The following is a 56,715-nucleotide window of genomic DNA, read 5'->3' as shown; positions in this document are numbered from 1 at the left end:
TCTATGCGATTGCCGAATTGATCCGCCGCCAGCATGGCGGGGCGGCGGTCGTGCTCGGCTCGCTCTCGCCGCGCACACGCAATGCACAGGTGGCGATGTTCCAGAACGGCGATGTCGATTATCTCGTCGCGACCGACGCGGTCGGCATGGGCTTGAACCTCGACGTCGATCACGTCGCCTTCGCCTCCGACCGCAAGTACGACGGCTATCAGTTCCGCCGCCTGACGCCGGCCGAGTTCGCACAGATTGCGGGCCGCGCGGGGCGTGCGACGCGGAACGGCACCTTCGGCACCACAGGCCGCTGTGCGCCATTCGAGTCGGAACTGGTGAATGCGCTGCAGAACCACACGTTTGACAGCGTGAAAATGCTGCAATGGCGCAATTCGAAGCTGGATTTCTCCTCGCTCGCCGCGCTCCAGGTGTCGCTGGCGCTGCCGCCGTCGCATGAAGTGCTGACGCGGGCGCCGATCGCCGAGGACATGCGCGTGCTCGACCATGCTGCGCGCGATGTCGAGGTGCGCGACATGGCGCATGGCGCTGTTGCCGTCGAACGGCTATGGGACACCTGCCAGATACCGGATTACCGAAAGCTGTCGCCGGCGGCCCATGCCGAGCTTGTGACCACGGTCTACGGCTTCCTGATGAAAAAGGGGCGTATTCCCGATGCATGGTTCGCCGCCCAGGTCGATCAGGCCGACCGCGTCGACGGCGATATCGACACGCTGTCGGGCCGGATCGCTCAGGTGCGCACCTGGACCTTTGTGGCGAACCGGCCGGACTGGCTGTCCGATCCCGAACATTGGCAGGGGATCACGCGCGAGCTCGAAAATAAATTATCCGATGCGCTGCATGAACGGCTCACGGAGCGTTTCGTTGATCGGCGTACCAGTGTATTGATGCGCCGCCTGCGGGAGAACTCTGTTTTGAATACTGAAATCGGCAAGACCGGCGAAGTCATCGTCGAGGGGCATGTGATCGGCCGGCTCGATGGATTCACCTTTGCGCCCGATGCGGCGGAAGCGGGCAGTGACGCCAAGGCGCTGCAGGCCGCGGCCCAGCAGGTGCTGGCGCGCGAGATCGACGCGCGGGCGGAGAAACTCTCCGCGGCGCCGGACGATGCCTTCGTGCTGACCTCCGACGGCACCATCCGCTGGACCGGCGATGCGGTGGCCAAACTCGTCGCGGCCGACGACGCGCTGCATCCGCGGCTGCGCATCATCTCCGACGAGCGGCTGACCGGCGCGCCGCGCGAGGCCGTGCAGAACCGGCTCGATCTCTGGCTCAAGACGCATATTACGAAATTGCTCGGGCCGCTGTTCGACCTGTCGAAGGCGGAGGATCTGCAGGGGATCGCGCGCGGTATCGCGTTCCAACTGGTGGAAGCGCTCGGCGTGCTGGAGCGCACGAAGATCGCCTCCGAGATGAAGGACCTCGACCAGGCCTCGCGCGCGACCTTGCGCAAGTACGGCGTCCGCTTCGGCGCCTATCACATCTACTTCCCGCAGCTCCTGAAACCGGCGGCGCGGGCGCTGGCCTCGCTGCTCTGGGCCGAGAAAGAGGACAATGTCGATCTGTCGACGCTGTCGAATGTGCAGCATCTGGCCTCCAGCGGGCGCACCTCGTTCCCGATCGACAAGGCGCTGCCGCGCGATGCCTATCGCGTGCTCGGCTACAAGCAGTGCGGGGAGCGCGCGGTGCGCGTCGACATCCTGGAGCGGCTGGCGGACCTGATCCGTCCCGCGCTGGCTTGGCGCGGGGGCTCGGCCGGAGAGAAGCCCGCGGGCGCGTTCGACGGTCGCGGCTTCGTGGTGACGCAGGCGATGACCTCGCTCACCGGCTCGGCCGGCGAGGATTTTGCATCCATCCTGCGCGCGCTCGGCTACCGCATGGAACGCCGCGCGCCACCGCCGCCGAAGCCGGTGGAAGTGGTCGAGACGGTGTCCGCCGAGACGCCGCCGGTGGAAGCAACCGCCGAGGCTACCCTGGAGATGCCGGCTGAAGAGGCGGCGGCCGAACTGCCCGCGTCGGGCGAGCCCAGCCCCTCCGCGGCGCTGTTGCCAGAAGTGACACTGGCGCCCGTGCCGAGCGAGGAACCTGCGGCTGCAGCTGAAGAGCCCGTCGCTGAAGCGCAGCCTGAGCCTGAGGCGACAGAGGCGCAGGCCGAACCGGTCGCGGAAGTGCAGGCGGAGCCGGCAACTCCCGCAGAAGTCTCCGCCGATGAGCCCTCGGCGCCGACGCCAACGGAGGCGACAGCAGAGGCTGCCGTCAGCACTGAGGAGCCCGCACCTGCCGAAGCCGTCGCCGCGCCAGCCGCGGCGGAGGTGCCGGCCGAGCCGCAACTGGTCGAGGTCTGGCGCCCCGGCGGCCGTTCCGAGGAGCGTCGCCCGCGCCATGACCGCCATCGCCATCGTCACCAGCCGCGCGACGGCGCCCCGGCCGCGGCGGCAGCGGGCGAAGGCGCCGACGGCGCACAACGCGATCAGCAGCGTCGTGGCCGCCGCCATCACGAATTCCGCAAGCCCCGCGAGGACGCGCCGCCCCCCGCGGAAGCCGCAGCCGCCGGCAATGGCGCACCGCGCGAGGACAAGGGCGGCCGCCGCGAGCGCTTCGAGGGCAAGGGCCGCGACCGCGACAATGATCGCCGCCGCGATAAACCCTCCGGCGACCGCAAAGACCGCGAGCGCGGTGGCCGCGATTTCCGCGGCAAGGGCGATCGCGACAAGGGCCGCGAGAGCGGCCCGGCGCTGCGCCAATATGCGAGCTCGGCACCGCGCGAACGCGAGCGCGCGATCGATCCCAACTCGCCGTTCGCAAAACTCGCGGCGTTGAAGGAACAACTCGCCGGCAACCGCAAGGATTGAACCTCACCAGAGAAAGAATGAGGCCGATTGGAGCGTCAGCGTCTCGATAAATGGCTGTGGCATGCGCGGGTGGTGAAAGCGCGCACCAGCGCCGCCGCGCTGATCGAGGCCGGCCATGTCCGCATCAACGGCGTGCGCGAGAGCGCGCCGGGACACGCTGTCAAACCGGGCGACGTGCTAACCATCGCGCTCGATCGCAGCGTGCGCGTGTTGAAGGTGATCCGCTTCTCGGAGCGGCGGGGCGACGCGACGGCCGCGCGGGTGCTGTATGAAGATTTGCAGAACCGCGCGGAATGATTATTTGCATCTCCGCAGGCGGTTGCCCGAAAACACGGCGCCGAACCGGCTTGCTTATCTTGCAGCAGCGGTTCTCCTGCGCTACGCAATTTTTGAAACGCAAGCCCTTCAAAGAATGAATCCGCTTTCGGAGTCTTTGGTTCGGAGTCCTGGATGACCTACGTCGTCACTGAAAACTGCATCAAGTGCAAATATACTGATTGCGTCGAGGTCTGCCCCGTCGATTGCTTCTACGAGGGCGAGAACATGCTGGTCATCCATCCCGAGGAATGCATCGATTGCGGCGTCTGCGAACCGGAATGTCCGGCGGATGCGATCAAGCCGGATACCGAGCCGGGGCTGGAGAAGTGGCTCGAGGTCAACAGCGAATACGCCAGGAGCTGGCCCAACATCACTCAGAAGAAGGACTCGCCTCCGGACGCCAAGGAGTTCGACGGCCAGGGGGGCAAGTTCGAGAAATATTTCTCTGCGAATCCTGGAACCGGCGACTGATTCGTGCGCTGTTTCTTGCTGGATTCGAGGCCTTTTCGCCAGGGAGCCGCGGCATCGTTTAACCCTAATGACAGAGTTATGACCGTTAATGCCCGCAAGCGGCAGGATTCGGCCCTAAATCATTGATTTTTGCGGAAAATGTGCTATATTGGGCGCATTGACAGAGCCGAACCCGGCCATCCCTGATCCTTGGCCCCGTTCGTTTCCGCAAAAACACCGAACAGGGGCGTGGCAGTTCCGCGCGCATGCTGTGTCACAGAAAACGCGTAAAAAGAGTGCTTCCAAGACGTCAAAGAAAGCCGCTGCAGTTGCCCGCAGCGCAGTCAAAGGCCGTGCCAAGGCGTCCGTAAAGGAAGCCCGTAAGGCTGCGGCTACAAAGTCCTCGAAAAACAAAAGAAGCGTGATGCCAGAAAAGACTGCCAAAACTGCCGCGAAAGCGACAGCCTCGAAGACCTTTGCTTCGAAAGTTGCCGCCAAGACTGCTCCCAAGGCTGCGCCTGCGCCGAAGGCAGCCGTCAAGCCGGCCGCGAAGCCGGTTGCCGCTGCCCCGCGCATCGAGGAGCCGAAGAAGGTCGTGACCCAGCGCCAAGGGTTCAAGGCCAACGAGTTCGTGGTCTATCCGGCTCATGGCGTCGGCCAGATTCTCGCGATCGAGGAGCAGGAGATCGCGGGCGCCAAGCTGGAACTGTTCGTCATCAGCTTCATGAAGGACAAGATGACGCTTCGCGTGCCCACCGCAAAGGTCGCCAATGTCGGCATGCGCAAGCTGTCCGAGCCCGCACTGGTCAAGAAGGCGCTGGAGACGCTGAAGGGCCGTGCCCGCGTCAAGCGCACGATGTGGTCGCGCCGGGCGCAGGAATACGAAGCCAAGATCAATTCGGGCGATATCGTCGCGATCGCTGAAGTGGTGCGCGACCTCTATCGTTCGGAGTCGCAGCCCGAGCAGTCCTACTCCGAACGCCAGCTCTATGAAGCGGCGCTCGACCGGCTGTCGCGCGAGATCGCGGTGGTGCAGCACGCGACCGAGACCGAAGCGATCAAGGAGATCGAGAGCCAGCTCGCCAAGAGCCCGCGCCGCGGCGCAGCCAAGGCCGAATCCGGTGCCGAGGGAGACAGTGAAGGCGATGCCGACGATCTCGACGGCGACAGCGACGACGCCACCGTCGCCGACGAGGCAGCGTAAGCAGCTCGCCAAACAATTTGCAGCGAAAAGCCCGGCCAAGCGGCCGGGCTTTTTGTTCGGGTGCCGCGAATAGAGGCCAGCGCTGGGGGGGCATAAGCGGCGCAGCCATTCTCCGACGTCCAGCCTCGTTCAGGCGGCCGCTCGCTTGCGCGGCGGACGGAAGAATATTCGTAACCCTCCGGACTGGGCCGCGGAGTGATCGCTTGTCGCCGGGTCGAAGGATTTGTCACGACTCATATTCGTCGTGCCGCCGCCACCATTCGTAGGGGCGTGACTGGGGCCAACCCGGGGGCGAATCCTCCCACGTCTCCTGGCGCCCGTAGGGCGTCGCGTCCAGGAAACCCCAGACGTTCCCGAGCGCCTCGCATCCGCGTCGGGAGGTGAAGTAGGTGCGGAACACCTCGTCTCCCCGCCGCAAGAAGACGCTGAGCCCATGCGCCTCGCCACTCGATGTGGTGATCCCCAGATCGACATTGAAGCTGTTGTTCGCTGACGAGACCCAGCCGTGCGGCCAGGACATGCGCTTGCGATAGGCCTCGACGCTGGCGAAGGGCGCGAGCGAGACCAGTGCAAGGGATACGCCGCGCGCATTCAGGTGCGGCACGGCGAATTGACCGATGTTGTCCACGAACATCGAGCATCCAGGACAGCCCGCAGACGGCCAACCGTGCACGCCCGGCGCGAACATGAAGTGGTAGAGGAGAAGCTGCGGCCGGCCATCGAATAGATCCAGTAGGCTCACCTGCCCGTCCGCGCCCTCGAAAACGTAGGACTTCTCGATCTTCGTCATCGGCAGTCGGCGGCGCTCCGCGGCAAGCGCATCCCTTGTGCGGGTCAGGGCTTTCTCCTTGGTAAGCATCGCGTCGAGCGCTTGGCGCCACTCAAGCTCCGCGACAACCTTGGGCATCGGCTGTGCTGTTGCATTCATTGCCTGTCTCCTTTGTCCGACGGAACTGACCAAAGGACGTCCGAGGCAGACCCAAGCCGACAGGCCGACTGAAATTCTTTCCCGCCACGAGACGGGCGTAGTTCGGCCCGCAGGCCCCGGATACGCGATCGCTCTCATCCTCCGGCATGAACTTGACGCAAACGCCGCTGCCAACGAGCCTGTTTCCAGCCTCCAATCCAAAGCGGGTATGGTCCGGTATCGAAGTGTCTTGAATGAACGAGGCCGCATGCCGCCGCCCATCAAAGTCGAACTGCTACCCCATAGCCCAGGCTGGTCGCATTTGGCCGACGCTGAGGCACAGCTACTTGCAGGAGCCTTCGGGCCGAACCTGCGGACAGTTCATCACATTGGCTCAACCGCAATTCCCGGCATACGGGCAAAGCCCATTTTGGATCTGATGCCTGTGATCAGCAACTTGGCCGGGTTGGACGAGTGCCAAGGTAAGCTAGAAGCGCTCGGTTACGACTGGTGGGGCGAACTTGGTTTGCCGGGACGGCGGTACTGCACGAAATCCGATCCGAAGACCGGGCGCAGAACCGTGCAACTCCATTGTTATGAGGACGGTTCGACAGAGATCACGCGGCATCTGGCGTTCCGGGACTGTCTCCGTGCACATCCGACACTTGCCGCTGAATATGATCGTGTGAAAGTCGAGTGCCAGCGTCGGCATCCCAACGATTCGCACGCCTATGGCGATTGCAAGGAGGCATGGATCAGGAATGGGGAGGCCGCCGCATTAGAGTGGTATCAGGCGTCATGAAGCGTTGAGCTTCTATGCCGGCTCTTGGCCCGTTGGCGACCCAGCGGCTGGAGTCGCCAACATCCGTTTTCAAGACCTAAGCAGGCTCACCCATACGGATTGGGGATGTCGGGCTTTGCCCCCGGAACTGACATGCGTTATCGCGCCGCTTGCGACGCAGCATTGCACCTCACCGAGTACGACGACTATCGAGACCTGATGCTCTGCATCTTGTCGTCCTCAAGCTATGATGAGGATCGAACGAAGCGGCGGAGGCACAGCTATTCGGCGGTGGTCGGATCTATAGTTGCTCTGACGAGAGCGATACTGTTCGCCGGGAATCCTGCCAATTGAGCGTGTTTGCGAATTAGATCCTCGCTGGGTGCACGGTAGACGCAGTAAATCTTGTTGTCGGTAACGTAACTATGCACCCACTGAATTTCCGGACCCAACTCGCGAAGGACGTCGCAGGAACCTTGGGATGCGCCTTTGAGATCATCCTTGCTGAGTTTTCCAGCCCCCGGCATTTCTCGTTCGATAACAAACTGCGGCATCGTCCATTCTCCCTTTCGTAAGGCCAGGCAATCCTGCCTCCTGTTTTAGTCAAAGTCCACAATCCGAAATACGAGGATGCGAAAAGACGCGCGCTCGCAGCACGGGATGGTCCGAGATTGATCGATCGGCCTCGACGTTGCCTCAGCGCGCGCAGGAGTAAGGGTTCCCTGTTTCGCAGTCAGCCGACTCCGCGATGCAAGCGAAATTGCTGCGGTGCATGAGTCTCCTTACGACCCGTCGAACTCGCTGAACCCGAAGTTAACCTCGGACGGCGGATCATAGTGCCGATCTGGTGCGTCTCGAATATTCAACCTGGTGTCGAGAGATCGATGGTTCACCGTAGTGCTTTGGTACTCCGTTTGCGGTCAGCAATCGTCCGCGGGCAAACCTATGCGCTACGCCGCCATGGGCGGTCCGAACCAAGTGGTTAGCGCATTGACGAGGCCTTGGTCGGCGTCATCTCCCACCCACGCCATGTTTGAGCATGATCTCCGCGCAAACGCTTCGCGTTTGTCGCGAGGGAAAACCGGTGTCCACTTTTCCGGATCATGCTCTAGTCTCGCTGTTCGGAACACAGAACCACGTTGAGCGTTCTCGCGTTTTAAGCTCAGCCGAATTGCTCTTTCCGAAGTGCCGCTGGAAAGTCATCGGAACCAGGGGGAAAGGGATGACCCAACACAAGCCTTGCCCGTGGTGGGTGGGTTACCTGATTGCAAGTCCCATTCGGAAGTTGTGGCACGATCCTGCTCTTATCCTGGAGTCCTATATTCGAGAAGGGATGACAGTACTGGAGCCCGGCCCGGGCATGGGCTTTTTTACCCTCGAAATAGCGAAGCTGGTTGGGCCTTCGGGTCGTGTTGTGGCGGTGGATGTAGAGCCGCGGATGATCGAGGGACTGAAACGCCGCGCCCGCAAAGCCGGTTTGTTGGACAGGATCGATGCGCGCGTGGTCAGTGCTACATCCATGCAGCTTGCCGACCTGGATGCAAGTGCCGACTTTGTGTTCGCATTTGCGGTCGTGCACGAGTTGCCGTCCGCGGCGTCCTTCTTCTCGGAAGCTGCCCGAGCCATGAAATCAGGCGCTGATCTGTTACTGGCCGAGCCTGTCGGTCATGTCAGTGAGGCAGAATTTGCAGAGCAGATCGGAGCCGCCGCCGACGATGGCTTAAAGGCGCTCAGCCGGCCGTCGATCAACCATTGCATTGCTGCTTTGTTGCGAAAGGCATAGGCCCACCTGTTGTTGGAGGCGTCGTCCCATGCCGAGACGTCTGGCGGCAGGAAGGCGATCCTGCGCCCTCAGCACATGGAACTCGCGGCCTTTGCAGTGACTCGCACCTGGCGATGGCTCCGTATTATTCAGCCATGATACGCAAACAGCTCGATCGGGGCGCTGAAGCCTCGCACCGGAAATTCGCCGACGCGTTCGAGATCGAAATCGTTTTGGACGAAGTCGGCGAACGCGCGGGACAGCAGCACCTTTGTACCCAATTGCTTGGTCAGGGTTTCCAGACGCGAAGCCATGTTGACCGCTGGGCCGATGACCGTGAAGTCGAGCCGGGTGCGCGAGCCGATGTTGCCGTACATGACGTCTCCGACATGGACGCCGATGCCGTAATTCAGCGGCTCACGGCCGATCTCGTTGTTCTTCTCGTTCAGCGCAATCATGGCCTGCCGGGCTTCGGAAACGGCATGCAGCAGATTTGCGCAGGCCGACGGCTGGCTCAGCGGAAAAATGGCGAGCAGACCGTCGCCGATGAATTTCAGTATTTCGCCGCCATGTCGCACGATCGGCTCCGACATCGCGTCGAAATAGCCGTTCAGGAGATCAATGACGTCGTCGCGCGGCCAGTTGTCCGAGATCCTGGTGAAATCCCTGAGATCGCAGATCATGATGGCGGCGCGTACCGTCGTCCCGCTTCCGCGCCTGGTCGCGCCGGCCAGAATCAGTTCGCCGGCATGCGGCCCGACATAGGTTTCGAGCAGCGTTCGCGCCAGCCGGTTCTTGACGCGGATTTCGCTGACCAGCGCCAGGACCGGCAGCAGTCTTAGCAGGCTGTCGAGATGCGCGTCGTCGAAACCTCCAGGTCGGTCGGTTGCAAAGGTCACGATGTGCCGCTTGCCGAGCGTATGATACAGCGGCCACGCCACATAGTCAGTCAAGCCTTGCGCCCGCATCTCGTCATAGACGGCATGCTTGCGGCCCAGCGCGGGATCGCGTTCGAGATTTTCGCGCACCGCGGCGGCGCCGTCATGGATTTCGTTGACGGGACTGTCGATGTATTCGGATCGCTCCGTGACATCGTAATCGACTCTCGCAATTTCGGCCTCGCGCATTCCGTCGGTCCACATCATCCGGGCGCCAAGCCATTGAGGATGGTGGATCAGGATATGAAGCGACGCCCGCTTGACGGGAATGCCCGCCTGCTGGAGGCGGATGCACAGCTCAGCGAAAATATTGTCGATGAAGCGCTCATCGCGGGTCTCGTTTGTCAGCCAATGCGCAACGTCGCTGTCAGAATACGCGGTGCCGGGCTCGACGTTTGGCGGCGCGTTCATATCTTGTTCCTCAGTGGTGACGTGGACCGACGGTATAGGATATGTCGTGTGCCCGCTCGATGACGTCAACGAGGACCTGCGTCAGGACAGCGGAGAGCGCCCGCCGCTGGACTGAAAGCTGCTCTTGACGGCTCAAGCTTCCGATCGATCAGCGTTGCGCATGGATGGAGACAACGGATTTGCTGCCTCCCACCAACCAGGCGGCAAGCCCCGCGACCGCGCCATCCGCGGCGTAGAACAGCGTGAGGAAGAGATCGAAAACAACGCCCTGAAATGTCGGCACGCTGTCTTTTGTTAGCAAAACCCCTCCTTGCGCATATGAATAGCTGCCCCTGCCCATGTAGATCGCGATGTGGCCGCCCACGGTCACCAGAAGGTAAAGGGCAGCGCCGATCTTGACCGCGTCCCATCGGGTCGTCAGGCCATGAGTGCTGGCGAATTTCCAGGCCGGATAGCCGACTGCGAAGCAAATGATCAAAGAGATCGGCAGCCCGACTGCCGCCGCGAATCCGAACGAACCGAAAATCTGTCTGGAACTGGGCCAGGTCGCGTCTTGATCAGTCATCAGTGACCAGACGCCGGTCGCGAGCAGCGGCGTCGCGGTCGCAACGACCATGAAGAACGTCCACGCCGCGAGCGAGGCCGCCAGCAGGCCGCGCACGCGGCAAGGCGTTTCAAGCACCGGTAGCGCGTTCGATTTCCGTGTCACGGACCAACCTCCATCGGCTCCGCTGCCGCAATCGATCGCCCAGCTTGCAGGCACACTATGCATATTCTGGGGCGCCGCTTATGATCGAAGGGTCATTGGCAGTCGAGAGCCAATCAGCGAGCAATCACGGAATCAGAGGGAAGCAAATGGCTCTCTCCGAGGCACTGCGTCGTAGCACCTCTCTTGCGGCAGGCGTCGTTTTACTGGCATGCGTCCAAGGCGCTGCGTCTGCAACCGATGAGTTCCAAGGCAAGTGGTCGAGCAATCCGCCCCGCTGCGAACAGGTGAACGGCGAGGTCGATGTCCTGACCATCATGTCATCAGAACTCGAGTTCTACGAGGTCGGCTGCAAGCTGTCGAAGCCTGAACGCCGTCGCGACGAGGTCAGGTTCGCCGCGCGTTGCTACAAGGGCGGCAGCCCCGAGACCTCTGGAACGGTGGTGATCCGGCGTCTGTCACCGGCAACCATCGACCTTGCGCTGCACGGCTTCTTCTGGATCACGGAGACGCCTGAGAAATTCCATCGCTGCGCCGCGCGATGAGCGCGGCCGATCGCTCGGAGGACATGTTGATGGGAAAGCCCATAGTCGACGTTGCGACGCTCGCCGTCACGCTGTGTTGCCTGTCGGTCGCGACGTCGCAGGCCAGGGAGGCTGCGGCCGAAGAGAATCTGGTCCAGCACTGCGCCAACGTCCGCGATGATGACAAGGTGCGCGGCTATGAGCCGTCACTCCGCGAGCCGACGCTCAAGGCCTTCAAGACGCTCGCACCCGACGCCAAGCGCGAACCGGACCTGTCCGACATCGAGACGCAGGCGCAATACCGCTGCATGGACGGAAAGGTCATGGTCTGTTTCGTCGGGGCGAACCTGCCCTGCGCCAAGATCAACACGGCCAAGGACAATCCGGGAGCCGACGCGTTCTGCAAGCAGGCCTCGAAAGAGAAGACCATTCCGGCTTTCGCTACTGGCCACGACTCGGCTTATTCCTACAAATGCCGAGGTGGAAAGGCCGTCGTCGACCACGAAACCTGGAAGCTCGATAAACGCGGCTTCGCCGAGAAGATCTGGACCGTGCTTCCTGAGCATTAAAGCATGATGCGGAAAAGTGGACGCCGGTTTTCCCTCGCGACAAACGCGAAGCGTTTGCGCGACACTCGCATGTCATCATTCAGCTATCGAGGCGCCGCTTGAAGTAACCTTCAAGCTCCGAAACCGCTTGATCCTCCCATTCCTCGGCTTGCGCGAGCAGTGAATGCCGCTGAATGGGTCGAAATGCTGCGGCTTGGCGGCACAGCGAAGCTATGGTGCGGTATCGGCGCACGTTTTCCATGATGGTCAGCCCATTCATGCCTGGATCTCCCCTCGCTCTTCCCGCGCACGAACTTGCGGCAGAACGATTTTCGATTCGTTAGCGGCCGGAGGGGCATGCGTGAATGGTTTGCGAAACCTTGCCGCGCAGACGGTTGGGGTTCGAGTGGATCCTTGCCGCAAGCGCTGGGTCCCGGAGGTGAGCGATCGGCTGATGCTCATCCGCAAGTGTCGGTGTGGCCGCGAACCTGTCTGCCTCGCGGAGAACAGGTCGTTTTGCGCGCTGAAGGGGATCGTGGCATTTCCCGACAGCTGTGACGCGAAGGCTGCATCGGTCGGCGCAGTCTGAAAACTGCGCCATGATCATGGCGCCATCCTTACGGATGTAAGCATTTCACTCTGACGAGACATCGTTCGGTAACGCGGGCCGCCCAATTCTTGGAGGTCAGCGCGGAGGCACGCGCGGCTACGCATCCGTCTGTAAGACTGCATTGGTCAGCAGAAGGGATCGCGTCAACGAATTCGTGACCTGGACAAAGGGCTTCTTTGATGTCTTACCATTTTCTGCTGGCGTCGTGGGGCACCTTGGGAAATCTGAGCCCGCTGCTGACTGCGGGGCGGAGGTTGCGCCAGAATGGACACCATGTCCGGGTGATGGCGGATCCGGCAATGCGCGCTGAAGTGGAGGCCGCCGGCTTTGAGTTTGTAACATGGCGCCGCGCTCCGATCGGTGAGGCCGCGGACCCGACAGATGTCTCGGACATACAAGAACTTATACGCCGGATCATATTTGATCCTGCCGCGCTCTATGCGGCCGATATCCGGGATGAGATTGGCCGTATGCGGACGGATGCTGTTCTCCTGCTTGACATGCTTTTTGGTGCTGCGCTCGGGGCGGAGGCATCTGACGTGCCCTTCGCTCTTCTTTCCCCGCATGTCAGCATTCGACCCCTCCCGGGAGTGCCGCCGGCCACCAGCGGATTGAGCCAACCGAAAACCCCGGAAGAGCGCGCTGAAGTCGATGCAGCCAGTGCCAGGTTCGCGGCGGCGCTGAATGGGTTTCTGCCAATTCTTAACCGCGCTCGTGACGATCTCGGTCTTCCCGTTCTGGTGGATGTCATGGATCTGTTCGACCGGGCCGACCGGCTTCTGCTCGCGACCAGTCAAGCGTTCGACTTTCAGGCTGACTGGCTGCCCGACAATTTCCGCTACGTCGGACCGCTGCTCGACGTGCCGAATTGGTCCAAATCCGCGGGGAGGTCGTGGCAAGCGCCATGGTCCGCTCAGTCGGATCGTCACCGCGCGCTGATCGCATGCAGCACGGGCGCGCAAGGCCAGCGCGATCTGTTTCAGCGCATCATCGACGCGATGGAGGCGGTCGAGATCGACGCCCTTGCAACAACCGGCCCCAATCTCGACGTAGCCGATCTTCGGGCGCCGAAGAATGTGCATTTGATTGAGGGCGCTCCCCATGACTTGGTCATGAAGGATGTTTCCGTGGTGGTATCGCAAGGCGGCCACGGAACCGTCACCCGCTCACTAATCAACGCTCTGCCGCAGCTCATTCTGCCAATGGGCCGTGACCAGGCCGATAACGCCGCGCGCGTCGAGGCGAAGGGCGCAGGGCTTCGATTGCCCCCAACGGCTTCGCAAGCGGAAATTGCCGCGGCAGTGAACCGGCTGATTACTGAGCCACAATTCAAAGCGGCGGCACGTCTCCTCGGCGAGGCAATCAAGACCGATATCGATCGGTCGCGCCTTGTCGACGAGATGGAGACGATCGCCGCCACTGGCCGCGCGGCGAGACAGCAACCCCAGAAACGGCGGCTTCGCGGTGCCTGACAATCCACAAGGCGGCGCCAGACACATGATGTGCCCCACGTCCCTCGCTGCCGTTCGCAAAGTGCGCCGAACGTACGCAAGGCGCGAGGCGTGACTCCGATTGAAAGCGAGCCCTACCCGTGCGCATTCATCCCGATTCGTTCGTGTTTACGTTGCTGCTTGGTCTTCTGTCTTCTCTGCCAACCTTCGGCATCGACGTGATCCTGCCGAGCTTGTCGGCGACAGGGGCTGATCTTGGCGCGGCACCGGCGGATGTGGGTTTGGCGATGAGCGTTTATCTCTTGAGCCTGGGCGCGGCGCTCCTTGTGTATGGGCCGGTATCGGATCGCTTCGGCCGCAAGCCGATCGTGGTGTTTGGCTGCGTGCTAGTCATCATCGCGAGCGTGGGCTGCATTCTTGCCCGTTCACTGCCGCAGCTGCTGTTTTTTCGGGCGCTGCAAGGGGCGGGCGCTTCGGGGCCAGGAATGGCCGCCGTTACCATCGTCAGCGACCTCTTCGACGGCGCGGCCGCACGCGCAAAGATGTCCAACGTGGTCTTTGCTATCAATGTCGTGCCGATGATTGCACCAACCGTCGGCGCGGCGTTCCTTGCCGTTGGCGGCTGGCGGGCCATCTACCTCGTGCCGATCGTCGGCGGATCCATGCTGCTCGCCGCGATGGGAGGCTTCAGCGAGAGCGCGCGGATTGATCCGAACATCCGCCTCAGTCCAGCAGCCATTATCCGCGACTACCTTCGCGTTCTGCGTAATCCCCTCTGCGTCGGCTATATCCTCTGCAACGCCGCCGCCGCGGGAGCAGTGTTCGCTTACATCACCGGCTCATCACTGTTCTTCATCAATGCTCTCGGCCTGAGCGCCTATCAATATGGTCTGATCTTCGGGACAAGCTCGCTGTCGGTCATGATCGGTACCTTGATCAACAAGCGTCTTGGAGGCTGGGGAGTGTCGCCCGGTCAAATGATTGCGATCGGCCTGGCGCTCTCGACCATCATGGCGACCTCCTTGCTCGTGATGGCTATGGCCGGAGGCAAGTCGATCGCCGTAGTGGTGTCGGTGATGATCGGCGTCGCGTTGTCGTTCGGGTTGATCTCGCCGAATGCCATGAACGGGGCATTGCTGCCGATGCCAGACATCGCGGGCTCGATCAGTGCCGTGATGGCATTTGTGCAAATGATCGCCGCTGCGTCGTCCAGCGCATTCGTCGCCGCGCTCTTTGACGGTCGCTCGGCGTTATCGATGGCATTGGTGATGCTTTCTTTTTGCCTGCTCGCAATCGCGTCGTATGTCGGCGTCGTCGGCCCCGCCAGACGCTTTGCGCTGCTGCATTAGTACAGAGTTAGCGCAGGAGGAAGACCGTGATCTCTTATGAAACGCTAGAGCCAGTTTTCTTGAATCGCTGCGGTGTGCATCTCGCGCATTTCGAGGTGGCACCCAAGGCTCCGCAGAGCCCGCCGCTGGTTCTCGTCAACGGCTGGACCGGCGACCATGGTATCTTCACGCCCCAGATCACCTATTTCGGGCAAACCCGTCGCGTGGTGGCAGTCGATCTTCGCGGCCACGGCGCCAGCGACGCGCCGGAGCAGGAATACACCATGGCGGGGTTCGCGGACGATATCGCCTGGCAATGTGCCCAACTGGGGTTGCAAAAGCCCGTCGTGATCGGCCACAGCTTCGGCGGCGCGGTCGCGCTTGAACTGTGCGGGCGTTATCCCGAACTCGCCTCAGGCATGGTGATGATCGACTCGATTGTGATGGCACCCGCCGGTTTGCGGGATTCCCCAGACGTGCAACGTCTGCTGGACGGCATCGGCGGGCCGAACTACCGGACGGTATTGAAAGCCAATGCATGGGAGATCGGTTGCGATTTCGACGATCCGGTACGGCGAAAGATGATTTACGAGACCTATATTCTGCCGCCTTGCGAGAAGATACCGCAGCAAGCGGCCTATTCGACCATCAAGAATTTCACGCAGAACTATGATCCGACGCCCGCAGCGAAGGCTTGCAAAATTCCTATAGCCTATATCTCCGCGGATGTGCCTCTGGTGAACATGGCGCGCGATCTCGATCGCCTGCAGGAACTCTGTCCCCAGATGGTCGTGGCAAAGACGATGCTCGCTGGACATTTCAATACGATCGAGGTCGCCGACCAGGTCAACGCCATGCTCGATCGGTTCCTGACAGTCGGCCTCGGCCGGTTCAAGACGTGATTCAAGAGCGTAAGTGGTCAGGCTCCTTTGAACACCGGCATCTTGCCTCCTGCTGCGCCACTAGGAAGCCGCCGACGCAGCCCATCGGCTAGCCATTCCAAGGCGTTGAGCGAGGCTTACCGCATTCTCGCCTTCGCAGCTGCTTAGCCGCACGGCGTGTGCGAAGTCGGTGTCGGAAGGTCGACTTCCGACCCGGAGCCGACGTTCCCTGCGCGAGAGCAGGCGGACTCGCCACAGGTAGCGCCCGTAGCGTGGGAGGGAATTCCTTGTAGCCGCCTAAAGTCAACGGGTCAGTCGTCAGCGCATCTCACCCGCCTCCCTAAGTCATGCACAGGCAAGCACTAGGAGGCTCCATTAGACGAGCGAGCCGCGCTCGTTTGCGCTGATGCAACCTCAGGCAGCAATCGAAAAGCTAAGTTGGCGACATCGGTGATGGCTAGGCAAGGACGTCCGGGTTGGGGTACATCGACAGGGTTGCCTGATCTGGTGGGCAATGGGTGTGATCTGGCTTGGAACCGAAAGGACCCGCAATGGCAAAGAACACGATTTTCCTCTGGTACGACAAGGACGCGGAGGCTGCCGCCCGCTTCTACGCCGAGACCTTCCCCGACAGCGCAGTCGGCGCCATCCAGCGTGCACCCAACGACTACCCATCCGGCAAAGCGGGTGATGTGCTGACGGTCGAATTCACGGTTGCCGGCGTCGCTTGTCTCGGCCTCAACGGCGGTCCCGCGTTCAAACATAGCGAAGCCTTCTCGTTCCAGATCGCCACCGACGATCAGGATGAGACCGACCGCTACTGGAATGCCATCGTCGGCAATGGTGGGCAGGAGAACGCGTGCGGCTGGTGCAAAGACAAATGGGGTATATCTTGGCAAATCACGCCGCGCGTGCTCACCGAGGCGTTGGCGGCTGGCGGTGACGAAGCAAAGCGCGCATTTGATGCGATGATGACTATGAAGAAGATCGACGTCGCCGCGATCAAGGCGGCGCGGCGCGGCTGACGTTTGCGCCTGCGGGCGTTGCGACTGGCGGCATGCTCGTCGTTTCGCGCAGCCGGCTCCGATGGGCGCTGGTCAGCTCCCATCGGATCGGTTTGAAGATCGCGCGTCCGGCGTTCAGCGCAGAATCTCGTGCAGCACCTCGCCGTCGACCTTATGCGGCGTGACGCCCAGTATCTTCATGATGGTCGGCGCCACGTCGGTGTTGTGCATGCGACGAACCGTAGTATCCTTGCGGATCTGCGGGCCGGCGGCGATGAAGGTCGCGCTCATCACCGGCAGCTCGGGATCGTGGCCATGAGCACCGTAGAAGTTCGGCATCGACAGCATGGTCGTCGCCGCATTGAACGACGGATCGCCGAGGCGGGCGACGCCGGGGTTCTGGATGCCGTCGAAGTTGTAGCCCGGGGCCATCAGCGCGAACACATCGCCGAAATCCTGGCCGATGGTCTTGCTGGTGCACTCCCCGGTCCCAGCTTCGCACTGCAGCGGCCGGGTCTCGACCACGGTGAATATCCGCCCGTCCCTGAGCGAAAAGTTGAACTTCGGGTTGGAATCGACCGCGTTCTTCACCGCGTCGGTGATCTGCGTGACCAGCGCCCTGTAGGTTGCCGGATCGACAGTGCCGCCCAACTCGCGGTTCTGCAGGTTGACGTAGATGTTGGCCGCCGGGCCCGAGGTGCGGATCGCCACCTTGGTGGTGTCGATGCCGGCATTGCGCAGGATGTTGGTCAGGCTGACCGAGGTGTGGAACGGCGCGAAGCCGTGGTCCGACACCACGATGACGTTGCTGTCACGGCCTGCCGCATCGGCGATCTGCTTCACCGCCTTGTCGGCGGTCTGATAAGCGAAGCGGATGTAGGAGGCGTACCGCGCGACCTTGGCAGGATCCTGGTTGGCGCCGATCGAGTTCGGGTCGGTCGGGTTGGTGCCCTGGCGGCGGTCGGTGAGCAGGAACTGATGCTCGGAGCCGTCGGGCTGCTCGATGTAGATCATCACGAGGTCAGCGTCGGGATGCTTCCGGATCGCGCGCTCGCCGATGTCAGCCTGATAGCGCACGAAGGTCTTCACCATGTCCTCGAACATCGCCTCTATCTCGACGTCGGGGAAATTGGTGAAGCCGGGGCTCAGTCGCTCCGGAATGCGAAAATCGGCCTGCGGACGCCAGAACCCGATGTTGTTGTTGATGTCGTCGACGTCGGCCAGCACCGCGGCGTTGCGCGGGATGAAGTTGGCGCCGTAGCGCGCGAAACGCACGACCGAAAGATCGGGCGACAGCGCCGAGACGAAGTAGGCGGCGCCGACCTTGGCCCCGCTGCCTTCGAAGAAGAACGGCGCATTCTCGCCGCCGAACTTGGCATAGGCCGGTCCGGTTGACGGCGCGTGGAACGGTCCTGCCGTGATCCCGCGCGTCGTGTCGAAGAACACCAGGGTGTCGTAGTTCACCTTGCGGTCATTGGTGGTGTCGAGCGCGGCCACCCGGATCGCGTATTTGACGTCGAGCGTCGCCGCATTGGTGCAGGTCGCTGATGGCGCCGAGGAGCACGAGAATGTCTCGATCGGCACTGAGGTCACCAGCACCGGGCTGAACGAGAAGCGGCCGGCCGCCTGGAGCGCCGCGACGATCGCCGGATCGGATGTGAAGTCCGCCCGGGACAGCGAGAAGCCCTGGGCCCCGATGCCGCCGAACGCCCCGAACGGCACGGTGTAGTCGGTGACGCGGGTCGGCTGCGCCGGCTGCACCACCGTGTTGTTGACGGAAATGTCGGCGCCGTCGCCGCCCGGCCATGTCGCGGTGACCACCTTCTTGCCCTGCTGGCGCAGCTGCACCCACAGCGGCACCGCTGTCGGACGCGGCGAAGGCCCGAGCGGGCTCTCGCGATAGCCGCCGATCGGTGCCGCAAATCCACTCAGGCTCGATGAGATCGGCCCGACGATCGCCTGGAAGGTGTTCGATGGGATGTCGTTGTGGACCGCCGTCGAGCCGGTGGCAATTTCGATATGCGACACCGCGGTGAGCGAGGGCGAGGCCGTCACGTTCTGTTCCGCCACTGCGCCGCGGCGGCTCAGCCGCGCCAGGCCGCCGTCATGCGGCAGCACGCCCTCGTCGATGAACTGCCGGATCAAGTCAGGCTTGGCGCCGTCGAGCGAGATCATCACCACTCGCGGCGACTTGCGGCCATGATGGTCGTCATCTTGATGATGGTCGTGATCGCGGTTGTCGCCGTAGCCATGATCGCGGCCGTCGTCGTCGTGATCCGCACGTGCCGGTACCGCAACGCCGGCCAGCGATGCAGCGAGCGACATCGCCGATATCAAGCAAAGAAAATCCTTCAAGTTCATGTGGACGCCCCATTTTCGCTGCGCAATCTGCGCGAGTTTGGTCGAGAACGAGGCGGCGATTATCTGATCAGGCTGACGACGCGCATGTGACGCTTCGGCGACACGTGTAGTGTCGCAGTGATGCCGCTGCGAGGTTCTCGGCTTGCAAGCGACCTGGGCCAACGAAGCCGTCGCGTCCGCTTTCAGATGCACGGCGGAACAAGGTTGATGTCGGACACAACGCCGGCTTCTGAATCCGAGCGAATATCAGTCACTGCTTGCTCCTGCTTACGTCCTATCCGACAGACTCCTGTTCAGCCATGCTGCTGACGCAATCTCTGGCTTAGTCGGTGTGAACTAAAAACACTGCGCGAGGGCCGCCCTGGTTCCCGCAACGGTTCCGTCGCCAGTTTGCGGCGTCGGGAACCGAACAATCTAAAAAAATCAGTCAAGGAGTTATGATGGTGTTTCGTTCGAGCGCCGCAATTTGCGGCGCCGTAGTTGTGCTTGTCATTTCTGTTAGCATTGCTCGAAGTGAAATCCGTTCGGTTCATTCAAGCGCCATCGTCAATGCCGCTTCTGGGGATGCGGTCGCTGGCGCAGCATCCATGTACAATCCGTTCCGGCCCGGATGGCGGGAGGGCGGCCCGAACACGGCCTCCGGCGAGCGCTATGATCCCTCCGTCTGGGCGGCTGCCATCAAGACAAGTTTGCGTCAGAAATTCGGTGGGGTCCGATATGGCGCGAGGCCGAAGTATGCCCTCGTTGAGGCTGTAGGCAAGAAGGTCATCGTCAAGATAAATGACGTGGGGCCACTAACGCCTGGCCGCATCATTGACCTGAATGAGCGGACGATGCGCCATTTCGATCCAAGCCTGGAGCTCGGAGTAATTAAGGACGTAAGAGTTACGCCGCTTGCAGGGGACTATTGGACCCCCGGACCGGTCAGCGATGGCGTCCTGGCCGCTGATTCCTGAGGCGATGCCACCTCTGGCGGCAAGGCGCCAGCCTGCGGAATTTGCGCGGTCATCAGTTCTGAAATGTAGAGGAGAGCCTGGCCGAATGTCCCCTCCCATAACAGGCCCGGCGCAGCCCTGAAGGGAGCTGGACCGATAACTGGCCGGCGGCTACATGGAGAACCGTGGTTGAGCCTCACGACTGCGCCGGACCCGCAGTCCATGATGTGACGATGTTTGGCTCACTAAGTCGTCCCGGCGAACCGCGCACCCCAACCCTCCCTGAGGGAATGGACCAGGCAGACGTGCCGCTTACGCTCTTCCCCGAGATTGCAGCAATGGAATAGCGCATCATATCAGCTCCACTCCAGCGCTGCACTGCAAGAGCAATTGTTCTCGCGCCAGAACAGGGGGCCTTACATTCCGCGGCTGGCAAATACCTTCTGGCAGCTCTTGCTTAGTCTGGCCCTGTTCTGCTGCAAGCATTGTTGAACTGCCGAATCATCGGCCAATTGCTGTCGGCAAAAGCGCTGCGCATCTCGTCTGCAGGCCCTCTGCTCTTGTGGGGAGCCCATGTGACCCTGTGCAAACGACAACGAGGTCTCAGTCAGCAAAATGAGGAAAGCGAGGACTATAGAGCGCATGACAATCTCCTCTGTGAGAGGGAGAAACTTAGCTCCTCATCTGTGGTTCCTCGATGGACATCCCGATATTTAGCGCACCGCACCTTCGGTGCGCTGCTGGCCGCTTATCGACTTGCTTCGCTCGAGAACGCCCCTGGTCACTTCACCTGGCGCTTTTCCAGTTTTCGGGCGAGGGTCCGGCGGTGCATGCCGAGCCGCCTTGCGGCTTCGGAGATGTTGAAATCGGTTTCGATCAGGGTCTGGTGGATGCGTTCCCATTCCAGGGTCTTGATCGAGGTGGGACGCGCGGCCACTTCGATGTCGGCGTTGCCATCGGCCTTGCTGAACGCAGCTTCGATGTCGTCGGTGTTCGACGGCTTGGCAAGATAATGGCAGGCGCCAAGCTTGATGGCTTCCACCGCGGTCGCGATGCTGGCGAATCCGGTCAGCACGACGATCAGCATCCCGGGATCGTGCGCATGCAGCGCTTCGACGCAGGCCAGACCCGACGCGCCGCCCAGCTTGAGATCCACCACGGCATAGCCGGGCGTCTTCTCTTCAAGCACTTTCCGGACCTCGTCGAGCGAGGCCGCCACGACGACCTGATAGTCGCGCCGCTCGAACGAACGTTTGAGCGTGCGGGCAAAGCCCGCATCGTCCTCCACGATCAAGAGCAGCCGTTCATCGCTCAAGGTCGCCTCCGATCGCAAGCGTTGCCAGGGGCAGTTCGAGGCTGATGGTCGCGCCTCCCTCCGCGTTGTTTCGCGCCGTCACGACCCCGCCGAGCTTGCGCACGACGTTGACGACCAGGAACAGGCCGAGGCCGCTTCCCGGGCGTCCCTTGCTCGACTGGTAAGGCTTGCCCAACTGCGCCAGCATTTCCTGCGCAAAGCCCGGCCCGCGATCGGTGACCGACAGCATGAGCTTGTCACCGGCGCGCTCGGCCGCGAGCTCGATCCAGTCGCGCGATACCTCGGCGGAATTATCGAGCACGTTGAAGATTGCCTGCTTGAGTGCGACCTCGGAGACAATCGGAAGGTCGGCGCCGAACTCGTTCCGGAAGTACAGCGTGGCCGACGGGCGCGTGGTGCGCCACTCCTCGACCAGCGCCGCGAGAAAAGCCGTCACCGTCGTCGGGGACGATCCTTCGCCACGCGTCTCGCCGGCCGAGACGAGAATGCCCGTCACGATCGACTTGCACCGCTGCAGCGACGTCTCCATCTCGGCGAGATCGTCTGCGAGCTCGGGATCCGATGTGAGCGCCGGCATGCGCCGCCAATCGCTCAAGATCACCGACAGCGACGCCAGGGGCGTGCCGAGCTCATGCGCCGCCCCGGAGGCAAGCAGGCCCATCCGGACGATGTGATCCTGCTCGGCGGCATGCTGGCGCAGCGCGGCCAAATTCGCATCGCGTTCCCTTAAGTTGCGATTGATCCGTGTCACGAACACCACAAGCAGGATGGCGTTCAGTGCGAAGCCGATGAACATGCCCGCGACATGGAGGCTGAACAGATCGCTGAAGCCGTGATGTGGCGGCCCGAGCGGACGATAGTCGACGGTGAGCCAGGCGAAGTTCACGCAGGCAAGCGCGACCAGCGACCAGGTCGAGCGTGCATCGAGCAGGACCGCGCCGAGCGTCACCTGCAGCAGGTAAAGCGATGTGAACGGATTGGTGGCTCCGCCGCTCAAATAGAGCTGGCCGGTCAATGCGGCGACGTCGAGCATCAGCGCGAGCAGGAGCTCGCGGTTGTTGATCTCGGCCCGGTACCGCACCCACACCAGGCTCAGGAGGTTGAGCGCCACGAGGGCTGCGATCACGCCGGCCATCGGCAGGATCGGCAGCGGAATGCCGAGCCACCGGTCCACGAATGCGATCGTTACGATCTGGCCGATCACCGCTGTCCAGCGAAGCTGGATCAGCAGCGCCATGTTCTTGCGGTTGGTGGTGTCGTCCGTCGATTCTGGCGCATCCAGCGCGACCGGGGCCGTGCCGCCGCCGGCTTTGGCCGGCAGCGTCATGGCCTCGCCCGTCGTTTTCCCGTGGTCATGCTGATCCGATATGCGCTCGAGCATCTGGGCCCGTCTTGCGAGACAAACTGCGTGCGGCGGCCACCAGGCTCCGCACGGCGTCACGCCGCGCATTGAAGTTGCGGACGTGGATCCTGCCGCGCAGGGCGCGCAGGAGTGCAGCCGCCAGCATAAAGGCCATGGCGAACCATGTCAGCGCGTAAATCAGATGGTTGTTCGGGAACCTGACAACGGTCAGCCCGCCGATCGGGTAGCCGCCGGGGTTGGGCGAGGCATCGGCGTCGATGAAGAATGGCGCGACCTGCGACAGTCCGCGCACCGTGGCGATCGCAGCGACGTCGCGCGAGTACCAGCGGTTTGCCGCCGGATCGTTCGTGTGCAGGAAGGCGCCCTTTGGCTCGGTGATCCGCAGCAGGCCGATGACGGTCACCACTCCGGGCGGATTTCCCTCGCGCCGTGTCGAAGGATCCCGCCGATCCGGGGGAATAAAGCCGCGATTGACCAGGACCGTGGCTCCGTTCGTTGTCTGGAGTGGCGTCAGCACCCAGAAGCCGCGACCGTAGTCAGTCACGGCGGCTATCAGCGTCTCGCGCCCATGCAGGAAATGGCCGGTGACGGTCACCCGCCGATATTCGTCGCTTGATGCGGTGATCGTATGCCACGATGCGGGCAGCGGCTGAGGCGCTGCATGCTGGCGCTGCTCGACCCGATCGATCAGCGCCAGCTTCCAGGTCCTGCGCTCGAGCTGCCACACGCCGAGCGCGGTCAGCGCGGCGACGCCCAGCGCCGCGAGGGCGACCAGCAGCAGCGAGAGGGCAGGGCAGCGCGCCGTCACGGCATGCTGCTCATGTCGTGCCCCGGCATCATGTTGACGTTGAGGTGATGCATGACCCACAGCGATCCGGTCAGCCCGATCACCACCATGATGATGGTGAAGATCAGCGCCATCATGGTCCAGCCGCCTTCAGAGCGGGTGTTCATATGCAGGAAATACACCATGTGGACCACGATCTGGACCGCCGCTAGCAGCGTGATGGCAAGCCCGGTGAGCTGCTTGTCGAGCACCCCGGCCATCACCAGCCAGAACGGGATCGCGGTGAGGATGACAGAGAGGCCGAAGCCGATCAGGTAGCTTTCCCGTGAGCCGTGGGCATGGTGCTCGGCGTGGTCACCGGGTGCGGGTTGCAGGGCGTGAGTTTCGGCTTTCATCGGAGCATTCCCATCAGGTACACGAAGGTGAAGACGCCGATCCAGACCACGTCGAGGAAGTGCCAGAACATGCTAAGGCACATCAACCGCCTGCGGTTGGCCTCGATCAGGCCAAAGCGGGCAATCTGGACCATCAACGTCACCAACCATACCAGGCCGAAGGTGACGTGCAGGCCGTGGGTGCCGACCAGCGTGAAGAAGGACGACAGGAAGGCGCTGCGCTGTGGCGTAGCGCCTTCGTGAATCATGTGGGCGAACTCGAACAGTTCAATGCTGATGAACGCCAGGCCGAACAGCCCGGTCACCACGAGCCAGGCCTGCATCGCGCCGACGCGCGACTTCTCCATCGCCAGCATCGCGAAACCATAGGTGATCGACGACAGCAGCAGCATCGAGGTGTTGACCGCCACCAGCGGCAGATCGAACAGGTCCTTTGGCGCCGGACCCGCCGCGTAGTTGCCGCCGAGCACGCCAAAAGTGGCGAACAGCATCGCGAAGATGAGACAGTCGCTCATCAGGTAGATCCAGAAGCCGAGCATGGTGCTCGCGCCTTCGGGATGCTCGTGCTCGTCAACGAGATAGAAGACCGGTTCGGAGTTCTGTGGGGGGACGACAGCGAGTGTCATGACTTGGCTCCAGCGGCAACCAGGTGCGTGCGCGCGTCTTCCACCCGGACGACCTCATCGGCCGGGATGTGATAGTCGCGGTGATAGTTGAAGGTGTGGCCGATCGCGACCGCGAGCAGAGCGATGAAGCTCACTGCGGCCAGCCACCAGATGTACCAGATCAGGCCGAACGCCATTGCCGTGCTCAGTGCGGCGAGGATGACCCCCGTTCCGGTGTTGCTCGGCATGTGGATCGGCTTGAACCCGGCAAGTGGACGCTGATAGCCGCGGCGCTTCATGTCCCACCAGGCGTCATTGTCGTGGACGACGGGGGTGAAGGCGAAGTTGTAGGCCGGCGGCGGCGACGAGGTCGCCCATTCCAGCGTCCGTGCATTCCAGGGATCTCCGGTTACATCCTTGAGCGCCTCGCGCTTGAGGATGCTCACCGCGATCTGCACCAGGAAGGCGATGATGCCGAGGAAGATCAGGAAGGCGCCGATGCCGGCAATGACGAACCAGATCTGCAGGCTTGGGTCATCGAACACCCGCAGGCGGCGGGTGACGCCCATCAGGCCGAGCACGTAGAGCGGCATGAAGGCAAAATAGAAGCCGACCACCCAGAACCAGAACGACAGCTTGCCCCAGAACGGGTCGAGCCTGAAGCCGAAGGCTTTCGGAAACCAGTAGGCGATGCCGGCAAACGCGCCGAACACCACGCCGCCGATGATCACGTTGTGGAAATGCGCGACCAGGAACAGGCTGTTGTGCAGGACGAAGTCGGCCGGCGGCACCGCCAGCAGCACGCCCGTCATGCCGCCGATCACGAAGGTCAGCATGAACGCGACTGTCCACATCATCGGCAGTTCGTAACGGATGCGGCCGCGATACATCGTGAACAGCCAGTTGAACATCTTCGCCCCCGTCGGGATCGAGATGATCATGGTGGTGATGCCGAAGAAGGAATTCACGCTGGCTCCAGAGCCCATCGTGAAGAAGTGATGCAGCCAGACGAGGTACGACAGGATGGTGATGACGACGGTCGCGTAGACCATCGAGGTGTAACCGAACAGGCGTTTGCCCGAGAAGGTCGAGGTCACCTCGGAGAAGATGCCGAACGCCGGCAGCACCAGGATGTAGACCTCGGGGTGGCCCCAGATCCAGATCAGGTTCACGTACATCATCGGGCTGCCGCCGAAGTCGTTCGTGAAGAAGTTGGTGCCGACGTAGCGATCAAGCGCCAGCAGCGCCAGCACCGCCGTCAGGACCGGGAAGGAGGCGACGATGAGGACGTTGGTGCACAGCGAGGTCCAGGTGAAGACCGGCATCCTCATCATCGTCATGCCCGGCGCGCGCAGCTTGACGATGGTGCAGATCAGGTTGATGCCTGACAGCGTCGTGCCGACGCCGGCCACCTGCAGCCCCCAGATGTAGTAATCGACGCCGACGTCGGGACTGTAGCCGATATTCGACAGCGGTGGATAAGCGAGCCAGCCCGTGCGGGCGAATTCGCCGACAAACAGCGACAGCATCACCAGCACCGCGCCGCCGACGGTCATCCAGAAGCTGAAATTGTTGAGGAAGGGGAACGACACGTCGCGCGCGCCGATCTGCAGCGGCACCACATAGTTCATCAGCCCGGTGACCAGCGGCATGGCGACGAAGAAGATCATGATCACGCCATGCGCGGTGAAGACCTGATCGTAGTGGTGGGCGTTGAGGTAGCCTTCGGAGCCGCCAAAGGCGATCGCCTGCTGCAGGCGCATCATCATGGCGTCGGCAAAGCCGCGCAGCAGCATCACGATGCCAAGCACCATGTACATGATGCCGATGCGCTTGTGGTCCACGGTGGTGAACCACTCGCGCCACAGATAGAACCACAGCCGGAAGTAGGTGATGGCGCTGAGCAGGGCGATGCCGCCGAGCGCGACGACGATGAAGGTGCCGACGACGATCGGCTCATGCAGCGGCAGCGATTCCAGTGTCAGGCGGCCGAAAATCGCTTTGGCAAGGGAGGAAGTATCGAACATGCGGCGCTCTTTAAGAGTCTGATTTCGGACGCGGTCCGAGGAGAAGGGATGTCGAGGAGGGATTGGCGGGCGAGAACAGCGGACGCTTGAGGCCGGCTCCGCGCAGCGGCGTCGTGTCGAACGGGGCGGCGCTCTCCGGCGATGATTGCCCCTTCAATTCGTCGACCGAGCAGATGCCCGCCACGTAGGTCGGTTCGGGCCCGAACACCGCGCCGCGTCGGGCATATTTGTCGTAAGTCAGCGGCAGCGTGTTGTTCAGTCCTTCGCGACCGAGCCCGCCCTTGGCGTCGATCGCCATCATCTCGCTCGCGCACATCTTGCCGGGCTCGACGCACATGTTGACGATCGCCTTGAACAGGTCGCGATCGACGGAGCCGTAGCGGCGAACCGGGTCGTTGGCGCTCGGACGTTCGAGCACGAGGTAGTCGTTGCGGCCCAGCATGTCGCTGCTCGCCTTCACGCCGGCGATCCATTTGTCGAAGTCGGCGGCCGTCAGGCTGCGGAACGCAAAGTGCATGCCGGAGAAGCCGGCACCGCTGTAGTTGGCGGAGAAGCCCCTGTACGCGCCGGGCTGGTTGGTCACGGCATGCAGCTTCGTCTCCATGCCCGGCATGGCATAGACCTGGCCGGCCAGCGCCGGAATGTAGAAGGAGTTCATCACGGAGGAAGCCGTGATGCGGAAACGAATCGGGCGATCGACGGGAGCTGCGAGCTCGTTGACCGTCGCGACGCCGTAGTCCGGATAGATGAACAGCCATTTCCAGTCGAGCGCGACCACCTCGACATTGAGCGGTTTGTCCTGCGTCTCGATCGGACGGTCGGCGGCAATGCGGCCGAGCGCGCGATAGGGATCGAGCAGGTGGGTGGCCATCCAGGTCAGCGCACCCAGGCAGACGATGATCAGGAGCGGCGCCGACCAGATGACGAGCTCCAGCTGGGTGGAATGGTCCCACTCGGGCTCATAGCGAGCTGATGTGTTCGACTGCCGGTAGCGCCAGGCGAACAGCGCGGTGAGCGCCATCACCGGCAGGACGATCAACAGCATCAGGATGGTGGAGATGACGACCAGGTCGCGCTGCTGCACGGCCACGTCGCCGGCGGGGGCCAGCACGACAAAATCGCAACCTGAAAGAGCGGCTGCGAGCGGCAGTAACGCCAGAATCCTCAAGACACGCACGGGGGAACCTTGTTGGAATTTTCCTATGTGGAACAAGGGGTAGCTGCGACGCAACAAGGAGGACATTGGACAATTTGTCCAATGTTGCAGTGCGCAATAGCGTCTCAAACAACGGTTTTGAGGCCGCGGGCGGCAAGACCGCCTGGCGGCCGCCTCGATCAAGAACGGTATAGGCGCGATGGCGATGACACAGGCCCCTGCAATGGCTCACGGCCACCCGGTGACGAAAGGTCACGAACCGGCGCACCCCGGGGAGATCGCCATCGGCGTCATCATCGGCCGCACGTCCGAATTCTTCGATTTCTTCGTCTATGCGATCGCGTCGGTGATCGTGTTTCCGCGCCTGGTGTTTCCATTCACGGACGCGTTGACAGGGACACTTTATTCTTTCGCCATCTTCGCGCTTGCCTTCGTGGCGCGCCCGCTCGGGACCGTCATCTTCATGACGGTCGACCGCCACTACGGCAAGAGCGCGAAGCTGATCATCGCGCTGTTCCTCTTGGGGACTGCGACGGTCGCGCTCGCGTTCCTGCCCGGCTATGAGACGATCGGCGTGGCCGCGATCTGGCTGCTGGCGCTGGCGCGCGCCACGCAAGGCTTGGCATGGGGCGGCGCCTGGGACGGCCTTGCCTCGCTGCTCGCGCTCAATGCGCCGCGGCATCACCGCGGCTGGTATGCGATGGTGCCGCAGCTCGGCGCGCCGCTCGGACTGATCGTGGCAAGCGCCTTGTTCGCGTTCTTTGCCGGCAACCTGTCCGCGGAAGATTTCTTCGACTGGGGCTGGCGCTACCCGTTCTTCGTTGCGTTCGCGATCAATGTGGTAGCGCTGTTCGCGCGGCTGCGCATGGTGGCGACCCCGGAATATGACTCGCTGTTCGAGAGCCGCGAGCTGCAGCCGGCGCGCATCGTCGACACGGTTCGTGATGAGAGGCGCAACATCCTGCTCGGCGCCTTCGCGCCGCTGGCGAGCTTTGCGCTGTTCCACATGGTCACGGTGTTTCCGCTCTCCTGGATCTTCCTGTTCACGCGCGAAAGCCCGGTGCGGTTTCTCGTCATCGAGATGATCGGCGCCGCGTTCGGTGTCGTCGCGATCGTGGCGTCGGGATTGATCGCCGATCGCGTCGGACGAAAATCACTGCTGATCGGTTCGGCGGTCGCGATTGCGGTCTATAGCGGCTTCGCCCCGCAACTGCTCGATGCCGGGGCCGTCGGTGAAACCATCTACATGGTGCTGGGCTTCATTCTGCTGGGCCTGTCGTTCGGCCAGTCTTCGGGAGCCATCGCCTCCAGCTTCGCGCCGATCTACCGCTACACCGCCTCCGCGCTAACTTCGGACCTCGCCTGGCTGTTCGGCGCGGGGTTTGCGCCGCTGGCCGCGCTGCTGCTCGCGACCCATTTCGGCCTGATCTCCGCCGGCGCCTATCTGTTGTCCGGCGCGGTGTGGACGCTCCTGGCCCTTTGGCTGAGCGGGCCGCGCGAAGCCGCGGGCTGATCGCGGCGACAGCAGAAAAGCGCCGGGGTTCCGCAGTCTCCTCTTGCAAACGAGCCAAAGCTGGGCCATCTATCGCCTATCGAGTTTCGGCCGAACGAATTGGCCTCGCCGCAATTAGCGCGCCTGACTGACGACCCTCCCTCCTTACCTCGACAACAGCGGACTGTGCTTGCGCGCGGTTCAAATACACGCATACCCAAAAGGACGACCTCCCATGGCTACGGGAACTGTAAAGTGGTTCAACAACCAAAAAGGCTTCGGCTTCATTCAGCCGGACCAAGGCAACCAGGATGTCTTCGTTCATATCAGCGCTGTCGAACGCGCTGGCCTGAGCACCCTCAACGAAGGTCAGAAGGTTTCCTTTGAAGTCGTCGCCGACCGCCGGACCGGCAAGTCTGCCGCGGAAAATCTGCGCGCCCTGTAAGGCATCGCAAAACTCGCCATCTGCTTTGACCACGGATGTACTGGCAAAGTTCTGGTTCAAGACCCCGCGGTGTGGTTCGCCCGCCGCGGGGTTTTTCGCGTGCAGTATTCTTGAACTCCGCGCTCCGCGAAATCCCGGACGCGCCGAATGACCCCCATATCCAGAAACATGTCGCCCAATAATGCTGCCGATGATGAGCACGATGACATCATCTATCCGTCGGCACTGCCGTTCCTCGCCGTCCATCTCGGCTGCCTTGCGGCAATTTGGACAGGCATAACGTGGCAGGCCGGCGCAATTTGCGCATCACTGTATTGCCTGCGGATGTTCGCGATCGGGGCAGGATATCATCGATATTTCTCGCATCGCGCCTATTCCACCAGCCGGGCCTTTCAATTCATTCTGGCGTTTCTCGCACAAAGCAGCGCCCAGAAGAGCGTACTATGGTGGGCGGCCAAACATCGGCACCACCATCTACATTCGGACACCGAACGAGACGTCCATTCACCACGCCACAAGGGCTTCCTGTATAGCCATCTCGGCTGGATTTTCGCCCGGCAGCACGGCACGACCGATCTGGTGAAAGTCGCCGATCTCGCCTCTTATCCCGAGCTGATGTGGCTGCATAAGCTTGAAATCCTGCCCGCCGCCGCCATTGCGGTTCTCTGCTTTGTGCTTGCGGGGTGGCCCGGGCTGGTCGTCGGATTCCTCTGGAGCACGGTGCTGCTCTATCACGCGACCTTCTGCATCAACTCCCTCGCCCATGTCCACGGCCGCAAGCACTACGTGACAGGAGATGATTCCCGCAACAACTGGCTGCTGGCGCTCGTTACGATGGGGGAGGGCTGGCACAATAATCATCACGCCTACCAAAGCAGCGTTCGGCAGGGTTTTCGCTGGTGGGAGATTGACGTGACCTATTACGTCTTGAAGGGATTATCCTTTCTCGGGATCGTCTGGAATCTGAAGGCACCGCCCGAACAGGTGCTGCGGAACGAGCAGCTGCTCGGCTCGCGCGTGATTAATCGAGCAGCCCGCCAGCTCGCCGGCCGGTTCGATTCCCAACGAGTTGCACGAACCATCTCGTCGGCGCTGTGCCACACCGACTTGACGGCCCTGCAACCCTCCGCGCTGCGTGAGATGCTCGATCGGTGGCATGATGGGACCCATGATGTGCTGGCGGGCCTGCATCTGCCGAAGATACCGACCCGTGAGGAGTTCCTGGCCGAGGCAAAAGCTATCTTTGCGAGGACTCGTTCGCTGAATGAAATCGTCGACCACGCCTACGAGCATTTTCTCGCGTCGGTTCGCTCGCAGCTGGTCGCCGCGGCCTAGAGCGTTTTCGGTTCTGATTGAATCAGAACCGAAGCTCTAGCTTCTTGTTTTGACGCGTTTTCTTCACGCGAACCGGTACCCACTTCGCTCGAAAACGCTCTAACCGCCGGCGGTGATTGCCGGGTCTGCGGCTCCAGGCCGGTTGATAACCGGGCAATAAGATGGCGCGCTCGGGCCGTCACTCCACCACTATCTTCACGCGGTCGCGGGGTTTGACCTGGGCGTGGGCATCGAGCCCGTTGAGGACGCGGAAGCGCTCGGCGGGGTGATCGACCCCGCCCATGCGGTGCGAGAGCGATTCCACGGTGTCGCCGGGCTGCACCGTGATGACCTTGATGCGCAGCGGGCGTGCGGCCTGGATTTCCTCGAGCGTCAGGCGGCGGAACGAATTGACGGTCTCGCGCGCATTGCGCTCGCTCTCGGTCGTCTTCTGCTTGGCCGCGAAGATGAAGCGATAGACGTCGCTGCCGAAACGCAGCGCGTAGACCTTGAACTGCCACTGGTCGCCCCGCGCGGTGGCGGAGGCCGCCGGGAAGCCGTTCACGGTGAGGTCTTCGGTCGAAGCCTTGTCGACGCCTTCCATCCAGCCGGAGTTGAGGTATTCGCCGAGCGACTGCTCCGCCGGCACCCGCACCACGTCGAACCGCATCGCCTGCGTGCCGCCTTCGCGCACGCCGATCACTGCCTGCGCGGTGTTGTCGAGCGTGAAGTTCTCGGGCGCCTGGAAGGTGAAGCCGAGCTTGGGGTGCAGGAAGCGGCGGCCGCGGACGAAACCTTCGCTCGGGTCTTCACCATAGACGATGTTGTCGATTGCGGCGAGATAGGTTTCGCGGTCGCGCTCGGAGCCTTCGGGCGCCGTATACTGCCGCGCTGCGGACTGCGCGTTGGCGATGCGCTCGGGCGTTGCCGGATGCGAGGACAGGAAATCCTGCGCGCGCGGATCGAACGAGGTCTTGCCGACCTTCAGCGCAGCATTGCGCTCCATCGCGGTGAGGAAGCGCGATGCGCCATAGGGGTCGAAATGCGCGCGGGCGGCGATGCCGACGCCGATGCCGTCGGCCTCGAATTCCTGCTGGCGCGAGAAGCTCGCCATCGTGAGCTTGGTCTTGGCCAGGGCGAGCGCAGTGAGTTCGGGATCATTACCCATGTCGGTGACAACGCGCGTCACCACCGCCGCCTGCCGCGCCTGGTCTTCGCGGATGGAGGCGTGCTTTGCCAGCACATGCGCCATCTCGTGGCTCAGCACGGAAGATAGTTCCGAGGTATCGCTGGCGAGTGCGACCAGGCCGCGCGTGACATAGAGCTGGCCGGTGGGCAGCGCGAACGCGTTCACCGCGCCGGAATTGAGGATGGTCACCTTGTAGCCCTGGTCGGGACGGTCGGACACGGCGACAAGCCGATCGACTGTCTTGCTGATCAGGGCTTCCAGCTTCGGGTCGTCATAGGCGCCGCCATAGGTGGCCAGGATCCGCTCATGTTCGCGCTCGCTCGCCGGCGTCTGCGCAACCGTGGGCTTCGGCTTTGCCGGTTGGGGTGCTGCGACCGGAGCCGCGGCCTCAAACCGTCCGATGCTGAGATTGCCGCAGGCGGACAGCAGGGTCGCCGCGCACAGCAGCGCCGGCGCAGCCGAAAGGCCACGGCCCGTCCTGTCCCGCCGTCGTACACCCTCAATCACGCCAGCTACTCTCAAGCTGCCGGAAGATATCATGGTCCGACCGGCCGGATCATGATCTCATCCCTGTTTGCGCACGATCTCTTGGAAGAACGGGCTTCCGCGTCCCCGATCATGCTCTCATCTGCTTGTTTGAGCACGATCTTTTCGGAGAATCGTTTCCCCTTTTCATGTCCTAGTTCCCGCCGAGCACTTCCAACTGCCCGACCCGGAGCAGTTCAATTCGTGGCCCGTTGCGCGCTTCGACCCAGCCGCGGACGCGAATCCGTCGATTCTCGAGGGACTTAGGCGCGAGCCCAGCCCCCTCGAGCGCAGGGATCATGCGTTTTGAAATAGTCACAGCAAAGTCCCGTGTCCAGTTCCGGCCAAAGTTGAGGTAGGTGGTTGCCCCCGCCTGACGGACGGATAAGACCTTTCCCTCGACCACCGCAAAGTGCCCGATCCCCGCCAAAATATCGCCCGGACTTTCCGCGTTTTTTATGGCCGAGGCGTCGGCCCATGTTCCTCGTTTGGCCTGCCTTGCCTCGGCCTCGGCGGCGAGCAGCAGCGTGGCGCAATCCCGGTTCGACACCTCGGGCGATACCATCGCCTGCCCCTGCCTCAACAGTTCGCTTTGCACGGGAGTGTCAGAACCCGAGACAAAGGCGAAAGCTACCTGGCGGCCATAGCGGTCCGGCGTGTCCTCCTCGCCCTGCAGCGAGACGTCGCGTCCCATGACCAGCGCAGCCAGCGCCGCCGCCCCTCTCTGCCGGTCGGCAATCTCGATGCCGGCGAGGCGGATCTCGCGTCCGTCCTCGAGACGAAAGCTGCGTGCGTCGGTTACAGATGCGACCCGCCCCTCGCCTTGGGGCTCGAAAGCGCATCCCGCCGCTCGGGCGGACTCGGTGGCCACCGCGAGCATGAGGCAGAATGGCAACATTTGTGCACAAAATTTCGCGTGATGCGCTGTCACTTTGTAGGCCCGTGTCATGACGTCGCTGCCAGCCGACTGAATTAGGACATGATTTTCCGTAACGAGGTGGGGCCGCGGCCGATGTGCGGGACCTGTCATCCCCGGGGGCATTTTGACTTGAGGCTGATTGCGAGCGTAAGTAGCACCCTGTCGGCGGGGGCCAGCAATGAAGCCGGAGCGCTGGGTTTCGCGCAAGCCAGTCTTGCCGCGCGTCCCGGCACAACAGGAAAGATAAGTGCTGCATGAACTCGTATTTTCGGCGGCAGTTGACCGATTACGTCGAATATCATCGTGATCCCTGGAATTGCGCGATGCATGTGTTCGGCATCGTGTTCCTGTTCCTGGCGGCCATTCTCCCGCTCAGCCTTTTGTCCTTCAGCCTGTTCGGAGTTGAGGTCAACGCGGCTGTCATCGCCGTGCTGCCAGTGCTGTTCTATTGGTTTCTGCTCGATCTCGCGCTCGGCGCCGGAATCTTCTGCGGGGCGGTCGCCCTGCTCTCGGCGGCCTCCTGGATCGTCAGCCACGTGACCACCACCGGCATGTGGTCGCTTACGGCGGTCCTCATTGTCGTGGGGGTCGCATGCCAGACCATCGGACACCAGGTGTTCGAACGCAGGAAACCCTCGATGGCCGATCACCCCACTCATCTGCTGCTCGGACCGATGTTCGTGATGGCGAAACTGTTCATCGCACTGGGCTTTCGGCGCGATCTCGCGATCATTATCCAGCCTCCGCAAGATTCCCTGTCATATTCCCAGTAGCTCCAGCCCGTACTGCATCTCACCGCATGACACGAATCCTGGTTACGGGCGGTAACGGTTTCATTGGCAAGCACCTCGTTTCGGCGCTGGTCGCGAAAGGCCGCGATGTGCGCGTGCTCGATCTGCAGCCGCCATCCCGGGCGTTGCCGAAGGTTGAATATATCAAAGGTTCGGTGCTCGATCGGAGCCTCGTGGACAGCGCCATCGACGGTGTCGATGAAGTGTATCACCTTGCCGGTCTGCCCGGGATGTGGCTGCGACGGAAAGCCGATTTTCACGACGTCAACTGCGGCGGCACCGAGGTCGTGATCGGGACCGCGCGCAAGCGCGGCGTGAAGCGGCTCCTGCACTGTTCGACGGAATCCATTCTGTTCCGTGCTTCGCGATCGGACGAGCGCCTGACTGACGACGCGCTATTGCCCGACGACATGCCGGGGCCCTACACGCGCTCCAAAATGCTCGCCGAACGCTATGCGATGCAGGAGGCGGCATCTGGATATCCGGTTGTCATCGGCTGCCCCACGATGCCGATCGGAACCCACGACCACAATTTCACGCCGCCGACGGAAATGCTCCGGCTTTTCCTGAACCAGCGCGTGCAGCTCTATCTGGATTTCGTCGTGAACTTGGTTGACGTGCGCGACGTCGCGGCAGGGCTGATCCTTGCCATGGAACGCGGGCGGTTCGGCCATCGCTACATTCTCGGCGGCGAAAGCATCGCGCTGAAAGAGGTGCTTCGGATCGTGGGAGACGTCAGGGGCCGGCGCACGCCGCGGCTTGCGATGAATGGCCGCCTTGCCGAGGTGACCGCCGGTATCCTGGAGTTCGTTGCCGATTATGTCACCCGCCGCCCGCCGTCTGGTACGGCCGAAGGCGTGCGGATCGCGCGGCGGGCAGAGGCGCTGTCGATCGAAAAGGCGCAGCGTGAACTCGGCTACGCACCCGGGCCCGTCGAGCCCGTGCTTCGCGAGACCATTGCGCATCTGCTCGGCTCCGGTCAAAATCAGCCGGAATGGGAACCGGTGTCGAGCCCGGGGGCCCAGTCGTTCAATACCACGCGCCGGTTTGGCGTCTGATCCAACCCGCCTGATACGGTCGCAATATGCAGCAAGATTCTGGTCAATGGTTCGCGTTTGTCTGGAGCGGGTGGACCGCCACCTGGCCCACGCAATTGCTCGCCATCATCTGGATTCTATGGGTCATCAGCTGGGTGGCGGCGTCGCTCTGGTCCGGCCAGACCAAGAAGCACGTCATGACCACGGACTCGCTGAAGTACCGCATCCCCATTCTCCTGGGCGCGATCCTGTTCCTGCCATGGACCGGAAGGGCCTTGGGGGAAACGCCGTTATGGCAGTTTGGCAGCTTCGGCATCTATGTGATGGCGATCCTGACGCTCGCTGGAATCTCCTTCACATGGTGGGCGCGAATCCATCTCGGACGCTTCTGGTCGAATGCGATCACGCACAAGGAAGGCCACCACGTCATCGACACCGGGCCGTATGGCCTCGTGCGCCATCCGATCTATACCGGCCTGATCGCGGGAATGCTGGCCACAGGCATTGCGGTCGGGACGGTAACGGCGATCCTCGGCGCGGTGCTGATCTCGCTCGGCATGGCGCAGAAGGCCCGCATGGAGGAGGTGTTCCTCAGCGCCGAACTCGGCGCGGAGGAATATGGATCCTATCGCCGGCGCGTTCCGATGCTGATCCCGTTCCTGCCCGCCGGTTAGTCTCTGCGCAGATATTCGGTCACGGCGTTTTCGGAGGCGATCGCTGACCCGAAGTCCCTCCGCGCGAAGAGCGGGAAGCGGGAGGCGTCGATCGTTTCGGTGCTTCCGCCGCGGTTGCCGTCGTTGCGGGCGGCTGTGCGACCGGCATGAGGTGACGCGGAATGACAATGCGCTGGCCGGCGGTCAGTGGCGCGTTATCGGAGAGCTGATTGGCCTGGGTGAGCGACCACAGCGGCACGTGGTTCGCCGTCGCGAGACCCTGCAAGGTGTCGCCTGCGCGCGCCGATTGCGGAATGCCGCTGTCCCACAGTTCGAGCGGCGCATCCGATGGAACGACATAGCGCAGCGGTGCGGTCTCGCCCTTGATCTCCATCGGTGTCGTCCCGAGTTGCACGATCGCGTTCACCAACTGGTCGTGGATGGTGTCCATCTTGTCGATATTGATGTGGGTGACTTCCTTGTGGTCCTTCAGGTCGAAGCTTGCATAGTGCCCCTGATAGCCCGGCTCGGCGACGACATCGCCGCCGCCCAGCACGCTATCGGAGAGGAAGATATTGATGAAGCGCTCGACATTGAGCGGCACGTTCCCGGTTGCGTGCGCCGGATCGATGGTGACGATCAGGCTGACCGGGATGTTTTCATCACGCAGCACTTCCGCGAATATCACCGAGCAAAGCCCGCCCATCGAGTGCCCGATCAGGACGATCGGAAGCGGATCCTCCTTGTATTCGCGGATGGCCCTGGCGGCGATGACCCGGCAGATGGTGAACTCGTTAACGTCGGCCTGCACGCCGACCTCCTGGAGGCGGCTGGTCAATCGATCCATCCCGCGCGAAAAAATCGGGCCCATGGCGCCGCGGAAAAGATAGGCGCGCACCCGTGGCGTCGGCGCGGGCTCCTCCGGGGCGGGCGGCGGCGGTGCCGCCACTGCAGCAGGGGTATTGTTCTGTTTTGCGGCCGGAGCGGCGAGTGTGGAATTGCAACTGGCTGACCAGACGCAGGCGACAAGCATCGCCCCGAACACAATGGCCATAACCGGTTTCGGATTGATCATGCGCTCTCCGCCTGTGATTTCGGCGCGCAGATACGCCGGCCCTCAATCGCCGGCAGGCCACTTGCCCGCGTTCAGGATGAACTATCGCTCAGGAATTGGCGGAATTGCGGCGCAACCTGCGCGCCGCAACAAGTAGACACGCGGCTAGTCCAGGCGAGATGATTGTCATCCCGCTCTTGAGCATGATCTCGCTGCAAACGTTTCGCGTTTGTCGCGAGGGAAAAGCCGGTCTCCACTTTTCCGGATCATATTCTAATTGCGGGCCGCCGCCGCGCCAGCCGAGCGAGATCTGGCGGGGCTTGCCTCGCCCGGCGGCCGCCGCACCGTAGCCGGCGCCGGCCGGCCGAAGACCACGGCGTCAATCTCGGCGATCACCTTCTGCTGCATGATCTGGCTCTTATCGATCGTCAGGTGCCCGACGCCCGGCACGCTCTGCACATTGACGTTCTCCAGCTTGCCCTGCAATCCCCTGGCCCTGTCGACCGGCGTGCCGGCGCCGTTGGCGACATAGAAATTGATATATCGTCCGACACGTCCGGAAAGGCTGGTGTGGAACACCGAATCGAGCCCGATGGCGAGCTTCACGGGAACGCCGAGCTGGTCCAGCCTAGCGACCATATCGGGCAGGGAGGTCGCGCCCGAGGAGTGCCCGACCAGAATGACGGTCTTGATCTTGCCGCTCCGGTATTCGGCCGCGGCCTCGTCGGCGAGTGACGACCAGAAAACATAGTTGGTGATGGTCACCCGCATGCCCTGCGCTTGGAGTTTCGCGGCAATCTCATCCAGTCCCAGCGAGAAGATGTTCAGGACCCCTCGCAGCAGATAGACGTGGGCGGTGGACCCCCGAGCGGCTGCCGACTCTGTCGCAGCCTGCGCCGGGCTTGCGGCGATCGGCAGCACTAGCAACAGCGCGGTCGCGATGGCTCGCAGCCGCGGAAACAAATGCCGGCCGACCTGTCCGGTGTGGCCGCGATATGCGTTCATGGCTCCTCCTCGAAGGCTACCGAATGTTGTTGATGACCGTACCCCCAGCCCGCTCGCAACCGCAACAAAAGCGGTACGCGCAGCGTGGCTTTACTGTGCGGCGTGTCTCGCGAGCAACACGGATTGCCGGATTCATCAATATTTATCGTGAGCTATGGGAACGGGCGGGAACTTGGCGAGAAGATGGCGGCCACAGGGAGGCGATCGAAATCGGCGCCCGGGCAGGGGCTTTTGATCATGGCCTGCTCGGGGGCGCCTGAGGACCCGATTGCGAGCCGCTGCCGAGCGGGCGGTGGCTCACCGTAGAAGCGTGGTTTGGTCTTCGCGCGATTCGCAGTCTCTACAAACTTCGATGGACATCGAAGTTTATCCCGCGGCCGACAACACCGAAGATCATTCCGCTTAACGGAAATCCGCCAACGAATTCATGTGTTGCCGCGGCTTGCTGCCATCAATCCCATGCTGCATGATCGCGCCGCAAAATGGTAGACCGCAGTCAATGTGGCTGATGAATCGGGAGGGCTTCATGAAACGAATTCTGGCGGGCGCATTCGCCTGCATACTGGCGGTCTCAAGTACCGCGGCGCTGGCGCAGGGCAAACCGCTGCCGCTCAAGATTGGCGGCATCCTCGATATGTCGAGCCTCTATGCCGACATCACCGGTTCCGGCAGCGAAACCGCCGCCAAGATGGCGGTGGAGGATTTCGGCGGCGAGGTGCTCGGCCGCAAGGTCGAGGTCGTGGTCGGCGACCATCTCAACAAGGCGGACCTTGCCGCCAACATCGCGCGCGACATGATCGACAATCAGGGCGTCGAGATGATCTTCGACGTCGCGGCTTCCGCCACTGCGCTCGCCGCAAGCGAGATCGCCAAGGCGCGGGGCAAGATCATCATGTTCAACGGCCCCGGTTCGATTCGCCTCACCAACGAAGCCTGCGGGCCCTATACGGTGCATTACGTGTTCGACACCTTCGCGCAGGCCAATGTGACGGGGCTGGCAGCGGTGAAGTCCGGCCTCGACACTTGGTTCTTTCTGACCGCCGACTACGCCTTCGGGCAGGATCTCGAGAAGGACACGTCCAATGTCGTGGCCAAGACCGGCGGCAAGGTGCTGGGCAGTGTGCGTCACCCGATCAATACCTCGGACTTCTCGTCCTTCCTGTTGCAGGCGCAGGCCTCGAAGGCCAAGGTGATCGGGCTTGCCAATGCCGGCGGCGACACCATCAACGCGATCAAGCAGGCGGCCGAATTCGGCCTGACCAAGAGTGGCCAGAAACTCTCGCCGCTGCTCGCCTTCGTCACCGACATCGACAGCGTCGGGCTCGACACCGCGCAGGGGTTGCTGCTCGCCGAAGCCTTCTACTGGGACCTGAACGACGACACCCGCGCATTCACCACGCGCTTCATGGAGCGCACCAAGCGCGTGCCGACTTCCGCGCAGGCCGGCGTCTACTCCTCCGTGACGCATTACCTGAAAGCGGTGAAGGCCGCGGGCACCACCGACGCCGCGGCTGTCATGAAGGTGATGAAGGAGACCCCGATCAACGACATGTTCGCCAAGAACGGCAGGATCCGCGAGGACGGCCGCATGGTGCACGACATGTACCTGTTCGAGGTCAAGAAGCCGTCCGAGTCGAAGGGACGCTGGGATGACTACAAACTGCTCGCAACCGTTCCGGGCAACGAGGCGTTCCAGCCGCTGGAGAACTCGCGCTGCCCGCTGGTTAAGAAGTGACGCAAAGATAACAACCAAGAAAGCCAAGCCCATGACTGAAAACAGCATCGTCCTGCAAAGCCTCGACAACGGCCTGCTCACCATCACCATGAACCGGCCGGAGCGGCGCAATGCGCTGAACCCGGACATGACGCGCGGCCTGGTCGAGGCGGCGCGGCGGGCGGCCGAGGATCACGAGGTGCGCGCGGTGCTGATCAAGGGCGCCGGCGGCACCTTCTGCGTCGGCGGCGACGTGAAGTCGATGGCGGAGGGCCGGGCACCGCTGTCGTTCGAGGCCAAGCTTGCCAATCTTCGTCGCGGCATGGAGGTCTCGCGGGTCCTGCATCAGATGGCAAAGCCCGTGGTGGCGCAGCTCGACGGTGCGGCGGCCGGCGCCGGGCTGTCGATCGCGCTCTCCTGCGACCTGCGGGTGGCCAGCGCCTCCTGCAAGATCACCACCGCCTTCGCCAAGGTCGGCTTCTCCGGCGATTACGGCGGGACCTATTTCCTCACCCAGCTCCTCGGCAGCGCGAAGGCGCGCGAGCTTTATCTGACGTCGCCGGTCCTCACCGCACAGGAGGCGCATGCGCTCGGTGTCGTGACCAAGGTGGTGCCGGATGCGGACATCGAGGCCGCCACGCGCGAGCTTGCGATGTCGCTGGCGCAGGGGCCGTCGATCGCGCTCGGCTTCATCAAGCGCAACATCAATAATGCCGAGCACCTGTCGCTCGAGGATTGCTTCGATGGCGAGGCCATCCATCACACCCGCTGCAGCGAGACCGCCGACCACAAGGAAGCGGCCAAGGCGTTCGTCGAGAAGCGCAAGCCCGTCTTCAAGGGCGCGTAGGGATGGCCGGCTATCTCAGGCTGCGCCAGATCTGCCTGGTGGCACCACAGCTCGAGCCCGTGATTTCTGACATCGCCGACATCATGGGCCTGAGCGTCTGCTATCGCGACGACAATGTCGCGAAATATGGCCTGGAGAACGCGCTGCTGCCGGTCGATACCATCCTTCTTGAAGTGGTGGCGCCGTTCAAGCCGGGCACGGCCGCGGGCCGCTTCATCGAGAAGACCGGCGGCCGCGGCGGCTACATGGCGATCTTCTGCTGTGACGATCCCGACGCGCGCGGCGCGCATGCCAATGGGTTAGGCGTGCGCACCGCAAACGTGATCACACATGCGCCCTACCACGGCGTGCAGCTTCACCCGCGCGACTGCCGCGCCGCGTTCATCGAGTTCAACCACACCGATGGCAGCGACGATGTTCTGGGTGCTTATCCGCCGGCCGGACCCGAATGGCAGAAGCATATCCGAAAAGATGTGACGCAAGCGCTGACGGAAGTCGAGATGCAGAGCCCGGAGCCGCAAGCGCTCGCGGCGCATTGGGGCCGGATTCTTGAGGTGCCGGTCAGCGGCGCGGAGCTGCGACTGCCGAATTGCACCTTCCGCTTCGTCAACGGCGAAAGCGAGATCATGAGCGCGCTGACGTTCAGGGTCGACGATGTCGCCAAGGTCCGCGATGCCGCCAGCAAGAAGGGGCTGGATGTCGCAGGCGGCGAATTTGCGCTCGGTGGTGTTGTCTTTCGACTGATGCAATGATGGGTAGGGTGGGCAAAGCGAAGCGTGCCCACCGCCACGAGTCGAATGCTTGATGGTGGGCACGCTGCGCTTTGCCCACCCTGCGCATCGGCGCAAGCAGCGCGTTAACGTCCCTTGAAGTTCGCGACGCGGCGCTCGGCGGTGGCTTTGACGCCTTCCTTGAAATCTTCCGTAGCGCGCAGCTTGGTCTGCTCGACCAGTTCATGGTTGGTGGCGGCGAGCACGCGATCGGCGAGGTCGCCGCGCATGGTGGCGCGGGTGGAGACGAGGCCGAGCGGGGAGCATTCGGCGATCTCCTGCGCGAGCTTCAGCGCCTCGGACCGGACCTGGTCCTGTGGGACCAGCACGTTGGCGAGCCCCCAGCGATAGGCTTCCTCGCCGGTGACGCGGCGGCTGGTGTAGAACATCAATTCCGCGTTGTTCTTGCCGATCAGCTCGGGCAGCGTGAACGTCAGTCCGAAGCCGGGATGGAAGCCGAGCTTGGTGAAGTTCGCGGAGAAGCGCGCTTCGGGGCAGGTGACGCGGAAGTCCGCGGAGACGGCAAGTCCGAGTCCACCGCCGATGGCGGCACCATGGACGGCGGCGACGATCGGCTTCTTGTTGCGGAAGATGCGCACCGCCTGCACATAGAGATGGTTGATCGGCAGATTGACGGCCGGATCGGAGGCCGCGCGCTCTTCCTGCTCCTGTCGCGCCGGATCGCTGAAATTGGCGCCGGCGCAGAATGCCTTGCCTTGCGCGGCGAGCACGCTCGAGCGGATCTCGATGTCGCGATCGAACTCCTCCAGCGCGTCCGCGATCTGGTTGATCAGCGCGACGTCGAAGAAATTCAACGGTGGTTTGCGGATCTCGATCAGGCCGACGTGGCCCTGCTTCTCGACGCCGATATCGGTGTATTTGCTCATCTTTGGTCTCCAATATAACTCAATATCTCAGTGCGGCAGCTCACCTCTCCCATAGGGAGAGGTCGGCGCGGAGCGCCGGGTGAGGGGTTCAGGTCTCTCGAGAGAGCGCAACCCCTCACCCGATTTGCTGGCGCAAATCGACCTCTCCCCATGGGAGAGGTAGACGGTGCGCTTGGCTCGATCGTGCGACCCACAAGCAAGCTAGCGCAGACCAAGCCCGCGGGCGATGATGCCGCGGAGCACTTCAGTGGTGCCGCCCTGGATCGTCAGTTTCGGCGCCGTCCGAAGCGCGAACTCGAGCTGCTTCTCCAGCGTCTCGCGGTTTGAGGCGGTCTCCTCGACGAAGGCGGCGAGGTCGCGGACGCGATGCGGCAGTTGCTGCTCCCACACCGTGCCGATGTCCTTGACGATAGACGCTTCTACCACCGGCTCCTTGCCGGCCTGCAGCATGCCTGCGACCGAGACCGACATGCGACGCATGGTGTGAAGCTGCGCCACCAGGCGGCCGATGCCTTCGGCGCTGCGGGTGTCCGGCTTGTCGCCGACGGCGCGCACGAGCTCGGTCAGCACGTAATAGGTCTCGAGGAAGCGCTCGGGGCCGCTGCGCTCATAGGCGAGCTCGCTCGTCGCCTGCTTCCAGGCGCCGTCGATTTCGCCCAGCACGTGATCGTCGGGCACGAAATAGTCGGTGAAGACGACTTCGTTGAATTCGGACTGCCCGGTGATCTGGCCGATCGGGTTCACCTCAATGCCCGGCTGCTTCATCTTGACCAGGAACTGGGTCAGGCCATGGCGGCGATTTTCCTTGGTCGGCAGCGAGGTACGGAAGATCGCGATCATGTAGTCGGCGATGTGCGCCGATGACGTCCAGATCTTGCTGCCGTTGATGAGATAGCCGCCATCGGTCTTGGTCGCGCGCGTCTTCGCCGCAAACAAATCCGAGCCTGAGTTCGGCTCGCTCATGCCGATCGCAAAGCATAGCTCGCCGCGGCAGATGCGCGGCAGGATGTCCATCTTGATATGCTCGGGCGCATATTTCAGCAGCACCGGCCCGCTCTGGCGGTCGGCGACGAAGAAGCGCCGCGTCGGCGCATTGGCGACCCGCATCTCCTCGGTCACCACATAGCGCTCCAGGAACGAGCGCTCCTGGCCGCCATATTTCTTCGGCCAGGTCATGCCGAGCCAGCCCTTGGCGCCGACGCGGCGCGAGAATTCCGGTGCGTCGGTGTCTTCGCGGTTGGGCTTGTTGGGATCAAAGGTGCCGGCGGCGATCTCTTCGGCGAGGAAGGCGCGCACTTCCTTGCGCAATTGCTCGCATTCAGCCGGCAGGCGGATCGGATCGAAACGAAGGGCTGCGGTCATGGCTCTTTCCCTGATGTCAGCGCGAGGCCACCAGCGGCCACAATTCGTCGGCGCCTCTGGCGGCGACGCGCTTGCCTAGTTCGACCGCCCAATGGCTTTCGGAGCCGAAATCGTCGCGCCAGGCCAGCGCACGCAGCGAATAGCGGTGCAGGATGTGCTCGATGGTGAAGCCGATTGCGCCATGCACCTGGTGCGCGATGGCGCCGCCTTTCTCGGCCGCTTCCGCACAGCGGATCTTGGCGGACGCTGCTTCGAGGTACACCGCATCGTCGAAGGAGGTCGCATTCGCGATCGCGTCGGCGGCGGAGGTTGCGGCCGCGAGCGCGGCGGCGGATTCGCCAGCAAGGCGCGCGAGATTGTGCTGCACTGCCTGGAATTTCGAGATCTTCTTCTCGAAGGCGACGCGCTCGTTGGAATAGCGCACGGAGATGTCGAGCATCGATTCCAGCGCGCCCGCGATCTGCAGGCTGCGGACCACGCCGCCCATCAGCATCAGCGTGGACTGGTCGAAGCCTTTCGGCGCCGGCTTGATCGCGATTGGCTCGACCTTGTCCAGCGTCAGCGTATCCGAGTTGTCGTAGCCGACATTTATGCCGGCCTCGATCCGGCCCTTGGCGGCATCGACCAACGCGATCGAGATGCCGTCATTGCCATGCGCCAGCACCGCGAAATGTCTTGCCGATTTAGCAAACGGCACGCCGCGCGCACGGCCGGACAGGCTGCCATCGACGTTGAGCGTGATGCGATCTTTCGGGCTCGCGGGCACCACCGTCATCTCGCCGTCGGGGGAGGCGATCTTCGCTTGCGCGAGCAGCCAGCCCGCCAGCATGGTCTCGGCGAGCGGAACGGCGATCGCAAACCGGCCGGCGGCGTTGAGCACGGCAAAGCCATCGGCGAGACTCGCGCCGGAGCCGCCGAGATCGTCCGGCACCCAGGCGAGCGGCAGGCCGGCCTCGCTCAGCGCCTGCCACAGCGGCGCTTTCCAGCTTCCCGTTTTGTCACTGTTGATGGTCTGCGCGTCGGCGAGATCGGCAAAGATCTTCTCTGCGGTCTCGACGACGATATTCTCACTCTCCGCCACGGCGTTCCTCAAGCTATGGAATTTGGCACGTCTCGGACGCGCCAAACTGTCGCGCCAAGTGCATTGTGTTCTTGCGCTTTATGATGCGGAAAAGCCATAGCCATGACAAGCGCTGTCCGCAGGGCCGCTTGCGGCAGCGGCATGGGCCTGCCGCTGGTCCACCAAGGGAAATTGAATTTCCGCGCAACGGAGTTTTGGCTTGTCGCGGTTGCCGCACGATATGGTATGCCAACCCAGAATATTTGAGCGCAAAGCAAGAGGGAGTGCTGATGTCGAAGGATGGTTTGTATGCGATCGTAACGGGCTCGGCGTCCGGCCTCGGGGCCGCGACCGCGCAGATCCTGGCCAAGGGCGGCGGGCGCGTCGTCGTCAACTATTCCAACAGCAAGAAGGAAGCCGAAGAGACCGCCGATCTCTGCCGCAGCGCCGGCGCCGAGGTCGTGGTGGTGCAGGGCGACGTCTCGCGCGACGAAGACTGCCGCAGGATCGCTGCCGCCGCGGCGTCCTGGGGCAGGCTGGACGCGCTGATCAACAATGCCGGCACCACCAAGCATGTGGCGCACGACAATCTTGACGGGCTCTCGGCGGAAGACTTCCAGCGCATCTATGCGGTGAACACGATCGGGCCGTTCCAGATGGTGCGCGCAAGCCGCTCGCTGCTTGAAGCCGCCGCGAAAGCGTCGGGTCGCGCCTCGGCGGTGGTGAATGTCTCGTCGGTCGCGGGCATCTCCGGCGTCGGCTCCTCGGTTGCCTATGCCGCAAGCAAGGGCGCGCTCAACACCATGACACTGTCGCTGTCTCGCGCGCTCGCGCCGCTCATTCGCGTCAACACGGTCTGTCCGGGCTATATCGATACGCCCTGGTTCACCAAGGGCCGCGGGGAAGCCGGCGCCAAGCAGGTGCGCGATGCTGTCGTGGCGAGGGTGCCGCTGAAGGTCGCGTCAACGGCGGAGGACATCGCGCAGCTCGTCTGCTTCCTGGCGACGCCGGCCTCGAGCAACATGACCGGCGAGTGCGTGCGTATGGATGCGGGGATGCATCTGATTTCGTAAACCGCCGAGCCGAGGATGATGAAGCCTCTTGCGCTGTCATTGCGAGAGAAGCGTAGGGTGGGCAAAGCGAAGCGTGCCCACCACCACGAACGAAATGCTCAACGGTGGGCACGCTGCGCTTTGCCCACCCTACCGCAATGACGAAGTCGACGACCGCCGCTATCGCCCGCCGGGATCGGAGATGATCCCACGGGCCACCAGCCGGTTCCAGATGAACAGCACCACCAGCGCGCCGATCGTGGCGGTGATGAAGCCGGCGCCCTGCTCGGGACCGTAGTGGCCGATGGCCTGGCCCACCCAGGTCGCGAGGAAAGCCCCGGCGATCCCGAGCACCGTGGTCAGGATGAACCCGCTCGGGTTGTTCGGGCCCGGCGAAAGAATCCGCGCGATAATGCCGGCGACGAAGCCGACGACGACGATCCACAAGATGCCGCTCATGGCTGGCGTCCTTTCCTGAAACGTCAGATCCGCCTCGACACTTCGTCGTCGTTCGGCAATCGGCCATCTGGCGTCAGGTGGTTGATCGCGTCGGGCAAATACTGGCTCAAGCCGCGGAGCAAGTCATTGCGCGACAAGCCGCTTTGTGCGGAGATCTGGTCGATCTGGTCGGCACCCAGCGCATTGGCGAGATCGCCCGGCGCCACCTGCTTGTTCGGGCCGTTGCTGACCCAGGAATCGGCGTGGTCGCCAAGGCCCTTGTCCTGGAATTGCTTGAGGAGATCGCCGAGCCCGCCGCTGAGGACAGTGCCGGCAGCGCCGCCCGCGAGCAGTCCGCCGAGGCCGCCCTTGAGCAGATCGCTCAGTCCACCTCCGGCGGCCCCACCGGGCAGGCCTGCGGTGACGACATTGCCGGGCGGGGGAGCAGGTGTCGGAGCCGGCGCCTGCCGTGAGGCTTCGCCGGGCTGGTTGGAGAAATGCTTGACCGCCTTCCAGGCCAGCAGTGCCAGGATGGCCATGGTCATTGGCGACATGCCGCCCTTGTCGGATTCGGATTCAGAGCTCGGCGTGCTGGGCCCGCGCGGGCCATTCTGCATGCCGTTGAGTACGTCGAGTAAACCCATCGTTTTCTCCCGCGTATCTGCCCCGCGCCGAAAACATAACGGCCGCCCATGACGGTTACAAGGCACGGCCGCAAGCTGCGCTCCCGTTCGGTAGGCACAAAACGCCAACTCTGCTATCGATTATGGTCGCGAGGTTGAACGGCGGATGAATGCTTTGGATCGACCTATCGGGATTGCCGGCGCCGGCAGCATCGGTTGTTTTGTCGGCGGCATGCTGGCTGCTGCGGGCCGCAAGGTAGCACTGCTGGCGCGGTCGCGCGTGGTCGATGAAATCAGGAGTAACGGGCTCCGGTTGACCGGCTTTGACGGGGCGGAGCAAAGGCTCACCGCGAGCGAGATCGCGCTGTCGGACGATCCCTCGATTTTTAACGACGCCGACGCGGTGCTGGTCACGGTCAAGAGCGCGGATACCGCTGACATGGCCGACATCATCGCCAGGCACGCGCCTCAAGATGCAGTCATCGTCAGCCTGCAAAACGGCGTCGGCAATGTCGACCTGTTGCGCCAGCGCTTGCCTGGGCGAAAGGTGCTGGGCGGCATGGTGCCGTTCAACGTGGTCGCGTTCGGCGAGGGCAGGTTCCACCGTTCGACCTCCGGCGCGATCGTCGTCGAACGTGACGCGGCGGGCACCGCGCAACGATTGTCCGTGCCGGGCCTTGCGATGCGCGCCACCGACAACATCGACAGCGTGCAGTGGGGCAAGCTGATCGTCAATCTCAACAACGCGCTGAATGCTTTGTCCGACATCCCATTGCGCCGGCAGCTCGCGCAGCGAAGCTGGCGCAAGCTGTTTGCCGACCAGATGGCGGAGGGACTCGCTGCGATCAAGGCGGAAGGTATCAAGCCGGTGTCGCCGACACCGATCCCGGCCAGCCTGATGCCGCCGCTGCTGCGGCTGCCTGATGCGATCTTCGAGGGACTGCTCGGGCGCACCATGAAGATCGATCCGGAGGCGCGCTCCTCGATGTGGGAAGATCTCAAGCGCCGGCGCCGCACCGAGATCGATTATCTGCAGGGCGTCATCACAGGCATCGCCGAACGGCGTGGGCTGAAGGCACCGCTGTCACGACGCATCGTCGAACTGGTCAAGCAGGCCGAAGCGGCGGGCAAGGGTTCGCCCGGGCTGACGCCGGAGCAAATCCGCGGCTGAGGTCTTGAAAAGGCGCCGATCCCGCGCGAATTTCAGCACGGACATGATAGGGAAGATCGATGAGACGGATCTCCGCGGTGTTGTGGTTGGTTGCAGCCCTGGCTCTCGGCTCAGTCGCGTCCTCCCATGCAGCGCCGCCGACAGTCGTGCCCTCGCCGGGCTATGACGCGCGATTGCAGGAGAGCCGCGCGGCACGGTCGGTGCCGGCCTTTGAGCCATTTACGCCTGCTCCCAAGCCGATCGCGCCGCGCCGCGCCAAGCGCAGCCGTCATTCGCGCTAGAGCATGATCCGGAAAAGTGTGAAGCGGTTTTCCCTCGCGACAAACGCGAAGCGTTTGCGCGGAGATCATGCTCAAACAATAACCTAAAGCGCGATGATGATTCATCCTCATCTCATCGCGCTTTAGAGCATTCAGCTCCGCTGCTTTGGCTTGGTGGACGGCGCCGGCGGCTGTGGCGCGAAAATCTTCTTGAACTCGTTCCAGCTCGCGGAGAGCCGCGGCCAGTCGCAGGAGAACGAGTCCTTGGCGCATTTGGCGGCTCTGATGCGTTCGGCCTGCTTGACCGGGCTTGCCACCGGCACCGGCACCCGCGCCGTCTCGGTCCGCAATGTCGCCTTGATGCCCGGCTGCGCGGGCGGCTGCATTGGCGGTTGTTGTTGCACTAACGCTTCCTGCTGCTGCTTCAAGGCGAGCGCCGCGGTTATGCTTTCGCGGCGCTGCTTTTCCAGATAGCGGGCATATTCCTGGTCGATCCTCTTCTGCTCTTCGGGCGTGGGGTTGGGGCCGGCGATGTCGAATGAGCGATCCTGCAGGAAGTCATAATAAGTGTAGCCGCCACCCGGCTTGCGGCGCCCGGCGAATTTCGCGTTGCACTCGGCAAGCTGGGACGTCTTGTCTTCCTTCGTCTTCGCCTTCTCGGCGATGTCGGCGCACTCCTCGAAATCCCGCGGCGTGCTGCGCCACCACTGCGCATCGACGCGCGCGGGCGCAAGCACGGCTGCTGCGCCGGCGACGGCAACACTGAACATCAACAAACGCGAGGCGGTCACAGCGGCAATCCCAGCCAGAATCGAACCAGCGAGAGAGTTGGGCGGATTGTCGTCATTTTAATGGCGCTTGTCACGACGGAACCGCGCGTCCACAAGTGATCAGCGGGCCGTCACGATCGGCCGGTCCGTCTCGCCTCGACTAAAATTTTCAAGAAATCTCAAGGTGAAGGGACATGATCTGCTGCGACTGCATGGCGGAGCCGCCTAACCGCGTCGGTCGAATCGAGCAAGTTCCCTCAGTCGGCGCGGGTGGGCCGACCTCCCCCGCAAGCGAGGGAGGTCGTGAGTTCCATGACTATTCCATGACGCTTGCGAAACGCATCCACTTTGCAATCGAATCAATCGGCGTGTTGTCACCCATCCGCAGCGGACTCTGGTCCGGATGGAACCCACGCGACAGCGCGGAATCGGGATCCGCGAGGAGAACGCCGATGAAAGTCGAGGCGACCAGGAAGCTGCCGACTTCGCCCAACCGGTTGCCGCCACCGCTTTCCGCCTCGGCCAGGACGTAGAACCACAGCGGCGTCCGCTCGTGCAGCTTGGCCTGCGAGTTCTTGAGGAAATCGCGCAGCGTCGGCTTGGCATTGAAGATGGCGGATACGTCGGCAATCGGAGCCGATTGAACCGCGCCGGTCTGCCTGAGGTGACTGTGGAGAGCCTGACCGGTGGGAAGCCTCAGATTGTACCCGCGGCGGAGATTGCGGCGCGCGAGACTTTTGAACAGCGCCTTCAGCTGCGGGTCGGTCTCGTCATTGCCTTCCTTGACCATCTCGTTCAGAGGCGGAGCCAGCGCGGTGTCGATCTTCCGGGCAACGCGCGGCGGTGCTGACGCATCGACAAAGCGTGCCCAGTCGATCACCCAGATCTTCGGCAGGCGCTTGCTGGAGTCGATCGCGCCGCCGCCGCCGGTGAACTCGAATAGCTGGTCGAGGGTCGCTCTTGGAGCTATTCCCGCTTCCGGCCCAAAGTTCTTGTTGAAGTCGTAGGCGCCTCGCACCATCGAATGACCGAAGCGGTAAGCGGCCACGGAGAATTCAAGCGGCAGCGCGTTGCCGAGCCTGGTGTTTTGCCGCCGCGAATCGAAGTCGGCCCTGAACTTGAAGAAATGGGACGCCCGATCCTGGATGACGCGGTTCACCACGGCCGGATCGCAAACGCCCTTCAGGTAGCCTTCGACGGCCAGCCATTGGTAGTGCAGCCGCGTCAAGGTCTGGGCCGATGCAAAATCCGGAATCCATCCGGTGTCGTGGCTTTCGAGGAAGTCGATGGCCCGGTTGTGAAATCGCAGGAAGCTCAGATGAAATTGCGCGACGACGAGGTTTTCGTCATTGCGCATGTCTCCGATCAGCGCACGCTGCGGCAGCGTGTCCGAGAATTTGGCAAATTCCGACGGCGACAACGACGCTTGGGCAACGCGCAAGGCTGCATTGCGGACTGCGGGTTGAACCTGCACGTATCGGGGCAGGTCGCGATGCTGGTCCAATCCATCGGGGAGTGGGGCCGGATCGACCGACGTTCCAACACGCATCTTGTTGCGAAGCGTCGGATGACGCAGGCCCGATATGACGGTTGCGACGTCGGCAGTGATGTCGGGACCTACCGGCGAGCCGCCATAGACGCTGTCGAGATCGAACCGCGGCGTGCGCGCATTTCTCAGCGTGCTTTCGACGGTCGAAGACGGCACCGGTGGATGCGCGTTCTCGATCTTGCTGATCGCCGTCTCGCGATCGGTGCGTGCGGTCAGCTCATGGTCGAGGAACTGGCCCCAATAGGTCAGCACCGGCGGCATGGTAGAGTCGGCGCCACCAGGTCCGCCCGCTTCGACCATGAGATTGCCGAGCCCGTCGAGCTCGTCCACCGTCGTCTGCGATTCCGGCAAGTAATTTTCCGGCGCGTCGAGCGGCGGAACGAAGTAGCCGAAGTCCGCCTGCTCGTCGACTGCGATGTCGGGCACCGCGGGCGGTGCGATGCGCGGAGAAACCCGCGACGTGAGGGGGCTCGGACCTTTGGCTTTTTCGCGGCCGCTGTGGGACTGGAACAGGATCGTCATCGCAAATCCTCCAAGTGATCCACCCGGGGCGCGATCTTTGCTTCGGTTGCTTTATTGTCAACGGACAATCTGAGGTCATTATGCCTCAGCGCAGTGTGGTCCAGTTCATAGACATTCGCCGGAAATTGTTTTCGATCGTTCGCGCAGCCGATGATGAGGAAAGCAGCGTTGCCATGAACGGGGTGCCTCACGGCAGTTTAACGTGCTGTTCACATCTGGTGTGCCCGTGTTCGCGGAGCAGCCCTAGACCGCGCGCGAACAACGGGCCGCCGGAGCCCCGTCTCGAGCGGGCGGGTCATCCGCGAGAGGCGCCGACTATCGCGGAGTCTGGCGATCGGGCTTTCAGTCTGCTATGAGGGGCCGAAACTCCTCTAGAGGGGTTCGCGGTCCCGTAGCTCAGCCGGATAGAGCGGCGGTTTCCTAAACCGTAGGTCGGAAGTTCGAGTCTTCCCGGGATCGCCATTCTTGCGGATGCAAGCAACCCAATAAAGTCAGCCATTTCTCGACATAGGCGCTCCGTTCCGATGGGGAAAGCTGGATCCGGCTTCCCTGAGCTTGGTCGAATCGCTCAGACCTGCCGTTCCGGCAGGCGCAGCACGAGCCCGTCGAGCTCGAGGGTTATCTTGATCTGGCAAGATAGACGGCTACCCGGCAGGCGGTCGCACGCCGTACCGTCGAGCAGGGCGTCTTCCTCGTCGGCCATCGGCGGGAGACGCGCGAGCCAGCCATCGTCGATATAGACATGGCAGGTGGCGCACATGGCGTTGCCGCCGCATTCGGCCAAGATGCCGACGAGCCCGTGACGGGTCGCCGCCAGCATGGCGCTTTCGCCCTCGCTCGCCTCGACACGATCGCTTCGGCCATCTGGATGAATGAAGGTGATTGCAGTCATCGCGCCTCGCGTCATGCCGGAGTGATCGCAACGGGCAGGCTGTCGAGCCCGCGCAGCGTGTTGTTGAAGCGGCGCTTCGGCTCGCCCGTGATCTCGATTTTCGCCACCCGGCGCACTAGTGCCGACAGCATCACCTCGCCTTCGAGCCGCGCAACGAGCTGGCCGACGCACATGTGGATGCCCGAGCCGAAGCCGACATGGCCGCTGGTGCGTCGATTGATGTCGTAGCTGTCGGGCTTGTCCCAACGCCTTGGATCGCGATTGGCCGCGCCGAGGAACATCAGGATTTTCTCGCCCTCGCCGACCAGCGCGCCGCCGAGTTCGACCTCTCTCGTCGTGGTGCGGAAGAAGGTCTGAATCGGGCTTTCGAAACGCACCGCTTCCTCGAAGGCATTGCGCGCCAGCGTCGGGTTGTCGCGCAGGAGCTGCCATTGATCCGGAAAGCGCGCCAAACAGTAGATGGCGGCACCGAGGCCGTTGACGGTTGTGTCAAGGCCGGCCGACAGCAGCGAGCGCACCAGGAGCGGGGCCTCTGCTGCGGTGATCTCGCCTTCATCGACGCGCGCGTGGATGCAGGCGCCAAAGCCGCTAGGGGCGAGGTTTTCGCGCTGGCACTGCTCGGCAATGTAGGCCTGGTGCGGCGCCGAACGTTCGATCGCCTTCTGGCGTAGTTGGTTCGGCGGGCCGAACGCGTTGAACACCAGGCTGGCATAGGGGAGCAGATGCTCGCGACCCTCGGCCTTCAGACCGAGCGCATCCGGGAAGACCGAGAGCGGATAGGCTTCCGCAAGATCCTCGATCGCATCGAAACTGCGCTTGTCCAAGAGCGCGTCGACCCTCGCTTCGGCGGCCGCCGTGAAGCCGTCGCGCACCTGCTTCATGACGCTCGGCGACAACACGCGGCTGAGCACGGCACGGGTGCGGGTATGGGCAGGCGGGTCGGCCTCGAGGATCAGGCTCGGCGGCCGCCAAGGCTTTTCCTTCTTGAAATCGCTCAAGCCCACGCCGCGGCTGGAGCAGAAGGTCATGGGGTCGTTCAGCACCGCATGGACTTCGACGTAACGTGCAACGCCATAGACGTTCCACTTGTCGAGATATACGACCGGCCCCGCTTCCCGCAGGACCTCGTGGGTGGGGAAAGGATCGGCGAAGAACTCGATCGCAAAGGGATCAATGTCCAGATGCGGAACCGCGCTTGTCGTGGAAGAGGAGCCGAGTGCACTCATTCAAGTCCTCCCTCGTCTTGCTTGCCCCTATCGCATCAGCCGGAATTTGCCGCCTTCCACTTTTTATAAGAAAGGCGGAACGCTCGTCGTAGCCGTTGTGGTCGGTCGGAGACATGGTGGAGAGGCCGTTGTTCAAGTAGACGTCCTTGCCGCGCTCGAGTTCGTCGCGCAGCGCGGCTCGGAATTCCGGCGTACCCGGCTTGGCGGTCTTCAAGGCGTGTGCCGCCGCCGTTTTCAACAGGGCGACGGCATCCCACAAATGCGCAGCGAAGATGTTCGGCTTCTGGCCATTCGCCTTTTCGTAGGCAGAGACAAACGCGTCCCGCGCCAGCCGGAACGGATCGTTCGCCGGCAGATCCTCTGCGATGGTGAACGCCTCCCCGGTAAATACGGCGCCTTCGACGTTGGCGCCCCCGAGCTTGATGAACTCTTCCGTCGCGACGCCGTGGGTCTGGAAAATCTTGCCGGCATAGCCCCGCTCGCGAAGGGCTTGCTGGGGCAATACGGCCGGCGTGCCCGCGGATGCAACAAATACCGCCTCCGGATTGGTCGCCATCACCTTCAAGGCCTGGCCCGTCACGCTGGTGTCGGCGCGGGCGTAAACCTCATGTGTCGTCACCGCCAGGCCAAGCGTCGGAGCGAGCCGGCTGACTTCCTTGTAATAGCCTTCGCCATAGCCATCCGAAACCCCGATATAGCCGAGCGTCTTGATGCCCGACTTCGCGATATATTTGAGGATGGCCGCCGCCATCAGGTCATCGTTCGGCACGACCTTGAACGCCCATTTGCGGCGGTCGTCCATCGGCTGGACGATGGCGGTCGCAGCCGCCAGCGAGATGATCGGGGTTTTCGATTCCATGGCGATATCGAGCATCGGCATGGTCACGGGCGTCAGCGACGATCCGATCAGGATGTCGACGCCGTCCTGGATGACCAGGCGCCGCGCGTTCTGGACGCCCTTGGTGGTATCAGATTCATCGTCGAGCGGGATGTAGACGACCTTCTCGCCGCCGATCTCCTTCGGCAGCGCCGCCACCGTTCGCATCTGCGGTTGCCCGAGCGCCGAGCCCGGCCCGGACGCCGAGACAACGATCCCAACCTTAATGTCAGCGTTTGCGTCCGAGGCGCAGAGAACCGCGGTCACGAAAATCCAAAGCCCGGCAAGGCCCAGCCTCATTGTAGTCCCTCCCGCAAGAATTCTTTTTCAAGGCGCGCGGATACGCCGAGGACGTCCGAGGCGCCCGCGCTTCGCAATTATCGCCTGCCGCGCGGTGTGCGTCTGTCCCCCTGATTGGTGACACATGCCGGCTGAAATGGCTGGCGAGAGGCCGCACGAGACGGCTTCAAACCTTCGGATGCTGCTGATAGGCTTGAAGAAAAATTCGGAGGAAGCGATGGGATCAGGAGCGATGGAACCGGGAGATTCGTCAAGCGTCCTTGCACCGATGGTGCTTGCCATCGGTCGGCCGTCGTTCCCGCATGTTCTGATGGATACGGTTCGAGCGGTGGCTGGTGTCGGCCATTGCATGGTGTTTGCCTTCGAGACGGAGCGAACGGCGCGTTGCGCCCTGGGAATCGGAAACATCGGCATAGGGTCGGATCTCGGCGCGGCGTATTCCGAGCACTTTCATCTGGCCGATCCGAACCGGGAGGCGATCCTGCACCAGCGATCGGCGCCTCGCCCGATCATCCTGCCGAGCTTCTCTCGTCGTATGTACAGCGACAGCTATCGCAAGATCTTCTTTGAGGATGCGGAGATCGTCGACAAGATCGCTGCCGCGATCTGGGTCGACAGCGCCTGCTTTTACGTGAACTTCTACCGGACCACCGAGCAGGGCCGGTTTACCCGCAGCGAAGCCGCGCGTCTCTGCAACCTGGCGCCAGCCATCAGCGCGATCGTAGCGCGTCACTGCGAGGAGGAGCTTGTCGCGGAGGCGCCGACAAAGCTTCAGACGCTGTTTTCGACCCGCGAACCGTTCCTCAAGCTGACCGGTCGGGAGAAGGATGTCTGCATGCGGATCCTGTCGGGCTATGGGTCCGAGGCGATCGCGGCGGATCTCGGCATCAGCCTGCACTCGACCTTCACCTATCGCAAGCGCGCCTATGAGAAGCTCGGCATCTCCTCGCAAAACGAACTGTTCGGCATCGCACTGCGCCTGATGGCATTGCCCCGCGGCACGCATTAGCGGCACGTCTTGTCCCGTCCCCAACCAGCGGGACAGACGTCCCATCGGCCCTCGGGTAATCTTGAGGAAATACCCGGAGGACCGAACCTTGAGCACTGCGCCTCGTATCGATATCGACGTCGCGGCATTCTGGAGCGATCCTTATCCGACGCTCGCGAAGCTCCGTCGGGATGCTCCGATCGCTTTCGTGCCGCAGCTCGGCAGCACGCTCTTGTGCAGCCGCGACGATATCTTCGTCTCCGAAAAGCAGATCGACGTCTTCTCCTCGCACCAGCCCGAGGGGCTGATGAACAGCCTGATGGGCCACAACATGATGCGCAAGGACGGCGACGCGCACCTCTCGGAGCGGAAGGCGATCTTTCCCGCCGTGTCGCCGAAGACCGTCAAATTCCACTGGACGGCGCAATTCCAGGCCCATGCCGACCGCATCATCGCCGCGCTTGAGCCGGCGGGCGCATGCGATTTCGTGCGCGATTTCGCGCTGCCGTTCTCGGCGGAGTGTTTGAAATCGATCACCGGGCTGACCAACATGCGCTTTCAGGACATGAACGCCTGGTCGCAGGGGATGATCGACGGCATCGCCAATTACATTGGAGACCCCGCCGTCGAGGCGCGCTGTCACGCCGCGACGTCGGGCATCGATGCGGCGATCGACGACATGCTGCCGGTGCTCAGCAAGAAGCCCGATCAGAGCCTGCTCAGCGTGATGCTCGCGTGCGGCATGCCGATGGAGAGCGTACGCGCCAACATCAAGCTTGCGATCAGCGGTGGCCAAAACGAACCACGCGACGCGATCGCCGGCACCGCGTGGGCGCTGCTGACCCACCCCGATCAACTGGGATTGGTCCTCGACGGCAAGATTCCGTGGATGCAGGTCTTCGAGGAATATGCCCGCTGGATCTCGCCAATCGGCATGTCGCCGCGCCGCATCGCCAAGCCGTGGAAGATCCGTGACGTTGCCTTCGAACCTGAGGAACGAGTGTTCCTGATGTTCGGCTCCGCAAACCGCGACGAAAAGCATTTCGAACGCGCCGATGAGTTCGACCTTGGCCGCGATACCAGCAAGAGCATCGCATTCGGCGCCGGGCCGCATTTCTGCGCCGGGGCCTGGGCTTCGCGCACCATGGTCGCCGATGTTGCGCTTCCGACCGTCTTTGCAAGGCTAAAGAACCTCCGCATCGTCGAGAGTGAACCTGTGCGGATCGGCGGCTGGGCGTTTCGTGGGCTGCTCAATCTGCCGGTTGCTTGGGGTTAGGCCGAGCTTCGCATCCGTCGAGCCCACGCGAGCCAACCGCGCAGACAAACTTTTCGTCGCGCAGATGATCAGGTACATC

At 62.8% G+C, this 56,715-nt stretch carries 54 protein-coding genes, 1 tRNA gene and 1 pseudogene (1 of these 56 only partly in view); 28 read left to right on the top strand and 28 right to left on the bottom strand.

The features are described 5' to 3' along the window. The 4 genes from J6497_RS17350 to J6497_RS17335 form a co-directional block, all read left to right on the top strand. Positions 1-2,861, top strand: the 3' portion of a protein-coding gene (locus J6497_RS17350; RefSeq protein ID WP_225705486.1) for a helicase-related protein. 559 nt of this gene lie to the left of the window's left edge; the window shows 2,861 of its 3,420 coding nt (coding positions 560-3,420); its start codon lies beyond the left edge, outside the window; the stop codon is at positions 2,859-2,861. A 27-nt stretch (positions 2,862-2,888) separates the two neighbouring features. Next, the gene (locus J6497_RS17345) at positions 2,889-3,158 is read left to right on the top strand and encodes an RNA-binding S4 domain-containing protein (protein ID WP_225705485.1); all 270 of its coding nucleotides are present in this window, start codon (positions 2,889-2,891) and stop codon (positions 3,156-3,158) included. Between the two features lie 153 nt (positions 3,159-3,311). Continuing rightward, positions 3,312-3,650 carry a ferredoxin FdxA gene (gene fdxA, locus J6497_RS17340; RefSeq protein ID WP_225705484.1) on the top strand — a complete coding sequence of 113 codons (339 nt, stop codon included), beginning with the start codon at positions 3,312-3,314 and terminating at the stop codon, positions 3,648-3,650. 403 nt (positions 3,651-4,053) lie between these two features. After that, positions 4,054-4,833 (top strand): CarD family transcriptional regulator, encoded by a 780-nt coding sequence (locus J6497_RS17335; RefSeq protein WP_225705483.1) that lies wholly within the window; start codon positions 4,054-4,056, stop codon positions 4,831-4,833. Positions 4,834-5,059: 226 nt separating this feature from the next. On the opposite strand, the gene J6497_RS17330 is transcribed toward J6497_RS17335, so the two are convergent. After that, positions 5,060-5,761, bottom strand: coding sequence for a DUF899 domain-containing protein (locus J6497_RS17330; RefSeq protein WP_225705482.1), 702 nt, complete (start codon positions 5,759-5,761; stop codon positions 5,060-5,062). 247 nt (positions 5,762-6,008) lie between these two features. On the opposite strand from J6497_RS17330, the gene J6497_RS17325 reads away from it, so the two are divergent. Then, positions 6,009-6,542, top strand: coding sequence for a GrpB family protein (locus J6497_RS17325; protein WP_225705481.1), 534 nt, complete (start codon positions 6,009-6,011; stop codon positions 6,540-6,542). Between the two features lie 260 nt (positions 6,543-6,802). Here J6497_RS17325 and J6497_RS17320 read toward each other — a convergent pair whose 3' ends face one another. Continuing rightward, complete coding sequence (locus tag J6497_RS17320) at positions 6,803-7,075, bottom strand: DUF4242 domain-containing protein (protein ID WP_225705480.1); 273 nt, start codon at positions 7,073-7,075, stop codon at positions 6,803-6,805. A 668-nt stretch (positions 7,076-7,743) separates the two neighbouring features. Here J6497_RS17320 and J6497_RS17315 point away from each other — a divergent pair. Further along, positions 7,744-8,304, top strand: coding sequence for a class I SAM-dependent methyltransferase (locus tag J6497_RS17315; protein WP_225705479.1), 561 nt, complete (start codon positions 7,744-7,746; stop codon positions 8,302-8,304). A 128-nt stretch (positions 8,305-8,432) separates the two neighbouring features. Here the strand turns inward: J6497_RS17315 and J6497_RS17310 are convergent, their stop codons facing one another. Together J6497_RS17310 and J6497_RS17305 are read right to left on the bottom strand one after the other, a co-directional pair. After that, a complete protein-coding gene (locus tag J6497_RS17310) occupies positions 8,433-9,632 on the bottom strand; it encodes an adenylate/guanylate cyclase domain-containing protein (RefSeq protein WP_225705478.1) in 1,200 nt (399 codons plus the stop codon). Between the two features lie 148 nt (positions 9,633-9,780). Continuing rightward, positions 9,781-10,293 carry a hypothetical protein gene (locus J6497_RS17305; RefSeq protein WP_225705477.1) on the bottom strand — a complete coding sequence of 171 codons (513 nt, stop codon included), beginning with the start codon at positions 10,291-10,293 and terminating at the stop codon, positions 9,781-9,783. Between the two features lie 128 nt (positions 10,294-10,421). Here J6497_RS17305 and J6497_RS17300 point away from each other — a divergent pair, with 128 nt between their 5' ends. Next, positions 10,422-10,883 (top strand): hypothetical protein, encoded by a 462-nt coding sequence (locus J6497_RS17300; RefSeq protein WP_225705476.1) that lies wholly within the window; start codon positions 10,422-10,424, stop codon positions 10,881-10,883. 29 nt (positions 10,884-10,912) lie between these two features. Continuing rightward, positions 10,913-11,431, top strand: a complete 519-nt coding sequence (locus J6497_RS17295; protein WP_225705475.1) for a hypothetical protein — start codon at positions 10,913-10,915, stop codon at positions 11,429-11,431. Positions 11,432-11,510: 79 nt separating this feature from the next. Here J6497_RS17295 and J6497_RS17290 read toward each other — a convergent pair whose 3' ends face one another. Further along, positions 11,511-11,690 carry a hypothetical protein gene (locus J6497_RS17290; protein WP_225705474.1) on the bottom strand — a complete coding sequence of 60 codons (180 nt, stop codon included), beginning with the start codon at positions 11,688-11,690 and terminating at the stop codon, positions 11,511-11,513. Positions 11,691-12,199: 509 nt separating this feature from the next. Here J6497_RS17290 and J6497_RS17285 point away from each other — a divergent pair. From J6497_RS17285 to J6497_RS17270, 4 genes are all read left to right on the top strand, one after another. Continuing rightward, positions 12,200-13,492, top strand: a complete 1,293-nt coding sequence (locus J6497_RS17285; protein WP_225705473.1) for a glycosyltransferase — start codon at positions 12,200-12,202, stop codon at positions 13,490-13,492. A gap of 119 nt (positions 13,493-13,611) precedes the next feature. Next, complete coding sequence (locus J6497_RS17280; protein ID WP_225705472.1) at positions 13,612-14,820, top strand: multidrug effflux MFS transporter; 1,209 nt, start codon at positions 13,612-13,614, stop codon at positions 14,818-14,820. Between the two features lie 59 nt (positions 14,821-14,879). Then, positions 14,880-15,701: an alpha/beta fold hydrolase gene (locus J6497_RS17275; protein WP_225705471.1), complete on the top strand. Its 822-nt coding sequence runs from the start codon at positions 14,880-14,882 to the stop codon at positions 15,699-15,701. A 530-nt stretch (positions 15,702-16,231) separates the two neighbouring features. After that, positions 16,232-16,705 (top strand): VOC family protein, encoded by a 474-nt coding sequence (locus tag J6497_RS17270; protein WP_225705470.1) that lies wholly within the window; start codon positions 16,232-16,234, stop codon positions 16,703-16,705. Between the two features lie 114 nt (positions 16,706-16,819). Here the strand turns inward: J6497_RS17270 and J6497_RS17265 are convergent, their stop codons facing one another. Next, a complete protein-coding gene (locus tag J6497_RS17265) occupies positions 16,820-19,045 on the bottom strand; it encodes an alkaline phosphatase family protein (protein ID WP_312010305.1) in 2,226 nt (741 codons plus the stop codon). 437 nt (positions 19,046-19,482) lie between these two features. Between J6497_RS17265 and J6497_RS17260 the strand changes: the two genes are divergently transcribed. Next, positions 19,483-20,001 (top strand): septal ring lytic transglycosylase RlpA family protein, encoded by a 519-nt coding sequence (locus J6497_RS17260; RefSeq protein ID WP_312010304.1) that lies wholly within the window; start codon positions 19,483-19,485, stop codon positions 19,999-20,001. A gap of 395 nt (positions 20,002-20,396) precedes the next feature. On the opposite strand, the gene J6497_RS17255 is transcribed toward J6497_RS17260, so the two are convergent. The 8 genes from J6497_RS17255 to cyoA all read right to left on the bottom strand — a co-directional run bounded on the left by J6497_RS17255 (position 20,397) and on the right by cyoA (position 27,649). Beyond that, on the bottom strand, positions 20,397-20,624 hold the full coding sequence (locus tag J6497_RS17255) for a cysteine rich repeat-containing protein (protein ID WP_225705467.1): 228 nt from the start codon (positions 20,622-20,624) through the stop codon (positions 20,397-20,399). 137 nt (positions 20,625-20,761) lie between these two features. Next, positions 20,762-21,295 (bottom strand): response regulator transcription factor, encoded by a 534-nt coding sequence (locus J6497_RS17250; protein ID WP_225705466.1) that lies wholly within the window; start codon positions 21,293-21,295, stop codon positions 20,762-20,764. Further along, entirely contained in the window at positions 21,285-22,676 is a 1,392-nt protein-coding gene (locus J6497_RS17245) for an ATP-binding protein (RefSeq protein ID WP_225705465.1), read from the bottom strand. Before J6497_RS17245 ends, J6497_RS17250 begins: the two co-directional genes overlap by 11 nt. Further along, complete coding sequence (locus J6497_RS17240; protein ID WP_225705464.1) at positions 22,648-23,466, bottom strand: SURF1 family protein; 819 nt, start codon at positions 23,464-23,466, stop codon at positions 22,648-22,650. Before J6497_RS17240 ends, J6497_RS17245 begins: the two co-directional genes overlap by 29 nt. Beyond that, positions 23,463-23,840, bottom strand: a complete 378-nt coding sequence (gene cyoD / locus J6497_RS17235) for a cytochrome o ubiquinol oxidase subunit IV (protein WP_225705463.1) — start codon at positions 23,838-23,840, stop codon at positions 23,463-23,465. Before cyoD ends, J6497_RS17240 begins: the two co-directional genes overlap by 4 nt. Then, positions 23,837-24,466 carry a cytochrome o ubiquinol oxidase subunit III gene (gene cyoC, locus J6497_RS17230; protein ID WP_225705462.1) on the bottom strand — a complete coding sequence of 210 codons (630 nt, stop codon included), beginning with the start codon at positions 24,464-24,466 and terminating at the stop codon, positions 23,837-23,839. The genes cyoD and cyoC overlap by 4 nt, the downstream gene beginning before the upstream one ends. Next, positions 24,463-26,472, bottom strand: a complete 2,010-nt coding sequence (gene cyoB, locus J6497_RS17225) for a cytochrome o ubiquinol oxidase subunit I (protein ID WP_225705461.1) — start codon at positions 26,470-26,472, stop codon at positions 24,463-24,465. Before cyoB ends, cyoC begins: the two co-directional genes overlap by 4 nt. A 10-nt stretch (positions 26,473-26,482) precedes the next feature. Further along, entirely contained in the window at positions 26,483-27,649 is a 1,167-nt protein-coding gene (gene cyoA, locus J6497_RS17220) for a ubiquinol oxidase subunit II (RefSeq protein WP_225705460.1), read from the bottom strand. A gap of 184 nt (positions 27,650-27,833) precedes the next feature. Between cyoA and J6497_RS17215 the strand changes: the two genes are divergently transcribed. The 3 genes from J6497_RS17215 (at position 27,834) to J6497_RS17205 (ending at position 30,900) form a co-directional block, all read left to right on the top strand. Beyond that, on the top strand, positions 27,834-29,141 hold the full coding sequence (locus tag J6497_RS17215) for an MFS transporter (protein WP_225705459.1): 1,308 nt from the start codon (positions 27,834-27,836) through the stop codon (positions 29,139-29,141). Between the two features lie 214 nt (positions 29,142-29,355). Further along, on the top strand, positions 29,356-29,565 hold the full coding sequence (locus tag J6497_RS17210; protein ID WP_225705458.1) for a cold-shock protein: 210 nt from the start codon (positions 29,356-29,358) through the stop codon (positions 29,563-29,565). 168 nt (positions 29,566-29,733) lie between these two features. Next, the gene (locus J6497_RS17205; protein ID WP_225705529.1) at positions 29,734-30,900 is read left to right on the top strand and encodes an acyl-CoA desaturase; all 1,167 of its coding nucleotides are present in this window, start codon (positions 29,734-29,736) and stop codon (positions 30,898-30,900) included. Positions 30,901-31,078: 178 nt separating this feature from the next. Here J6497_RS17205 and J6497_RS17200 read toward each other — a convergent pair whose 3' ends face one another. Then, a complete protein-coding gene (locus J6497_RS17200) occupies positions 31,079-32,575 on the bottom strand; it encodes a M48 family metalloprotease (protein WP_446479926.1) in 1,497 nt (498 codons plus the stop codon). Positions 32,576-32,747: 172 nt separating this feature from the next. Next, positions 32,748-33,491: a thermonuclease family protein gene (locus J6497_RS17195; RefSeq protein ID WP_376708225.1), complete on the bottom strand. Its 744-nt coding sequence runs from the start codon at positions 33,489-33,491 to the stop codon at positions 32,748-32,750. Positions 33,492-33,766: 275 nt separating this feature from the next. Between J6497_RS17195 and J6497_RS17190 the strand changes: the two genes are divergently transcribed. The 3 genes from J6497_RS17190 to J6497_RS17180 are packed head-to-tail and all read left to right on the top strand — an operon-like array spanning position 33,767 to position 36,014. Next, on the top strand, positions 33,767-34,285 hold the full coding sequence (locus J6497_RS17190) for an Mpo1 family 2-hydroxy fatty acid dioxygenase (protein ID WP_225705456.1): 519 nt from the start codon (positions 33,767-33,769) through the stop codon (positions 34,283-34,285). Between the two features lie 26 nt (positions 34,286-34,311). Then, positions 34,312-35,361 (top strand): NAD-dependent epimerase/dehydratase family protein, encoded by a 1,050-nt coding sequence (locus tag J6497_RS17185; RefSeq protein ID WP_225705455.1) that lies wholly within the window; start codon positions 34,312-34,314, stop codon positions 35,359-35,361. A 26-nt stretch (positions 35,362-35,387) separates the two neighbouring features. Then, entirely contained in the window at positions 35,388-36,014 is a 627-nt protein-coding gene (locus J6497_RS17180; RefSeq protein WP_225705454.1) for a methyltransferase family protein, read from the top strand. 19 nt (positions 36,015-36,033) lie between these two features. On the opposite strand, the gene J6497_RS17175 is transcribed toward J6497_RS17180, so the two are convergent. Both J6497_RS17175 and J6497_RS17170 read right to left on the bottom strand, forming a co-directional pair. Beyond that, positions 36,034-37,068, bottom strand: coding sequence for a LysM peptidoglycan-binding domain-containing protein (locus J6497_RS17175; RefSeq protein WP_225705453.1), 1,035 nt, complete (start codon positions 37,066-37,068; stop codon positions 36,034-36,036). Between the two features lie 252 nt (positions 37,069-37,320). Then, a complete protein-coding gene (locus J6497_RS17170) occupies positions 37,321-38,052 on the bottom strand; it encodes a hypothetical protein (protein ID WP_225705452.1) in 732 nt (243 codons plus the stop codon). 526 nt (positions 38,053-38,578) lie between these two features. On the opposite strand from J6497_RS17170, the gene J6497_RS17165 reads away from it, so the two are divergent. The 3 genes from J6497_RS17165 to J6497_RS17155 are packed head-to-tail and all read left to right on the top strand — an operon-like array spanning position 38,579 to position 41,365. Then, positions 38,579-39,787 (top strand): ABC transporter substrate-binding protein, encoded by a 1,209-nt coding sequence (locus J6497_RS17165; protein WP_225705451.1) that lies wholly within the window; start codon positions 38,579-38,581, stop codon positions 39,785-39,787. A gap of 31 nt (positions 39,788-39,818) precedes the next feature. Further along, positions 39,819-40,613 carry an enoyl-CoA hydratase gene (locus tag J6497_RS17160; RefSeq protein ID WP_225705450.1) on the top strand — a complete coding sequence of 265 codons (795 nt, stop codon included), beginning with the start codon at positions 39,819-39,821 and terminating at the stop codon, positions 40,611-40,613. Positions 40,614-40,615: 2 nt separating this feature from the next. After that, positions 40,616-41,365, top strand: coding sequence for a VOC family protein (locus tag J6497_RS17155; RefSeq protein WP_225705449.1), 750 nt, complete (start codon positions 40,616-40,618; stop codon positions 41,363-41,365). A gap of 104 nt (positions 41,366-41,469) precedes the next feature. Here the strand turns inward: J6497_RS17155 and J6497_RS17150 are convergent, their stop codons facing one another. The 3 genes from J6497_RS17150 to J6497_RS17140 all read right to left on the bottom strand — a co-directional run bounded on the left by J6497_RS17150 (position 41,470) and on the right by J6497_RS17140 (position 44,713). Then, the gene (locus J6497_RS17150) at positions 41,470-42,270 is read right to left on the bottom strand and encodes an enoyl-CoA hydratase/isomerase family protein (protein ID WP_225705448.1); all 801 of its coding nucleotides are present in this window, start codon (positions 42,268-42,270) and stop codon (positions 41,470-41,472) included. 201 nt (positions 42,271-42,471) lie between these two features. Then, a complete protein-coding gene (locus J6497_RS17145) occupies positions 42,472-43,632 on the bottom strand; it encodes an acyl-CoA dehydrogenase family protein (RefSeq protein WP_225705447.1) in 1,161 nt (386 codons plus the stop codon). A 16-nt stretch (positions 43,633-43,648) separates the two neighbouring features. Further along, positions 43,649-44,713, bottom strand: coding sequence for an acyl-CoA dehydrogenase family protein (locus J6497_RS17140; protein WP_225705446.1), 1,065 nt, complete (start codon positions 44,711-44,713; stop codon positions 43,649-43,651). 269 nt (positions 44,714-44,982) lie between these two features. On the opposite strand from J6497_RS17140, the gene J6497_RS17135 reads away from it, so the two are divergent. Beyond that, on the top strand, positions 44,983-45,765 hold the full coding sequence (locus J6497_RS17135; RefSeq protein ID WP_225705445.1) for an SDR family NAD(P)-dependent oxidoreductase: 783 nt from the start codon (positions 44,983-44,985) through the stop codon (positions 45,763-45,765). 159 nt (positions 45,766-45,924) lie between these two features. On the opposite strand, the gene J6497_RS17130 is transcribed toward J6497_RS17135, so the two are convergent. Together J6497_RS17130 and J6497_RS17125 are read right to left on the bottom strand one after the other, a co-directional pair. Next, complete coding sequence (locus J6497_RS17130) at positions 45,925-46,203, bottom strand: GlsB/YeaQ/YmgE family stress response membrane protein (RefSeq protein ID WP_225705444.1); 279 nt, start codon at positions 46,201-46,203, stop codon at positions 45,925-45,927. Positions 46,204-46,226: 23 nt separating this feature from the next. Then, on the bottom strand, positions 46,227-46,826 hold the full coding sequence (locus J6497_RS17125; RefSeq protein ID WP_225705443.1) for a YidB family protein: 600 nt from the start codon (positions 46,824-46,826) through the stop codon (positions 46,227-46,229). Between the two features lie 154 nt (positions 46,827-46,980). Between J6497_RS17125 and J6497_RS17120 the strand changes: the two genes are divergently transcribed. Together J6497_RS17120 and J6497_RS17115 are read left to right on the top strand one after the other, a co-directional pair. Next, a complete protein-coding gene (locus J6497_RS17120; protein WP_376708223.1) occupies positions 46,981-47,976 on the top strand; it encodes a 2-dehydropantoate 2-reductase in 996 nt (331 codons plus the stop codon). 59 nt (positions 47,977-48,035) lie between these two features. After that, positions 48,036-48,257, top strand: coding sequence for a hypothetical protein (locus tag J6497_RS17115; RefSeq protein ID WP_225705441.1), 222 nt, complete (start codon positions 48,036-48,038; stop codon positions 48,255-48,257). 131 nt (positions 48,258-48,388) lie between these two features. On the opposite strand, the gene J6497_RS17110 is transcribed toward J6497_RS17115, so the two are convergent. Both J6497_RS17110 and J6497_RS17105 read right to left on the bottom strand, forming a co-directional pair. Further along, positions 48,389-49,036, bottom strand: coding sequence for a hypothetical protein (locus tag J6497_RS17110; protein ID WP_376708224.1), 648 nt, complete (start codon positions 49,034-49,036; stop codon positions 48,389-48,391). A 286-nt stretch (positions 49,037-49,322) separates the two neighbouring features. Then, complete coding sequence (locus tag J6497_RS17105) at positions 49,323-51,077, bottom strand: peroxidase family protein (RefSeq protein WP_225705440.1); 1,755 nt, start codon at positions 51,075-51,077, stop codon at positions 49,323-49,325. A 385-nt stretch (positions 51,078-51,462) separates the two neighbouring features. On the opposite strand from J6497_RS17105, the gene J6497_RS17100 reads away from it, so the two are divergent. Then, positions 51,463-51,539: transfer RNA gene (locus J6497_RS17100), tRNA-Arg, on the top strand. Between the two features lie 106 nt (positions 51,540-51,645). Here the strand turns inward: J6497_RS17100 and J6497_RS17095 are convergent. The 3 genes and pseudogenes from J6497_RS17095 to J6497_RS17085 form a co-directional block, all read right to left on the bottom strand. After that, entirely contained in the window at positions 51,646-51,969 is a 324-nt protein-coding gene (locus J6497_RS17095; protein ID WP_225705439.1) for a 2Fe-2S iron-sulfur cluster-binding protein, read from the bottom strand. 11 nt (positions 51,970-51,980) lie between these two features. Beyond that, the gene (locus J6497_RS17090; RefSeq protein WP_225705438.1) at positions 51,981-53,195 is read right to left on the bottom strand and encodes a cytochrome P450; all 1,215 of its coding nucleotides are present in this window, start codon (positions 53,193-53,195) and stop codon (positions 51,981-51,983) included. A 27-nt stretch (positions 53,196-53,222) separates the two neighbouring features. Further along, a pseudogene (locus J6497_RS17085) lies at positions 53,223-54,372 on the bottom strand (ABC transporter substrate-binding protein). Between the two features lie 217 nt (positions 54,373-54,589). Between J6497_RS17085 and J6497_RS17080 the strand changes: the two are divergent. Then, positions 54,590-55,381, top strand: a complete 792-nt coding sequence (locus tag J6497_RS17080; RefSeq protein ID WP_225705436.1) for a helix-turn-helix transcriptional regulator — start codon at positions 54,590-54,592, stop codon at positions 55,379-55,381. A gap of 88 nt (positions 55,382-55,469) precedes the next feature. Next, entirely contained in the window at positions 55,470-56,636 is a 1,167-nt protein-coding gene (locus J6497_RS17075) for a cytochrome P450 (protein ID WP_225705435.1), read from the top strand. The last annotated feature ends 79 nt before the right edge of the window (positions 56,637-56,715 follow it).

Source organism: Bradyrhizobium cenepequi (assembly GCF_020329485.1).
Lineage (GTDB): Bacteria > Pseudomonadota > Alphaproteobacteria > Rhizobiales > Xanthobacteraceae > Bradyrhizobium > Bradyrhizobium cenepequi.
This window is presented reverse-complemented; position numbering and strand designations above follow the sequence as displayed.

Bases quoted from the DNA above. Each gene is read 5' to 3' on its own strand.
- J6497_RS17270 (WP_225705470.1), top strand. From the start codon at position 16,232: ATGGCAAAGAACACGATTTTCCTCTGGTACGACAAGGACGCGGAGGCT.
- J6497_RS17320 (WP_225705480.1), bottom strand. From the start codon at position 7,075: ATGCCGCAGTTTGTTATCGAACGAGAAATGCCGGGGGCTGGAAAACTC.
- fdxA (WP_225705484.1), top strand. From the start codon at position 3,312: ATGACCTACGTCGTCACTGAAAACTGCATCAAGTGCAAATATACTGAT.
- J6497_RS17185 (WP_225705455.1), top strand. From the start codon at position 34,312: ATGACACGAATCCTGGTTACGGGCGGTAACGGTTTCATTGGCAAGCAC.
- J6497_RS17115 (WP_225705441.1), top strand. From the start codon at position 48,036: ATGAGACGGATCTCCGCGGTGTTGTGGTTGGTTGCAGCCCTGGCTCTC.
- J6497_RS17300 (WP_225705476.1), top strand. From the start codon at position 10,422: ATGATCGAAGGGTCATTGGCAGTCGAGAGCCAATCAGCGAGCAATCAC.
- J6497_RS17090 (WP_225705438.1), bottom strand. From the start codon at position 53,195: ATGAGTGCACTCGGCTCCTCTTCCACGACAAGCGCGGTTCCGCATCTG.
- J6497_RS17135 (WP_225705445.1), top strand. From the start codon at position 44,983: ATGTCGAAGGATGGTTTGTATGCGATCGTAACGGGCTCGGCGTCCGGC.
- J6497_RS17260 (WP_312010304.1), top strand. From the start codon at position 19,483: ATGATGGTGTTTCGTTCGAGCGCCGCAATTTGCGGCGCCGTAGTTGTG.
- J6497_RS17315 (WP_225705479.1), top strand. From the start codon at position 7,744: ATGACCCAACACAAGCCTTGCCCGTGGTGGGTGGGTTACCTGATTGCA.
- J6497_RS17205 (WP_225705529.1), top strand. From the start codon at position 29,734: ATGTCGCCCAATAATGCTGCCGATGATGAGCACGATGACATCATCTAT.
- J6497_RS17145 (WP_225705447.1), bottom strand. From the start codon at position 43,632: ATGACCGCAGCCCTTCGTTTCGATCCGATCCGCCTGCCGGCTGAATGC.
- J6497_RS17265 (WP_312010305.1), bottom strand. From the start codon at position 19,045: ATGAACTTGAAGGATTTTCTTTGCTTGATATCGGCGATGTCGCTCGCT.
- J6497_RS17170 (WP_225705452.1), bottom strand. From the start codon at position 38,052: ATGAACGCATATCGCGGCCACACCGGACAGGTCGGCCGGCATTTGTTT.
- J6497_RS17125 (WP_225705443.1), bottom strand. From the start codon at position 46,826: ATGGGTTTACTCGACGTACTCAACGGCATGCAGAATGGCCCGCGCGGG.
- cyoD (WP_225705463.1), bottom strand. From the start codon at position 23,840: ATGAAAGCCGAAACTCACGCCCTGCAACCCGCACCCGGTGACCACGCC.
- J6497_RS17180 (WP_225705454.1), top strand. From the start codon at position 35,388: ATGCAGCAAGATTCTGGTCAATGGTTCGCGTTTGTCTGGAGCGGGTGG.
- J6497_RS17190 (WP_225705456.1), top strand. From the start codon at position 33,767: ATGAACTCGTATTTTCGGCGGCAGTTGACCGATTACGTCGAATATCAT.
- J6497_RS17160 (WP_225705450.1), top strand. From the start codon at position 39,819: ATGACTGAAAACAGCATCGTCCTGCAAAGCCTCGACAACGGCCTGCTC.
- J6497_RS17290 (WP_225705474.1), bottom strand. From the start codon at position 11,690: ATGAATGGGCTGACCATCATGGAAAACGTGCGCCGATACCGCACCATA.
- J6497_RS17105 (WP_225705440.1), bottom strand. From the start codon at position 51,077: ATGACGATCCTGTTCCAGTCCCACAGCGGCCGCGAAAAAGCCAAAGGT.
- J6497_RS17330 (WP_225705482.1), bottom strand. From the start codon at position 5,761: ATGAATGCAACAGCACAGCCGATGCCCAAGGTTGTCGCGGAGCTTGAG.
- J6497_RS17210 (WP_225705458.1), top strand. From the start codon at position 29,356: ATGGCTACGGGAACTGTAAAGTGGTTCAACAACCAAAAAGGCTTCGGC.
- J6497_RS17255 (WP_225705467.1), bottom strand. From the start codon at position 20,624: ATGCGCTCTATAGTCCTCGCTTTCCTCATTTTGCTGACTGAGACCTCG.
- J6497_RS17245 (WP_225705465.1), bottom strand. From the start codon at position 22,676: ATGCTCGAGCGCATATCGGATCAGCATGACCACGGGAAAACGACGGGC.
- J6497_RS17175 (WP_225705453.1), bottom strand. From the start codon at position 37,068: ATGATCAATCCGAAACCGGTTATGGCCATTGTGTTCGGGGCGATGCTT.
- J6497_RS17310 (WP_225705478.1), bottom strand. From the start codon at position 9,632: ATGAACGCGCCGCCAAACGTCGAGCCCGGCACCGCGTATTCTGACAGC.
- cyoB (WP_225705461.1), bottom strand. From the start codon at position 26,472: ATGTTCGATACTTCCTCCCTTGCCAAAGCGATTTTCGGCCGCCTGACA.
- J6497_RS17195 (WP_376708225.1), bottom strand. From the start codon at position 33,491: ATGTTGCCATTCTGCCTCATGCTCGCGGTGGCCACCGAGTCCGCCCGA.
- J6497_RS17155 (WP_225705449.1), top strand. From the start codon at position 40,616: ATGGCCGGCTATCTCAGGCTGCGCCAGATCTGCCTGGTGGCACCACAG.
- cyoC (WP_225705462.1), bottom strand. From the start codon at position 24,466: ATGACACTCGCTGTCGTCCCCCCACAGAACTCCGAACCGGTCTTCTAT.
- J6497_RS17130 (WP_225705444.1), bottom strand. From the start codon at position 46,203: ATGAGCGGCATCTTGTGGATCGTCGTCGTCGGCTTCGTCGCCGGCATT.
- J6497_RS17325 (WP_225705481.1), top strand. From the start codon at position 6,009: ATGCCGCCGCCCATCAAAGTCGAACTGCTACCCCATAGCCCAGGCTGG.
- J6497_RS17285 (WP_225705473.1), top strand. From the start codon at position 12,200: ATGTCTTACCATTTTCTGCTGGCGTCGTGGGGCACCTTGGGAAATCTG.
- J6497_RS17295 (WP_225705475.1), top strand. From the start codon at position 10,913: ATGGGAAAGCCCATAGTCGACGTTGCGACGCTCGCCGTCACGCTGTGT.
- J6497_RS17095 (WP_225705439.1), bottom strand. From the start codon at position 51,969: ATGACTGCAATCACCTTCATTCATCCAGATGGCCGAAGCGATCGTGTC.
- J6497_RS17215 (WP_225705459.1), top strand. From the start codon at position 27,834: ATGACACAGGCCCCTGCAATGGCTCACGGCCACCCGGTGACGAAAGGT.
- J6497_RS17165 (WP_225705451.1), top strand. From the start codon at position 38,579: ATGAAACGAATTCTGGCGGGCGCATTCGCCTGCATACTGGCGGTCTCA.
- J6497_RS17335 (WP_225705483.1), top strand. From the start codon at position 4,054: ATGCCAGAAAAGACTGCCAAAACTGCCGCGAAAGCGACAGCCTCGAAG.
- J6497_RS17080 (WP_225705436.1), top strand. From the start codon at position 54,590: ATGGGATCAGGAGCGATGGAACCGGGAGATTCGTCAAGCGTCCTTGCA.
- J6497_RS17150 (WP_225705448.1), bottom strand. From the start codon at position 42,270: ATGAGCAAATACACCGATATCGGCGTCGAGAAGCAGGGCCACGTCGGC.